This window comes from Agarivorans sp. Toyoura001, from assembly GCF_005405585.1.
In the GTDB taxonomy this organism is placed as follows: Bacteria; Pseudomonadota; Gammaproteobacteria; order Enterobacterales; family Celerinatantimonadaceae; genus Agarivorans.
Window position 1 is genome coordinate 230686 of sequence record NZ_BJEQ01000002.1, and the last position, 57671, is coordinate 288356.

The 57671-nt window shown below is 43.7% G+C and carries 57 protein-coding genes (2 of these 57 only partly in view); 27 read left to right on the forward strand and 30 right to left on the reverse strand.

Annotated elements, in window-relative coordinates; translation table 11 throughout:
• Together FFR00_RS04335 and FFR00_RS04340 are read right to left on the reverse strand one after the other, a co-directional pair.
• A protein-coding gene (locus FFR00_RS04335; RefSeq protein WP_137672144.1) for a DUF333 domain-containing protein crosses the window boundary here: on the reverse strand, positions 1 to 203 show its 5' portion. 34 nt of this gene lie to the left of the window's left edge; the window shows 203 of its 237 coding nt (coding positions 1-203); the start codon lies at positions 201 to 203; its stop codon lies off the left edge, out of view.
• Between the two features lie 147 nt (positions 204 to 350).
• The gene (locus FFR00_RS04340) at positions 351 to 647 is read right to left on the reverse strand and encodes a Dabb family protein (protein ID WP_137672145.1); all 297 of its coding nucleotides are present in this window, start codon (positions 645 to 647) and stop codon (positions 351 to 353) included.
• 298 nt (positions 648 to 945) lie between these two features.
• Here FFR00_RS04340 and FFR00_RS04345 point away from each other — a divergent pair, with 298 nt between their 5' ends.
• The 3 genes from FFR00_RS04345 to FFR00_RS04355 all read left to right on the forward strand — a co-directional run bounded on the left by FFR00_RS04345 (position 946) and on the right by FFR00_RS04355 (position 4542).
• On the forward strand, positions 946 to 2202 hold the full coding sequence (locus FFR00_RS04345; protein WP_137672146.1) for an OmpP1/FadL family transporter: 1257 nt from the start codon (positions 946 to 948) through the stop codon (positions 2200 to 2202).
• A 178-nt stretch (positions 2203 to 2380) separates the two neighbouring features.
• Entirely contained in the window at positions 2381 to 3088 is a 708-nt protein-coding gene (locus FFR00_RS04350; RefSeq protein ID WP_137672147.1) for an SDR family NAD(P)-dependent oxidoreductase, read from the forward strand.
• 239 nt (positions 3089 to 3327) lie between these two features.
• On the forward strand, positions 3328 to 4542 hold the full coding sequence (locus tag FFR00_RS04355) for a polysaccharide pyruvyl transferase family protein (RefSeq protein ID WP_137672148.1): 1215 nt from the start codon (positions 3328 to 3330) through the stop codon (positions 4540 to 4542).
• A gap of 86 nt (positions 4543 to 4628) precedes the next feature.
• On the opposite strand, the gene FFR00_RS04360 is transcribed toward FFR00_RS04355, so the two are convergent.
• Complete coding sequence (locus FFR00_RS04360; RefSeq protein ID WP_137672149.1) at positions 4629 to 5201, reverse strand: TetR/AcrR family transcriptional regulator; 573 nt, start codon at positions 5199 to 5201, stop codon at positions 4629 to 4631.
• Positions 5202 to 5369: 168 nt separating this feature from the next.
• Between FFR00_RS04360 and FFR00_RS04365 the strand changes: the two genes are divergently transcribed.
• Positions 5370 to 6020 (forward strand): peroxiredoxin-like family protein, encoded by a 651-nt coding sequence (locus tag FFR00_RS04365; RefSeq protein ID WP_137672150.1) that lies wholly within the window; start codon positions 5370 to 5372, stop codon positions 6018 to 6020.
• A gap of 7 nt (positions 6021 to 6027) precedes the next feature.
• On the opposite strand, the gene FFR00_RS04370 is transcribed toward FFR00_RS04365, so the two are convergent.
• Together FFR00_RS04370 and FFR00_RS04375 are read right to left on the reverse strand one after the other, a co-directional pair.
• Positions 6028 to 6876: an AraC family transcriptional regulator gene (locus FFR00_RS04370; RefSeq protein WP_235836155.1), complete on the reverse strand. Its 849-nt coding sequence runs from the start codon at positions 6874 to 6876 to the stop codon at positions 6028 to 6030.
• 33 nt (positions 6877 to 6909) lie between these two features.
• Positions 6910 to 7488, reverse strand: coding sequence for a LysE family translocator (locus FFR00_RS04375; RefSeq protein ID WP_137672151.1), 579 nt, complete (start codon positions 7486 to 7488; stop codon positions 6910 to 6912).
• A 228-nt stretch (positions 7489 to 7716) separates the two neighbouring features.
• Between FFR00_RS04375 and FFR00_RS04380 the strand changes: the two genes are divergently transcribed.
• Positions 7717 to 7971 (forward strand): TIGR02647 family protein, encoded by a 255-nt coding sequence (locus FFR00_RS04380; protein WP_137672152.1) that lies wholly within the window; start codon positions 7717 to 7719, stop codon positions 7969 to 7971.
• A gap of 65 nt (positions 7972 to 8036) precedes the next feature.
• Here the strand turns inward: FFR00_RS04380 and FFR00_RS04385 are convergent, their stop codons facing one another.
• Positions 8037 to 8684, reverse strand: coding sequence for a MarC family protein (locus tag FFR00_RS04385; RefSeq protein ID WP_137672153.1), 648 nt, complete (start codon positions 8682 to 8684; stop codon positions 8037 to 8039).
• A gap of 190 nt (positions 8685 to 8874) precedes the next feature.
• Between FFR00_RS04385 and FFR00_RS04390 the strand changes: the two genes are divergently transcribed.
• Both FFR00_RS04390 and FFR00_RS04395 read left to right on the forward strand, forming a co-directional pair.
• Complete coding sequence (locus tag FFR00_RS04390) at positions 8875 to 9468, forward strand: LemA family protein (protein ID WP_137672154.1); 594 nt, start codon at positions 8875 to 8877, stop codon at positions 9466 to 9468.
• A 16-nt stretch (positions 9469 to 9484) separates the two neighbouring features.
• A complete protein-coding gene (locus FFR00_RS04395; RefSeq protein WP_137672155.1) occupies positions 9485 to 11458 on the forward strand; it encodes a M48 family metallopeptidase in 1974 nt (657 codons plus the stop codon).
• A gap of 46 nt (positions 11459 to 11504) precedes the next feature.
• Here the strand turns inward: FFR00_RS04395 and add are convergent, their stop codons facing one another.
• Entirely contained in the window at positions 11505 to 12509 is a 1005-nt protein-coding gene (add, locus tag FFR00_RS04400) for an adenosine deaminase (protein WP_137672156.1), read from the reverse strand.
• A gap of 280 nt (positions 12510 to 12789) precedes the next feature.
• On the opposite strand from add, the gene FFR00_RS04405 reads away from it, so the two are divergent.
• Positions 12790 to 13728: an aldo/keto reductase gene (locus FFR00_RS04405; RefSeq protein ID WP_137672157.1), complete on the forward strand. Its 939-nt coding sequence runs from the start codon at positions 12790 to 12792 to the stop codon at positions 13726 to 13728.
• A 3-nt stretch (positions 13729 to 13731) separates the two neighbouring features.
• Here the strand turns inward: FFR00_RS04405 and FFR00_RS04410 are convergent, their stop codons facing one another.
• From FFR00_RS04410 to FFR00_RS04455, 10 genes are all read right to left on the reverse strand, one after another.
• Positions 13732 to 14130: a MerR family transcriptional regulator gene (locus tag FFR00_RS04410; RefSeq protein WP_137672158.1), complete on the reverse strand. Its 399-nt coding sequence runs from the start codon at positions 14128 to 14130 to the stop codon at positions 13732 to 13734.
• Positions 14131 to 14192: 62 nt separating this feature from the next.
• On the reverse strand, positions 14193 to 14744 hold the full coding sequence (locus FFR00_RS04415) for a DUF4136 domain-containing protein (protein ID WP_161985089.1): 552 nt from the start codon (positions 14742 to 14744) through the stop codon (positions 14193 to 14195).
• Positions 14745 to 14868: 124 nt separating this feature from the next.
• Positions 14869 to 15486: a YgjV family protein gene (locus FFR00_RS04420; RefSeq protein WP_137672160.1), complete on the reverse strand. Its 618-nt coding sequence runs from the start codon at positions 15484 to 15486 to the stop codon at positions 14869 to 14871.
• Between the two features lie 165 nt (positions 15487 to 15651).
• Positions 15652 to 17544, reverse strand: coding sequence for a DUF3488 and transglutaminase-like domain-containing protein (locus tag FFR00_RS04425; protein WP_137672161.1), 1893 nt, complete (start codon positions 17542 to 17544; stop codon positions 15652 to 15654).
• Complete coding sequence (locus FFR00_RS04430; RefSeq protein WP_137672162.1) at positions 17541 to 18521, reverse strand: DUF58 domain-containing protein; 981 nt, start codon at positions 18519 to 18521, stop codon at positions 17541 to 17543. Before FFR00_RS04430 ends, FFR00_RS04425 begins: the two co-directional genes overlap by 4 nt.
• Positions 18522 to 18523: 2 nt before the next feature.
• Positions 18524 to 19435, reverse strand: coding sequence for a MoxR family ATPase (locus FFR00_RS04435; protein ID WP_137672163.1), 912 nt, complete (start codon positions 19433 to 19435; stop codon positions 18524 to 18526).
• 224 nt (positions 19436 to 19659) lie between these two features.
• Positions 19660 to 19923 carry a hypothetical protein gene (locus tag FFR00_RS04440; protein WP_137672164.1) on the reverse strand — a complete coding sequence of 88 codons (264 nt, stop codon included), beginning with the start codon at positions 19921 to 19923 and terminating at the stop codon, positions 19660 to 19662.
• A 198-nt stretch (positions 19924 to 20121) separates the two neighbouring features.
• Complete coding sequence (locus FFR00_RS04445) at positions 20122 to 21081, reverse strand: trypsin-like serine protease (RefSeq protein WP_137672165.1); 960 nt, start codon at positions 21079 to 21081, stop codon at positions 20122 to 20124.
• 157 nt (positions 21082 to 21238) lie between these two features.
• Entirely contained in the window at positions 21239 to 22081 is an 843-nt protein-coding gene (locus tag FFR00_RS04450) for a DUF4037 domain-containing protein (protein WP_137672166.1), read from the reverse strand.
• Positions 22082 to 22174: 93 nt separating this feature from the next.
• Positions 22175 to 22438, reverse strand: a complete 264-nt coding sequence (locus FFR00_RS04455) for a DUF2960 domain-containing protein (protein WP_137672167.1) — start codon at positions 22436 to 22438, stop codon at positions 22175 to 22177.
• Between the two features lie 395 nt (positions 22439 to 22833).
• Between FFR00_RS04455 and FFR00_RS04460 the strand changes: the two genes are divergently transcribed.
• Both FFR00_RS04460 and FFR00_RS04465 read left to right on the forward strand, forming a co-directional pair.
• Complete coding sequence (locus FFR00_RS04460) at positions 22834 to 23961, forward strand: efflux RND transporter periplasmic adaptor subunit (RefSeq protein ID WP_137672168.1); 1128 nt, start codon at positions 22834 to 22836, stop codon at positions 23959 to 23961.
• A 13-nt stretch (positions 23962 to 23974) separates the two neighbouring features.
• A complete protein-coding gene (locus FFR00_RS04465) occupies positions 23975 to 27127 on the forward strand; it encodes an efflux RND transporter permease subunit (RefSeq protein WP_137672169.1) in 3153 nt (1050 codons plus the stop codon).
• 65 nt (positions 27128 to 27192) lie between these two features.
• Here FFR00_RS04465 and FFR00_RS04470 read toward each other — a convergent pair whose 3' ends face one another.
• Positions 27193 to 27906 (reverse strand): ABC transporter substrate-binding protein, encoded by a 714-nt coding sequence (locus FFR00_RS04470; protein WP_161985090.1) that lies wholly within the window; start codon positions 27904 to 27906, stop codon positions 27193 to 27195.
• A 452-nt stretch (positions 27907 to 28358) separates the two neighbouring features.
• Between FFR00_RS04470 and FFR00_RS04475 the strand changes: the two genes are divergently transcribed.
• Positions 28359 to 30011, forward strand: a complete 1653-nt coding sequence (locus FFR00_RS04475; RefSeq protein ID WP_201798698.1) for an AMP-binding protein — start codon at positions 28359 to 28361, stop codon at positions 30009 to 30011.
• A 77-nt stretch (positions 30012 to 30088) separates the two neighbouring features.
• Here the strand turns inward: FFR00_RS04475 and FFR00_RS04480 are convergent, their stop codons facing one another.
• Complete coding sequence (locus FFR00_RS04480; RefSeq protein ID WP_137672172.1) at positions 30089 to 31294, reverse strand: carbohydrate porin; 1206 nt, start codon at positions 31292 to 31294, stop codon at positions 30089 to 30091.
• A gap of 494 nt (positions 31295 to 31788) precedes the next feature.
• A complete protein-coding gene (locus FFR00_RS04485) occupies positions 31789 to 33078 on the reverse strand; it encodes a carbohydrate porin (RefSeq protein WP_137672173.1) in 1290 nt (429 codons plus the stop codon).
• Positions 33079 to 33631: 553 nt separating this feature from the next.
• Here FFR00_RS04485 and FFR00_RS04490 point away from each other — a divergent pair.
• On the forward strand, positions 33632 to 34729 hold the full coding sequence (locus FFR00_RS04490) for an endo-1,4-beta-xylanase (RefSeq protein WP_137672174.1): 1098 nt from the start codon (positions 33632 to 33634) through the stop codon (positions 34727 to 34729).
• A 213-nt stretch (positions 34730 to 34942) separates the two neighbouring features.
• Complete coding sequence (gene icd, locus FFR00_RS04495) at positions 34943 to 36199, forward strand: NADP-dependent isocitrate dehydrogenase (protein ID WP_137672175.1); 1257 nt, start codon at positions 34943 to 34945, stop codon at positions 36197 to 36199.
• 72 nt (positions 36200 to 36271) lie between these two features.
• Here icd and FFR00_RS04500 read toward each other — a convergent pair whose 3' ends face one another.
• Positions 36272 to 37156 (reverse strand): hypothetical protein, encoded by an 885-nt coding sequence (locus FFR00_RS04500; RefSeq protein WP_137672176.1) that lies wholly within the window; start codon positions 37154 to 37156, stop codon positions 36272 to 36274.
• Between the two features lie 75 nt (positions 37157 to 37231).
• Between FFR00_RS04500 and FFR00_RS04505 the strand changes: the two genes are divergently transcribed.
• The 4 genes from FFR00_RS04505 (at position 37232) to FFR00_RS04520 (ending at position 39403) form a co-directional block, all read left to right on the forward strand.
• Positions 37232 to 37660 carry a cellulose binding domain-containing protein gene (locus FFR00_RS04505; protein ID WP_137672177.1) on the forward strand — a complete coding sequence of 143 codons (429 nt, stop codon included), beginning with the start codon at positions 37232 to 37234 and terminating at the stop codon, positions 37658 to 37660.
• 334 nt (positions 37661 to 37994) lie between these two features.
• Positions 37995 to 38351, forward strand: a complete 357-nt coding sequence (gene hpf, locus FFR00_RS04510; RefSeq protein ID WP_137672178.1) for a ribosome hibernation-promoting factor, HPF/YfiA family — start codon at positions 37995 to 37997, stop codon at positions 38349 to 38351.
• 26 nt (positions 38352 to 38377) lie between these two features.
• The gene (locus FFR00_RS04515; RefSeq protein ID WP_137672179.1) at positions 38378 to 38947 is read left to right on the forward strand and encodes a GNAT family N-acetyltransferase; all 570 of its coding nucleotides are present in this window, start codon (positions 38378 to 38380) and stop codon (positions 38945 to 38947) included.
• Between the two features lie 6 nt (positions 38948 to 38953).
• The gene (locus FFR00_RS04520) at positions 38954 to 39403 is read left to right on the forward strand and encodes a GNAT family N-acetyltransferase (protein ID WP_137672180.1); all 450 of its coding nucleotides are present in this window, start codon (positions 38954 to 38956) and stop codon (positions 39401 to 39403) included.
• 87 nt (positions 39404 to 39490) lie between these two features.
• Here FFR00_RS04520 and FFR00_RS04525 read toward each other — a convergent pair whose 3' ends face one another.
• Entirely contained in the window at positions 39491 to 40054 is a 564-nt protein-coding gene (locus FFR00_RS04525) for a hypothetical protein (RefSeq protein ID WP_137672181.1), read from the reverse strand.
• 156 nt (positions 40055 to 40210) lie between these two features.
• The gene (locus FFR00_RS04530) at positions 40211 to 41158 is read right to left on the reverse strand and encodes a LysR family transcriptional regulator (protein WP_137672182.1); all 948 of its coding nucleotides are present in this window, start codon (positions 41156 to 41158) and stop codon (positions 40211 to 40213) included.
• Between the two features lie 331 nt (positions 41159 to 41489).
• Here FFR00_RS04530 and FFR00_RS04535 point away from each other — a divergent pair, with 331 nt between their 5' ends.
• The 5 genes from FFR00_RS04535 to FFR00_RS04555 all read left to right on the forward strand — a co-directional run bounded on the left by FFR00_RS04535 (position 41490) and on the right by FFR00_RS04555 (position 47293).
• Positions 41490 to 41903: a VanZ family protein gene (locus FFR00_RS04535; RefSeq protein ID WP_174235924.1), complete on the forward strand. Its 414-nt coding sequence runs from the start codon at positions 41490 to 41492 to the stop codon at positions 41901 to 41903.
• Positions 41904 to 41909: 6 nt separating this feature from the next.
• A complete protein-coding gene (locus tag FFR00_RS04540; protein ID WP_137672183.1) occupies positions 41910 to 42419 on the forward strand; it encodes a DUF6653 family protein in 510 nt (169 codons plus the stop codon).
• A 436-nt stretch (positions 42420 to 42855) separates the two neighbouring features.
• Positions 42856 to 44454 (forward strand): PAS domain-containing methyl-accepting chemotaxis protein, encoded by a 1599-nt coding sequence (locus FFR00_RS04545; RefSeq protein WP_137672184.1) that lies wholly within the window; start codon positions 42856 to 42858, stop codon positions 44452 to 44454.
• 15 nt (positions 44455 to 44469) lie between these two features.
• The gene (locus FFR00_RS04550) at positions 44470 to 44865 is read left to right on the forward strand and encodes an ACT domain-containing protein (RefSeq protein ID WP_137672185.1); all 396 of its coding nucleotides are present in this window, start codon (positions 44470 to 44472) and stop codon (positions 44863 to 44865) included.
• 493 nt (positions 44866 to 45358) lie between these two features.
• Positions 45359 to 47293, forward strand: a complete 1935-nt coding sequence (locus FFR00_RS04555; RefSeq protein WP_306766879.1) for a bifunctional diguanylate cyclase/phosphodiesterase — start codon at positions 45359 to 45361, stop codon at positions 47291 to 47293.
• A 66-nt stretch (positions 47294 to 47359) separates the two neighbouring features.
• Here the strand turns inward: FFR00_RS04555 and FFR00_RS04560 are convergent, their stop codons facing one another.
• Both FFR00_RS04560 and FFR00_RS04565 read right to left on the reverse strand, forming a co-directional pair.
• Positions 47360 to 47767 (reverse strand): hypothetical protein, encoded by a 408-nt coding sequence (locus FFR00_RS04560; protein ID WP_137672187.1) that lies wholly within the window; start codon positions 47765 to 47767, stop codon positions 47360 to 47362.
• Positions 47768 to 47950: 183 nt separating this feature from the next.
• Positions 47951 to 48316, reverse strand: coding sequence for a 5-carboxymethyl-2-hydroxymuconate Delta-isomerase (locus FFR00_RS04565; protein ID WP_137672188.1), 366 nt, complete (start codon positions 48314 to 48316; stop codon positions 47951 to 47953).
• A gap of 191 nt (positions 48317 to 48507) precedes the next feature.
• Between FFR00_RS04565 and FFR00_RS04570 the strand changes: the two genes are divergently transcribed.
• A complete protein-coding gene (locus FFR00_RS04570) occupies positions 48508 to 49461 on the forward strand; it encodes a response regulator (RefSeq protein WP_137672189.1) in 954 nt (317 codons plus the stop codon).
• 37 nt (positions 49462 to 49498) lie between these two features.
• On the opposite strand, the gene FFR00_RS04575 is transcribed toward FFR00_RS04570, so the two are convergent.
• The gene (locus FFR00_RS04575; protein WP_137672339.1) at positions 49499 to 50155 is read right to left on the reverse strand and encodes a DUF642 domain-containing protein; all 657 of its coding nucleotides are present in this window, start codon (positions 50153 to 50155) and stop codon (positions 49499 to 49501) included.
• A 228-nt stretch (positions 50156 to 50383) separates the two neighbouring features.
• Between FFR00_RS04575 and FFR00_RS04580 the strand changes: the two genes are divergently transcribed.
• Positions 50384 to 51727, forward strand: a complete 1344-nt coding sequence (locus FFR00_RS04580) for an AarF/ABC1/UbiB kinase family protein (protein WP_235836156.1) — start codon at positions 50384 to 50386, stop codon at positions 51725 to 51727.
• Between the two features lie 7 nt (positions 51728 to 51734).
• Here FFR00_RS04580 and FFR00_RS04585 read toward each other — a convergent pair whose 3' ends face one another.
• Together FFR00_RS04585 and FFR00_RS04590 are read right to left on the reverse strand one after the other, a co-directional pair.
• Positions 51735 to 52634: an endonuclease/exonuclease/phosphatase family protein gene (locus FFR00_RS04585; RefSeq protein WP_137672190.1), complete on the reverse strand. Its 900-nt coding sequence runs from the start codon at positions 52632 to 52634 to the stop codon at positions 51735 to 51737.
• A 95-nt stretch (positions 52635 to 52729) separates the two neighbouring features.
• Positions 52730 to 53167 carry a DUF4399 domain-containing protein gene (locus FFR00_RS04590; RefSeq protein WP_174235925.1) on the reverse strand — a complete coding sequence of 146 codons (438 nt, stop codon included), beginning with the start codon at positions 53165 to 53167 and terminating at the stop codon, positions 52730 to 52732.
• A 164-nt stretch (positions 53168 to 53331) separates the two neighbouring features.
• Between FFR00_RS04590 and FFR00_RS04595 the strand changes: the two genes are divergently transcribed.
• Positions 53332 to 53607 carry a DUF3634 family protein gene (locus FFR00_RS04595; RefSeq protein ID WP_137672191.1) on the forward strand — a complete coding sequence of 92 codons (276 nt, stop codon included), beginning with the start codon at positions 53332 to 53334 and terminating at the stop codon, positions 53605 to 53607.
• A 40-nt stretch (positions 53608 to 53647) separates the two neighbouring features.
• Here FFR00_RS04595 and FFR00_RS04600 read toward each other — a convergent pair whose 3' ends face one another.
• Together FFR00_RS04600 and FFR00_RS04605 are read right to left on the reverse strand one after the other, a co-directional pair.
• On the reverse strand, positions 53648 to 54145 hold the full coding sequence (locus FFR00_RS04600) for a carbohydrate binding domain-containing protein (protein WP_137672192.1): 498 nt from the start codon (positions 54143 to 54145) through the stop codon (positions 53648 to 53650).
• Positions 54146 to 54525: 380 nt separating this feature from the next.
• Entirely contained in the window at positions 54526 to 55728 is a 1203-nt protein-coding gene (locus FFR00_RS04605) for an ABC transporter substrate-binding protein (protein ID WP_137672193.1), read from the reverse strand.
• Positions 55729 to 55914: 186 nt separating this feature from the next.
• Between FFR00_RS04605 and FFR00_RS04610 the strand changes: the two genes are divergently transcribed.
• Positions 55915 to 57150 (forward strand): DEAD/DEAH box helicase, encoded by a 1236-nt coding sequence (locus tag FFR00_RS04610; protein WP_137672342.1) that lies wholly within the window; start codon positions 55915 to 55917, stop codon positions 57148 to 57150.
• 63 nt (positions 57151 to 57213) lie between these two features.
• Positions 57214 to 57671, forward strand: partial view of a rhomboid family intramembrane serine protease gene (locus tag FFR00_RS04615; protein WP_201798693.1) — the 5' portion only. The gene runs 109 nt beyond the window's last position; only the first 458 of its 567 coding nucleotides appear in the window; it begins with the start codon at positions 57214 to 57216; its stop codon lies off the right edge, out of view.

The following is a 57671-nucleotide window of genomic DNA, read 5'->3' on the forward strand; positions in this document are numbered from 1 at the left end:
TCAATAACTCTGCCATCAGAAAAGTGGCAGTAACCTACTTCACCTTCTTTTGTTTGTTCTACTTGAGGGTCTCCGCCTTGCTCTACGCAATAGACTGAAGCAGGGTTAGCCATACTAACCGACGAGGAGTTTTCTTGCTCGGAATCGCAAGCCGTTAACGCGGCAAACACCCCAGTTAATAACAGTATCTTAAATCGCAACATCGACCATCACCATAGCTTAGATTTAACTAGACACTTTAAGTAAAAATATACTAGCTTGTAGCATTTCGCCATCATAGTTGATTAAAAACACAGCAACAAGTGAATAGGCAAATGAAAACAAGTGGTAAGACCTAGTTCAGCACACTCTTAGGTGCTGTAATCAAACACAATAATGTCTTCCAATAAAGGCACAAAGTGTTGCTTTAGCAAGTCGTGATCGGGGTGAGGCAAATATCGCTGGCGCGCCGCTTCATTAGCAAAAGTCATCACCACACTATATTCGTAGTCTTTGTTTAAACCCTCAGGGCTATTATTTGTTCCCCATTCCACCTCAACCACGCCTTCCATTTTTGATGGTATCGTTAAAAAGTCTTGCTGTGCTGCCTTAATATCAGCTTTGCTCGCGTGAGCTTTAAACTTAAACAGTAAAATGTGACGGATCATTTTTAACTCCTGACTAAAATACATTTTGCTTATGATCTCAAAGTTTAGCGAATTGTTAATAGCACTAAAAAGCGAACAAAAAACACACTATTAAAAAACGAAACTGCTGAAAGCCTTGTATTTAAAGGGCTAAGTCCAATTATTTATGCTGTTATCAAGTATTTCAATATTAGAATATTTGCTCTGGTCGGAGTTGTAGAGGACTGATCAGTTGCCTAATATGCGCCAATATTACAAAAATAAAACAAAACAGTTACGCCTAGCGAACTGAATGCACTCCTCTTAGAGACCAGTAGTTATGAATAAACGTAAATTAAGTCTACTTGCCATCAGCATTTCACTTGTTACCGGCCACAGCCTTGCAGCAGGCTTCCAACTAAATAGCCAATCTGCAACCGGTATTGGTCGCGCATTTTCTGGTGACGCCGTTATCGCCGACAATGCTTCGGTATTGTCACGTAACCCTGCCGCCATGGCGATGTTTGACCGCAAAGCCTTATCACTTGGTTTAACTTACGCCGACGTAGACGTTACCATTAAAGATGTTAGCGCGTTAGGTGGCACAATTAATTACGGTAGCGAAGATGATGCTGCCGACAATAAAGTGATTCCAAACATTTACTACATCCACCCGATTAACGATGCCTTTGCCGTTGGTGTTGGCGCCTTTAGTAATTTTGGTACTGGCACAGATATTAGCTCACTAAACAATACAGGTGCACCAGTAACGCCGGTAGATTTATTGGGTGAAACTGAAATTGTCACCTCAACTTTCAATGCCAGTGTGTCTTATCGCATCAACCAACAGTTCAGCATTGGTGCTGGCCTCGATTTAATTTACGGCGAAGGTAAATTAAAACGCGAAGGTCAAATCACTGATAACCCTCTGAGTCAAACAACCTTAGTAGATGTTGAAGCCGATGGCTGGGCTCTAGGTGGAATTGTTGGCGCAACTTACGAAATCAATGATAGAAACCGTTTAGGCATGAGCTACCGTGTCAGCCCTACCTTTAAAGCTGATGGTAAAGTTAACTACTTAGGCCAAAGTTATGAAGAGATTCATATCCCACTACCTAATATATTCCAAGTAGCCGGTTACCACGAGCTAAGCCCCAAGTGGGCGGTTCACTACACTGCACAGCACACTAGCTGGGGTGATTTTGACCACATTACTGTTACCGGTTCTGCGCCAGACGCTACGGTTAAAAGCTACCATTGGAAAAACTCTTGGTTGTTTAGCGTAGGTGGTACTTACACAATTAACCAAAACTGGACGGCCCGTGCGGGTTACATGCACGACAAAGGCGTAGTAGATGAAGTTAGTTCACTATCAATTCCCGATTCAGACCGTAACTGGTATACCGCTGGTGCTAGCTATCACTTAAACAAAAATGCCAGTATTGATTTTGGTGTAGCTTTGGTTCGTGGCGAGGATGTTAAAGTACTGGAAGATAGTAGTGTGCTAGCAGGTGCTGGTTTACCAAGCTCCACCGTGGTTGGTCACACCCGTTCAGACGCTGTTTACTACTCTATGCAGTACAGCCACTTGTTCTAAAACTGACCCAAATGAATGGTAAGTGCAAGGCTTACCATTCTATTTTCCCCATTATAAATAGTCAGCCACTCCCGCAACTTTAGTTCACTTTCACCTCTCAACTAATACCACCTTAATAAACTAAACTCACGACTACTGCGTATACATAGTATGAGTGTAATTCTATGAGTTGTTATAAATGCAAGTAGTGGTAATAGCAGGAAGCGGTGGCATAGGTTTATCCTTGGTTAAACTCTTATGCCAAAGAGCAGATGTACGGCACATTACCGCTACGTGGCATACACACAGGCAAGACTTTTCTCACCCCAAACTTACTTGGCAGCAACTGGATTTAAGCGACGAACAGCAAATTGCGGGCTTATTCAAACAAATAGATCAGCTTGATTGGCTAATTAACTGCGCAGGCGTATTGCACTCTCAGCAACTAAAGCCAGAGAAAAGCTTGTCACAATGCCAAGCAGACAACTTCATGTTAAGTATGCAGTTAAATGCTTTACCTAGCTTGCTGCTAGCCAAATACGCAGCCAAGCCATTAAAAACAAGTGATGACGCTAAGTTTGTGAGTGTGTCGGCTAAGGTCGGTTCAATAAGTGATAACCGTTTAGGTGGCTGGCACAGCTATCGAAGCGCTAAAGCAGCGTTAAATATGGTACTCAAAAACATTGCAATAGAATGGCTACGCAGCCACCCCAAGGTATGCGTTATCGCTTGGCATCCCGGTACAACGGATACCGAGTTATCAAAGCCTTTCCAACGAAATGTGCCAGCCGGCAAGTTACTGTCTAGCCAACAAAGCGCCAGCTTATTGCTTGAAAAATTAGTTGAATTGACACCAGAAAATACCGGTCAATTTTGGGCATGGGACGGCAGCCAAATAGGCTGGTAACTGAAATATAGTGTTAAGTTATTCTTAACATATCAAATGGTATATAAATCAGTAACTCACTTCAAATACAAAAACTCTTCGAGCGAAAAAGGTAGTTCACTTTACCCTCAAAAAAATCTGGTTGCAGAAGGCCACCAATACCTTACAATCACCCTTCCAGTGTTATACAAAAGCTACATTGAGGCTCTTCAAGACCCAATTACTAGCTTTGAATTATATAAAAGTCCAAGGACGGGATAATGATTTTTACTATTGTAAACCAACCAACTAGAAATAAAGGCGATTACGCTGCTTTTAAATCTCTAGTAAACCTCATCAAAGTGGAATATCCAAACGCTACTATAAATTGTTTATTTACTACAAAAGATCATGATCCTTTATTCAATAATGTATCAGAGGTTAATTCCATTGATAGCGATTTGTTTTCTTTGTGGAGAATCTCGAAAATTTGTCTACAATTTCCTTTTTTATTCAAAATAATCGCGCTGCTTCCAAAATATAATAAGTATGCTGATGTTATAAAAAATTCTGATGTAGTCGTTCTTGCTCCAGGCGGTCTAGAAATAGGGCTTTATCAAGAATGGTCTGTTCTTTGGAGCCTAGCATTCGCGCATTCCTACAACGTTAAGTATGCTATCTATTCTAGGTCTATAGGTAAATTTGTTAACCAAACAGCCAAAGACAGAGAGTTCATGAAATATGCTGTGAAATACCTTAGCCACTCGCAATTCAATGGTTTAAGAGAAGAAAAAAGTCAAGAATTTGCAAACATGCTTGGTTTACACTACTACCCAGCTATAGATGTGGTTTATAGCAATACACCAAATAACGTTCTTAAATCGGATTTAATTCAAGGGATTAAAAACAACTTCGTTATTTTTGTGCCGTCTAAGTTTAGCAATTGGCACCCTGATTTTAATGATAAGTCACAAGAAGTTTTGGATAATATCTATAAGAAAATCATTTCACAAATAGTTCAAAGTGGAAAGAAAGTTGTAATGTTACCGCATGCATACGGTAGAGGGGATATTGACGACTGTCATTACTTCGAAAGCCTAATGGTTAGCGAGTCTAAGGATTCATGTATAATTGTAAATGATCAGGTCGATACCGATGAGTATCAAGCAATTATTAAAGCAGCAGACTTCGCAATATCGACTAGATTACATCAAGCAATTTTTGCGATTAATAATCACACTCCTGTTATTTGTCTCAGCTATGAGCATAAAATGGAGGCCATGATGAAGATGCTAGATTTAGGTGAATTTTCCATGAATCTAAGCTCAATAACTGATAATCAAGAAAAGCTCCAAAATCTAATCAATCAATTCATTCAGTCTCCAACCGAAAGTGAAGGTAAATTTGTCACTGCACAAAAAAAAGCATTTTCAATAGCCACTAGCTCTTTTAAAAACTTTATAAATTGTATTAAGAATGGAAGTTACTTAAAGTAAATTACTATATCTATACACTATCAAACTAACGAACTTACCTTTAGGTTTAGTTCGTTAGTTTCTGTTAAAAGAACTTTTATATAATGCTAATTAATCCTTAGTTTCCAAGGCAACCAAGGCAAACCTACTTGCAGCGCTTGGCGCATTTTCTCTAAGCTACCTTGGTGGTAACTATAAACGCGAATACCAAAGATATGCAGCATCAGACTACAGGCCTTAGCCTTAGCCTCTGGCTCATCATAAATGTGCATTAGAAACTCACTATACAGAGCTTCAATTTGTTGTAGTTGTTCGCTCACCAGAGTTTGCAGCTCGGGCTCGTCGCTTAACTCCAACTGGCTCTTTACCAAAAAGCAGCTGCAGTAATCACTGTTAAGAGACTGCTCCAACATGCTCTCCAAGATCTGACAGATGCCTAATTCAATATTGCTAGCAGCACTTAAACTCGCTTGAATACCTTGCAGCGAAGCTTGGCAATAATGCGTTAATGACTCTTTAAACAAAGCCTCTTTGTTGCCAAAAGCCAAGTAAACACTGCCCGGTTTTAGGCCTGTGTGCTGAAATACTTGCTGCATAGAGGTGGCGTGATAGCCCACTCGCCAAAACAAATTAGCGGATTGCTCTAGAACCTGCTCTCGTTGAAACTGCATCTTTGCCATATTGGATGTATTCGCCTTTACGCTTAGCTGTGCGCATCAAGTATACCTTGTGTGTTAGCAACAAGCATCTTTTTGAATGAACATTCAAAATTAACTTGAATGATCATTCAAGTGATGTTTGAATGTTCATTCAAGAAATCATCACAACTTAAGAACAAAGGAATTATCATGAGTTTGCAAACAGAGATCGCCGATTACATTGCTTCTTTCATCCAAAAAGCGCCCTTAGACGTTCAGCAAGTGATGAAACAGGCCACTAAAAATTTAAGCGAAAGTAACATAGCAGCAAATACCCCGCAGCAAGGGCAAGCGCTTCCTAGCTTTACCCTCGCCAACCAAAACGGCGAGAAGGTATCACTAAACGCATTATTAAAAGACGGTCCGCTTGTTGTAACGTTTTACCGCGGTGGCTGGTGCCCTTACTGTAATTTAGAGCTGCGTGCTTACCAGCAAATTTTGCCGCAAATAAAAGCCCTGGGGGCTAATTTAGTTGCCATTACTCCAGAGCTACCAGACGCCTCGCTAAGCACTGCCGAGAAAAACGAGTTACAGTTTCAAGTATTGTCTGATGTAAATGCAGAGTATGCCAAAAGCTTAGATATTGTATTTGCCCTACCTGAGGAATTACGCCCAATTTACTCATCTTTTGGTATTGAAGTAGAGCAACATAATGGCGCTGGCCAATTTGATTTACCGCTTGCTGCCACCTTTGTAGTTGCTCAAGACGGCAGCATAGCCAGTGCGTTTGTAGAAGCCGATTACACCAAACGCCAAGAGCCTAGTGACTTATTGCCAGTGCTAACGTCACTCAACAACTAAGCTTTAGCTACACAAAGAAGCCTTGGTACTGCCTTGGGGTTAAAGCCAAGCGCTTCTTAAAGTTTCGTTGAAAATGACTTTGGTCGGCAAAACCTAAAGTCAACGCGGTGTCTGCAATGCTACTACCTTCCCGCAATAAGGTTTTTGCCCGATTGATTCGTTGATTAAGCTGAAACGCATGTGGTGACAATCCATAACGGCGCTTAAAACTTCTCACTAAGTGATAACGGCTTAAACCTGCAACTTCAGCCAACTCACTTAAACTCAGGGAACAAGACAGCTGATCTTGAATACACTCTTGAACACGTTTAATTTGCGGCTTTGCTAAGCAACTCGCGTCACGTCTAACATCAGCAACTTGGCCAAACTGACTTTCAAAAAATTGAATTAACAAACTTTCTTGCTGTAAACCATCATGATCATGTTTGATCGCAGAGAACAACTCAGCCAGTAGGGTAAAAGTCGCGGGATCATTTGCATAATGTTGCTCAAATGGCTGGTAGTCACTGGCAGGTTTCACCAGAATTTCTTGCTGTAACTCTCCCACCCAATGGCTATCGACAAACAACATGCGATAAGACCATGCGCCTTGTTTAGGGTTACAAGAGTGCACATCACCAGGGTTAATCGTTACGTTATGTCCAGCAGTAATACGGTGCTGCTGTTGCATATTTTTATAAACCGCGTCACCCGTATCAATTAAACCAAAAGAAAACTCATCATGCGAATGACTGTGGTAACAGGCCTGCGAATGCCGAGCTTGGCGTAACTCAATAAAAGGCAAACTTGCGCTACGTTTTAGTAGTTGCTGACTGTTAGCGGCTGTTACTTGCTTGGCTTTCACCTGATTAACCACATACGCTCCTTGTAAAACGGCCACATATAAACACTAAGATACAAATAACGACACTACAGACCCGGCCAATAACAAAGCCATCACGATATTAAAGGTGCGTTTTCTGATGGCAGTGTGTAGATAGCTGGCAATAACAGAGCCCATGGCAGCCCAAGTCCCCACACCAATTAAACACACTATCAAAGAAATAGTACAGAAAACCAACAAGTAAAAAAGCGCACCAGTTTGCGGTGAAACAAATAAGCTCACACCAGACATTGCCACTAACCATGCTTTAGGATTTAACCCCTGCGCTAACGCGCCTTGTAAGGCACTGGGCGGCGATATTATTTTTTGGTGAGTATCTTCGCTCACGGGCGATATCGCTATCTTGTAAGCCATGAACAACAAAAACGCTCCACCTATATACTGCAGCAAGCCAGTTAAACTTGGCAAAAGCTGCAGTACCGCCGTTAATGAAAAGCCACTAATAAAAACCACCAAGCAATAACTAACACTGGCGCCTATTACATGCGGAAGTGCGCGCCGAAAACCAAAGTTAGCCGCAGCGCCCGTCGCAATAATATTCACAGGACCTGGAGAAATAGCACCAATTAAAGCAAAAACAATCATAGATATCACCACACTCACCCGCTTTCTCCCTCGCTCTGCTAAAAGCCAACTATATGCGCTAGCTCGCAAACTTTATTGAACAAAATTGCGCTAAGTCATAGAGAGCTGAGCAGCAGTTATTTGCACTCAACAAAACGTTGCGTAAGGTATCACTTCTCCAATTGACAACTTGCGCAATGGCAGCGGGGTTTCTAATGTGGACGTAACAAAAAAATAAAGGAAGGCTCTATGAAATTTATTCCCAATAACATCGCCGAACTAAACTTGTTGCTGCAGTTTGATATGAGCAGTTTACAAACCGGGATTAAGGTTCACCAGGACGCAGCTCCAGAACTGATTGCCGCAGCAAAAAGTTTGTTCGACAGAGGTTTAAGCACTCAAGCTGACGGCGGCTACCTTACCGATTTAGGTATTGAAGTGGCCGAACACGCTCAAAAACTATTGGCCATTATCAGCACCAAGCCTGAACACGCCACGGTCTAACACTATTGTTCTATTTTAAGTAGCCAAGTGCCTGTAGCGCTTGGCTTTTTGTTACCTAAGTCGAACTAGCTTACTGCAGCTCCCTGAAACAACATATACGCATCATGTCCCCCCTGTATTAGCATTTGCATACCAATCACAGTAAGAATTAAGCCCATTAGTCGGGTGGTAATGTTAATGCCGCTCTCGCCTACTTTCTGGATTAACTTTGGCCCCAACAAAAAGCAGATAAAAGTAATCACGCATAATGTGGCGAAGGCAATAATGGTAATGATGATATTAACTATCTCGCCAGATGCTGAATAGTTCATCGCGGTGGCAATGGTGCCCGGCCCAGCGAGTATTGGCAAAGCTAAGGGGGAAATAGCAATATCCTTACCTTCGCTATCATCATTTTCGTTCGGTGTATGCGTATGCATTTTTGAGGCATTACCTTGTAGCATGTGGTAGCCCACTAAAAACACCAATATGCCACCCGCTAAGCGCAGTGCTGGCAAGGTAATGCCGAACAGTTCAAAAATACCTTTACCTAACAAACAAAACGCGGCAATGATAAAAAAGGCAACCACCAATGCCTTAAAGGCAGTTTGCTTGCGCTGTAAAGGGCTTTGATTGCCAGTCATACCAACAAATACCGCTGTATTGGCAATCGGGTTCATCATTGCAAAAAAGCCCATAAATACCGTTACTGCCATAGTGGCTAAATCGTGCATTTCATCACTCGCTTAGTGTTAAGAAAAGGCTAACAGTTACCATAACATTGCAAAATAGGCAGTACATTAACAAGCCTAGCCCATGCTTACTTCACAGCGTGTAAATGAACTGCTTATTAGCGCATAGTAATCTATCAGCAAATACGTATCATATTGATATTAAGTATTTAATAATTAGGAAGCTTAAGTCATGGATGTATCGTTAATTGTAATTCTAGTCATTGTTGCCGCCAGTATTTTTTACGTTGTTGGCATCTATAACCGCTTGGTGAGTCTGCGTAATCGTTACAAAAATGCCTTTGCTCAAATTGAGGTACAACTTAAGCGCCGTTACGATCTTATTCCCAACTTAGTGGAAACCGCCAAGGCCTACATGTCTCACGAAAAAGAGACTCTGGAAGCGGTGATTAGTGCACGTAACGATGCCAGTGCGCTATTACGCGCTGCTGCAAGTGACCCTACAGGCAACACGCTGAATAAGCTTGCCAATGCTGAAGGGGTATTACAGGGCGCAATGAGCAAAATGAACATTGTGATGGAAAGCTACCCAGACTTGAAAGCCAGCGACAATATGCTGCAAGTAAGCGAAGAGCTAACCACCACAGAAAACCGCGTTGCTTTTGCTCGCCAGTCTTTTAACGACTCAGTTACCGAATACAATGAATATCGCCAATCCTTTCCTCCAGTCTTTTTTGCTGCCCAATTTGGCCATAAGAAAGACGCCAGCCTATTAGAGTTTGCCGACAGCGCCGAGATTCAAACTGCACCTAAAGTGTCTTTCTAACTGCTTAGGTGTAACCATGAATTTTTTTACCGAACAAGACCACGCTCGTCGTAACAGCAAATGGTTGGTTTTGCTGTTTGTGCTGGCGGTTATCTTACTTATAGGCTTGAGCAACGTGATTATTGCTAGCACATTTTGGCTTTTTGATAGCCATAACAATGGGCTAAATCAGGCCAATGAGGGAAGCTTTTTCTCCACCGACCTGTTCATTATGGTGAGCTTGGTGATGACCAGCGTTATTGGCTGTGCCATTGCCTTTAAATGGTATCAATTGCGCGATGGAGGCCGGCGTATTGCCGAGTCATTAGGTGGCGAGCGCTTGCTACCTAATAGCCAAGCACCAGAACAACGACAAGTACTGAATGTTGTCGAAGAAATGGCTCTTGCTTCAGGCATGCCTGTGCCCTCGGTGTATTTACTCAAAGATGAAATAGGCATTAACGCCTTTGCCGCTGGGCATACATCAGCAGATGCAGTGATAGGCATCACTCAAGGCGCTTTAGAGCAACTTAACCGCGAGCAGTTGCAAGGTGTAGTGGCTCATGAGTTTAGTCATATTCTAAATGGCGACATGCGTTTGAACATGCAACTTATCGCGCTGTTAAGCGGTATTATCTTTATCTCTAACATCGGCGAGTTTGTGGTGCATAGCCAACGCTACAACAGCGTATCGCACTCCAGCCGAAACAAAAACAATGATGTTAGAGTTGTTGCGGTAGGTTTTGGTTTATTGGCCTTGGGTTGGATCGGCGCCTTTTTTGCCAACATGATTAAAGCCGCCATTAGCCGCCAACGCGAATATCTAGCCGATGCGTCAGCCGTTCAGTTTACCCGCAACCCTAACGGCATAGCCGATGCGCTAAAAATCATTGGTGGTTACGACGCGGGCTCGGGTTTACGCACACCACTTAGCCAAGAAGCCAGCCATATGTTCATTGGCGACGCTCGTCGCTTAGGCAGTTTTTTTGCGACTCACCCCGCCATTAAAACTCGTATCAAGCGTATTTTACCTCGTTGGGATGGGCAAGTAATTAAGCGAGACATCAAGAAGATCGCCGAACCTATCTACTCTAAAACCAGTCAGAAACGCGCGCAGAAACACTCTCAAGAACAATTGAAGAAAACAGTATTTGTGGCCGCTGCAGCGGAAGCCGCGATAGAGCACGTCACCAATAAATCAGCCAAAGCAGAGTACAGCTTATCGGAGCATACCGTTACCGTAAGCGGCGAGCTTGCTCATCTAGATGAAGGCTTACTTGCCCTTGCTCATGACCCATGTGGAGTGATTAGCGTGGTTTACGCTTTGTTACTTGATAGCAACGATGCACTACGTAAGAAACAACTGCATGACATCAAGGACAACTTGAGTAAAGACTCGCGAATCAACGAAACCCTACAAGCTTGGGAATGGATAAACTCGGTGGATAAAAGCTATCGCTTGCCCTTGCTTGAGCTATCCTTCCCCGCCTTAAAGTGCATGTCGGCCCTGCAATACCAGCGCTTTATGGATAATTTACGAACTTTAATTAAAGCCGACCAACAAGTAGATATGTATGAATGGTGTCTATATCAGTTGGTGAAACACTATTTAGCTCATCAATTTGAGAAAACAACGCCCAGCAAAGCTGTCTATAAATCCACAGCAGAAGTCGCCAAGCCCTTTTCCATCGTATTATCGACCTTTGCCTATTTTGGCCACGAACAAACTTTAGAGATACAACGCGCCTTTGGCATTGGCGCAAACAGTATTGGTTTGTACACGATTAGCCTACTTGAACGAGAACAATGCCAAGTTGAGCATTTTGGGCCAGCAGTAAAACAGCTCGCCAATGCTTATCCGCAAGTCAAACAACGAATACTTCGGGCACTTGTCGCCTGTATTTGCTTAGACAAACAACTCACTATTTTAGAAAACGAGATGATCCGCTGCATTGCGGCAGTCATGGATTGCCCCGGACCACAAATTAGCTTGGGTGTGCGCCGTACATAAAAAAGCCCGCTTAAACGTAGCGTTAAGCGGGCTGTTAGCATTTAGCTTATAAAATGCGTTTAGCGGCTTTCTCACGTAATGCTTGGCGCGCACTTTCACTAATAAAGGCCATTTTTAAACCATTACTTTGCAGCTTGGCAATTTGCTCATCGCCAAAGCCTAGTTGCTCGCGGGCAATACGGTATTCATCGGGTAAATCAATGGCCGACACACCGGGATCATCAGTATTCAAACTAGCGCGAATACCATGCTCTAAAAAGCGCTTAAGAGGGTGCTGACTTAAGTCTGGCGTGGTGTTGGTTTGAAAATTAGAAGACAAACACGATTCTACACCAATCTTGTGCTTTGCTACGTAATCCATTAGCTCAGGATCGTCAGCTATTTTAACGCCATGGCCAATGCGAGTAGCACCTAGTTCACGAATAGCTTGCCAAACGCTTGCCGAACCAGCAGCTTCACCCGCATGAACAGTAATACCAAAACCGGCATCGCGCGCACGTGAAAACTGCTCAACAAATAAACCACCAGGGTGACCCAGCTCGTCACCCGCTAAATCAACCGCCACTATTTGGTCGCGAAACGCCATGCAAGCTTCCAGCTCTTCGCTACAACTTTGTTGACCAAAGGTACGGCTCATAATGCCGATTAAATTCACTTGTACATCGTGTTTTTGCATACCACGACGCACGCCTTCAATAACCGCTTCTACCACGCCTTCTTGCTTAAGTTTATGGCTCATAGCCATGTAACCGGGGCTAAAGCGTAATTCAGCATAATCAATATTGGCTTTTACTAAATCGGCCACATTTTCTTCAGCTACACGGGCACAGGCGTCGTAATCGCCCAATACACTTACCCCCCAATCTAGCTTAGATAGAAAAGCCACCAAATTAGGTTCTTGTTTGGTAATTTGAACGTGGGGGATCAGCGCTTCAAGATTGCTTGCAGGAAGATCTACGTTAAACTTTCGGCCCAGCTCTAATATGGTTTCGGCGCGAATAGTGCCATCTAAATGACGATGTAAATCAGTCACTGGGTATTGTTTTAACATAGGAGCTCCTGCAGGATTATTTTTTGAACTTATAAGCGGCTCAGTGTAGTCACCGTTGGCCGCTGTTCCAAGCCAGTGTTAAGCAATTAAGGCCTGCTTTTTCAAATAGTTTGATGCTTTATTTAATCCTAGCCGAATGTGTTGACAAATCATCATCAAATTTCACTTCCTTGCGATATAAAAGTTTACCAACCAATTGCTTGACTTGGAGTTAACTCCAACTTTTACACTCCCCTTAAGTAATCGTTAACTATTATTCAAAACCTTTGGAGAAGTGACTATGGAACTGGCACGTTTAGGAAACAGTGAACTGGAGATTACCCGCATTGGCTTAGGTGCATGGGCAATGGGCGGCCTGTGGCAATGGGGCTGGGGTGCGCAACAAGATCAAGATTCTATCGATACCATTCAACATGCTTTTTCATTAGGCATAAACTGGATTGATACAGCGCCAGTATACGGCCTCGGCCACAGTGAAAAAATAGTGGGTAAAGCCATCAAAGGCTTAAGCAATAAACCGCTCATTTTTAGCAAATGTGGCTTTAACTGGGATCAACAACAAAACATCCAACCTTGCTTAAAAGCCGCCAGCATCAAACAAGAAGTCGAGGACAGTCTAAAGCGCCTGCAAGTAGAGACTATCGATTTATATCAAATCCACTGGCCTAACCCAGCTGAAGACATTGAAGAAGCTTGGCAAGCCATGGCGGAGTTGCAACAACAGGGGAAGATTCGCTATTTAGGTGTGTCTAACCATTCCTTAGAGCAAATGGAAGCCTTGCAAAACATTGCCCCTATTCACGCTATGCAGCCACCTTACAGCTTAATTAATCGTGATTGTGAAGAGCAGCTATTGCCTTATTGCCAGCAAAACAACACCGGGGTAATTTGCTATTCGCCAATGGGTTCTGGTTTATTAACCGGTAAAATGACTCGCCAGCGAATTGCCGCTATGGGTGATGATGATTGGCGTAAAAACGCTGATGACTTTAACGAGCCTAAGTTAAGCCATAATTTAAAAATTGTAGAAGCACTTAGCCAAGTGGCAGTTAAATACCAAGTGTCGGCCGCTGAAGTTGCCATTGCTTGGGCCTTAAACCATCCCGCCATAACCGGCGCCATAGTGGGCATGCGTAGCCCAGAGCAAGCCGACGGGGTAATTAGAGGGGCTAGTGTGCAGCTAGATACCTACGACATAGCCTTGCTTGAGTCGGTATAAGGCTTATTCCAGAGTAATGCTTAATTGGGTTCCTTCTTGGTAATGTTCAATCTTGCGCTGAACATGTTCAAGGTTGCGATTGAGGCAGGCAATTTGTTGCTCGGTTTGTTGTTTATGATCGAGCAACAGCTGTAAACGTTGTTGCTCGGTACTTGGCCCCTCATCCAACATATCTCGATACTGTTTAATAGTATCTAAAGACATGCCGGTAGATTTTAAACACACAATAAAGCGCAGCCACTCAACATTTTGAGAACTAAAACGGCGGTGCCCGTTGGGCGAGCGATTAACATTAAACAACAAGCCCTTTTTCTCGTAAAAGCGTAGGGTATCGCTGGTTATTCCTGCTAACTCTGCGGCTTGTTTCACCGTGTAACTGGCAGGTGCGTTGGCTTTACTCATAACGCTTTACCTATGTTTGCGAACAAAACACCTTGGCACTTCACTCGCTTAGCTATGACCGATTAGCGCTGTGGAAGATACTGCAACATACGATCGACTTCGCGTGCAATGCGGACTTTTCGCTCGCTCAATGCCTGCTCTTGTTGGGCCATGCCTTGACTTAAAATACGCCAAAAAGGTTCACTTTCTGCTGAATTAAACAAGGCGATCATCACCGAGCCTTTTTCATACATTGTGGGATCCACATCATCTGCCGATAAACCTGCCATCATGCCTGCGCGCGCGAGTATTTGTTGATCACTCACTTTAGAGTCTAAAGCGGCCCCCACTCCGATAAAGAAATCAGGCTGTTGGTTTAGTTCAACCAAGGTATAACCTTTATCTTGCATGGTTTTACTGATATTTTTTCGCAGTTCCTGTAGCAGAATCTCTTCGCCTTCCGCTTTATGCAGATAAGCTTTCATCAAGCTAGGGTGCCAAGCATAGCGGCCGCTCGACTGCTCCAAATAGCTAGTGTCACCGCTTACTACTGTGGTGGAACGTGTTTCTGGGGCTCTGGTTTGCTCAGCAGAAACACAACCTAACAGTAAGCTTGAAAGAAGAGATAAAAACAAAAAAGGCTGCACTTTCAAACGCATATTACAATTACCGGATTATTAATTGAGGGCTAACCCTACCATAAAACTATCAGTAGATAATTCCGATTTCTGGTCTTTGCAAATTCACCCCTTGGTGTCTTTAGCTTAGTGAATACTCATACAAAGTCTGGTCTTCAATTGACTGAGAAAATCCCATCTTACGTAAGTATTTTTGGTGGTTTTCAACCGAGCTGTAGGTTACCAATTTGCTTATATCTAGCTGTTTAAATAAGCCGGAATTGTGATAAAGAAAATCGCCCGTTTTAAAATCTCGATAGGCCGAGAATACGTAATCTAACTTTACTTCAAACTCATGTTGTTGCTGCCTACCAACAAAAATACCTGCTGGTTCACTGTTTCTCATCAGCATGTAACAGCTTTGCCCTTGTAAACTATCAACAGAAAACTGCGGGAAGTATTTTTCAATGTCAGTTTGATATTGCTCTACCCAAAACTGCAATAAGGGGCTGCTGGCTTCAACTTTTACCAGTTTAAACTGATCCTTACTGCGATAAATTCCCTGCAAGTAATAGATGTTGGCGAATACAATAAATAGGTTTAACAATGCCACGGGCATTGCACCAATGACAAAACCATAACTAGAAAACAGCGCTGCGCCTATCATGTTTAACCAGCGAAGTTTAACAATAGAACTCATGGTTAATGAGATGGCCACCACCACCGACGCTAAATAACCAAACCACTCGATCCAATCCATCTTAATCTCCTTACCAAAGATGTTTAATGCCGCTCACTTTACGAGCAGAGCTATCAATAGTCTGGTTAGCTCAAGCAATTTGATAAAAAAAATAGGATATTTTGGACAAATTAACCTATTAAGTTGGTATCTTTTGCTCAACGATATACTCAATTACTGCAAGTTTTAGCCGTGGTATCGCAGCTGATTATACTGCTGAATCGCCCGTTTTAACGGCAAGTAACGCTTAGGCGCAGCACTTTCAATACGCGATAAATAGTCAGTAAAGCTTTCTCCCTGACTACGGTGAAGTTTCAATCTCGCTAATAAAAATAACTGCCATTTTAGCGCTAGAACATGTTTATTCGGTACGCGCCACAGCCATGGCTTAACGAACAACAAGGCGCTGATTAGCACTCCAGATAACAACATGCCGCCGGTTAACATCAACAGTGAGGTCCCCGGCAACCAGTTAAGCAGCTGTGAAAACAAACTTAACTGACGTTTATGATCAAAGTTAAGTACCCACTTCGCCCACCAATAATCGGCCTGCGCTAACCATAAACGTAGTTGGTTAAAACCTTGGGTATACCAAATTCGCTGCCCCCAACCGCTTATATTTTGCCATTGCTCGGCAGTTGCTTGGCTTTGCTGTAAGTTGCTTTCCACTCGGTCTGGGGCTATCCACGCTGTTGGGTCAAGCCTTATCCAGCGCTCTTCGTTCCAGTATTCCATCCACGCGTGGGCATCGTAGTTTCGTACCGCTAAACGTTGATCTGCTTGCTCCCATTCGCCACCTAAATAACCAGTGACCATACGCGCGGGAATCCCTTGCAAACGTGCAAGCACTACTGCGCTTTGAGCATAATGCACACAAAACCCCGCTTGCTGGTTAAGCAAAAAGCTTTCTATTCCTGCTAATCCAGGATATGCCGGAGGACTTAAGGTATAACTAAAAGATTGACTTAAAAACCACTGCTCTAGCCTTGTCATGACTTGTTCAGAATAACCGCCAGCATTGAGGTCCAAACCTTCGCTAAACTGACGACTTAACTGCAATACATTCGCACTTATGTTACTGGGTACGCGAGTCAGCAGGTGTAATTGTTCTGGTGCTACTGACTCACGGTTCAAATGAGGTAGATAATTAAAGCTCAAAATCTGCCGAGGGAAACTCTCACCACTGCGTTGCCAGCTTTTATCGCCAACCTGCTCTGCCCCACCGCCGCGCAACTCGCTGGGGTTAAGCGTAGCCAGCCAAGCTTGATTGGCTGGCTCCAGCAACAGTTGGTATTGGTTAATCGGCGCTTGCTCATTATTAACAACGTGTTTTTTCTGAGTGAGCTCACTGCGCGTCCATTGTTCGCCATCAAACTCATCCAGCACCATAGCGCGCCAATACAATTGGTCTCGCGGTGGCGGGCGACTAAATTCGGCGCGAAAGACTAACTTATCTGAGCGAATCAACTGGCTAATATCACCGGGGCGCACCACATCAGACAAACCAGTTTGTGCACTACTGGGCGTGGGCATTTTCCATAAAGGGGCTAATCGCGGCGCAACAACAAACAAGGCCAAACCCAATGGCGCGATGGCCAACATCCAAACGGCTAGCTTTTTTAGCCAAGACAAATTGAGTTTTACATCTAAACTCAGCAATAACAGTAAGTGCATAAAGGCAACAATTAGCACTAACAAAGCCGCTAAAGGTTGGCTAGAAAATACCAGCGAAAATGCCAATAAAAACAAACCGGTTAAGGCAAACATTTCTACATCACGCCGCTTATGAAGCTCAATGTATTTCAAGCTATAACCCAGCATGACAAGGCTAACTAGTTTATCAAACAGCTCTGCGGAGCGGCTTAGCCATAGTGTTAAGGCAATTAAACTCACTAACAGTAATTTTACCCAACGTGGTTTAGGCAGCGAAGCCAAACCGTTCACTACTCTTAAGCGCCACCAGCCAGCTGCAGCCCCCACAGCCACCACTAACCAAGGCAATTGCTGAAACAACACCAGAGCGGTTGCCAAATAACATAGAAGCGATAAACGAATATGGGCAGCATTTACATTGTTCATGTTTGTTTAGGTGCCTCTGCGAGGAGTTGCAATGCAGCACGTTGATGCGCCAAGCCGCTGCCACTTGCCAGTTGCTGGCCACCGACTTGTAAACTAAAACTTTGTTGCTGTTGCGCTAACTGACGAACCCAAAAAGCCAATACCGATAAGCCTTGTTCATAATCTAAACCGCTATGTAATCGGTCAGTCAAATGTAAATCTAGCGCAGGATTGCCGCTAAAAACCTTAGTTTGTAAACCTCGGCCTGCCGCATATTGCTTCCACGCTAATAAGCTTTTACGCTCACCACTGCGATAGGTTTTTAGACCGGCAAACTCACTTTGCAATTGGCTATCACTAGAGGTTTGTTCAATATCATGCTCTTCAGATAGCTCTTGAGCGGGGCAAGCATACCCTGACAGTGGCGCTGGGTAAGCAATCAGCTCTAAGTTAAAATCAGCCACCGTCCAGCAACGGAAAATACCTAAAGGGAATACACTGGCAATAGAGACTCTTGGTAATGCCTTGCGGCCGCGCTGCACCGCCTCAATATCTACACTTAGTTGGTTATTTTGATGCTGGCTAGCCTGTTCATGCGGCCAGGTTTTAAACTCCGCGGTAAGTGCATTAGAGAAGGTTTTATTGGCTTTTTCTATGGTGAAGATCAGCCGCAATGGGTGATCACATTGTCCTTCTGGGCGCTGAACAACACTCACCACACTACCAGAAAGATTCTGATGGCAAAGCACCAAACACAGCAACCACATGGCTAATAACCATAAACCTAAAGCAAGTATTAAGTTGTTTTGGTAGTTACTGCCCATCATTAGCATCACCACTAAGGCGCACAAAAATCCCCAACCAAATGCCGTTGGGAGAATAAATAGGTTCTTGCGGTTTAATCCTAAACGGCTTGAAGCGGGAATCCGCCGTTCAAGCCACGCTTGAGTGCGCAATCCTCGCCATTTTTTAAATGCAGAGCGTCCCCAAATTTGCATGCTTAGCTCAGATCGTTGTATGGGTCGACGTCGGTTAAAATCTGCTTGGCGTAGGCTTCACCACTGTCACCTCGCCCTAAACGGTGGGCACTCACCGCACTAAATACCGCTTGAACATCTTCAGGTGATACGTGCTGCTGATGATGCAAATAGGCCCATGCTTTGGCGCAGGCCAATAAGGTTAAGCTACAGCGCGGCGACAAAGGGTTTGCCCCTTCTAAAGCGCGACTGCAATGAATTAAACGTAATAAATAATCAAGCAGGGCATCGCTGCAATGCACTTGCTCAACCGCTTGCTGTAGCTGAGTTAGCGCCTCAATCGACATGCCAACCAGCGATTCACCAGCCTGATTAGAACGCTTAAGCATGGCAAGTTCTGAATTCAAATCCGGAAAACCGATACTAAGTCGCATAGCAAAGCGATCTAGCTGAGACTCAGGTAAATCAAAAGTACCTAACTGCTCGCGAGGGTTTTGCGTCGCAATCACAAAAAATGGTGCATCCAAAGGATAGCTTTGACCATCGGTACTCACCTGCTGTTCTTCCATTGCCTCTAACAAAGCACTTTGGGTACGCGGGCTCGCACGGTTTAACTCGTCTGCTAATACTAAGTGATTAAAAATTGGCCCTGGATGAAAGATAAACTGCTGAGTGGGTGGCTCATACACCGATACACCAATAATGTCGGCAGGCAACAAGTCACTGGTAAATTGGATGCGTTGAAAACTCAAACCAAAGCCCGCCGCCAACCATTTGGCTAAACTGGTTTTGCCCGCTCCCGGTAAATCTTCAATCAGTAAGTGGCCAGAGGCAAGCAAACAACTCAAGGCCAGCCGCACCGCTTTAGGTTTGCCTAACAGTTGCTGTTCAAGATAGTGACAAATTGGCGCTAATTGAGGATGTATTTGATTCATATAAGTAAAGGCTCTGTTTTTAGTCGCTCTAGCATACAAAGCTTTTGCTCATTTGGGCACTATTTACTGTTTAGGATTGTTTGGCTTATTAAAAATGAGAGCTACTACCGATACGTGATCGCTTCAAGCACGCCACAAAGGCAAAGAAGAGCAGGAAATAAATTGATTAAAAGCTATCGCCGAAAATTGCAATAGCTTCTAATTATTAGCCAAAACTGAATGTTTTAAGCTTGAGCAACAGCCGGCTCACGTTTGAAGTACTTAACAATACCTACCACTGACGCGCCAATCCAAAATAGCTCAATAATAAAGCTAGCTAGATTAAAGTTAATGCACAAACTAATAAGCAGCAAAATGGCACCGCTTAAGTTCATCAAGTTATAGGTAAGTTGTTTAGGGCTTAGTCGCTCTAACTGTAAAAGGAAGAACGCACCTACCACGAGGGCAGTACCCAGTAAACCAACGATATCGGCAAAAATACTTTGCATAAAATTCTCATTAACAAGCAAAAATGTTCGTCCAAATTGCTGGCCCGATCCGTGGGGTGGACGCTCTCAACTACACAGCAGCATTCCATGAGACAGCTTGTTAGCGGCATACAAAAATGCGGGCGTAATCTAACAGAAAACGCCCGCACATGCATGAATATTTTTTAAACAAAAAACAAAACGTTTTATTTCAATATATTATGCTCTGCGAAAACGGCGAAGCACTAATAGGGCTACAATGGCTATGCCGCCAAAAGCACCGCCACCTGAACTTTCTGGTCGAGCAAGTGCTGCTTTTTGAGAACACAAAGATGCATTACTCCGCTCTTCAGCAGTGCTGTTTATCACTTCAGTTATCCAAGGTGAAAGCTGACCAACATCTACGTAAACTCCAGGTGTATTTTCACAAAACTTAGACCCCCAACTCACTAAGCCAGCTAGCTTGTATTGAGTTCCTTCATCAATAAATATTGGGCCTCCGCTATCCCCAGAGCATGAGTCTGCGGTAAAACTCTCGGCACAGAACATCTGCGCAGTAAGTTGAGCACTGCCCCAAAATTCGGCACATCTATTCTGAGCCATTAAGTTCACATTTGCTTGTTGTAAGTTATCTTTATAAGTGGGGTTATCAGGGTCGGTGTTGGTGCGACCAAAACCTATCACTCTTAAACCAAAGCCTGAGTTATAGTCTTGATGAATAGCCGATTGATTCATTGTAATCGGCGTCACTGAACTAGGCTCAGCCAAGCGCAGCAAAACGATATCATTATCGGTAGCTACCTGGTTTGAACCTTCTTCAACAGAATCAACATAGTTAGGGTGCTGACACACTTCACTAACCGCTTCGCCGTCCTCTTCGAGGTAAGAAAAGACATCGTCGCCAATTTTCACTTTGATCTTTTCTTTCGGAGCATAATGACCAACGCTATATTGGTCGAAGGTACAATGAGCAGCACTGAGCACCCATTGTTGATTAATCAATACTGCACCACAATAACTACCATCAGCTTTAAGCTGAGTCATCCAAGGGTATTCGCCAGCGGGCGCATCTTCGCCCCCAACGATAAAGGGAACAGCCACTTCAGAACTCGCTAACGAGACATTTGAAGAGACAGCGATGATGGCTGCAGCGATACTTAGTGCGGAGCGAGGTAACATTAATACATCCCTGTTGAAGTTACTTATTCAGCGCTACTTTCACACCAAATAACGATTTAATCAACAGTATCAGATCAATCAATAAGTTGTTTTTTAGCAAGTACCCCTCAACGCATATCAGCTTAACTGATTGTTTAAAAAGATAAGAGTCTTGACCTTAGTTATTTTGACTAAATGGGGAGCATATTGGCAGCCCAAGTGACGTTTTGGCGCTGATGACCAGCTCAAGCTCCCTTACCAATAATTTCACTTTAGCCAGCAAGCTTGGCTGAGCAGTACTTATCTCACTTAATAAACCTTCAATGTCTTCAACGAACCCTTCAGGCACAATAAGGCATTGCTGCTTAGCATATTCCAACATGCGTTTTTCACCTGGGTGCGCTAAAGCATTTATAGCAAATAAAATATCGAAATAGCTGGCTAAAAACTCAGTACAGCGATGATTAAGGCTTACTCTGTCTTGCCGTTTTAGGGCTTTTTCTAATTGGTAATAATAGGCTGGCATTTGCGCCGTTAATAGCGGGAAGTTTTTGTTCACAATGGCTTGCTGCAACGGCGCTGGATAAGCCACATTAAAACGTTGCTGTAGTTGCGCCGCTTTTCCATCGGCATCATACAAAATGCGAGATGCCAATAAATTGGCCCAGAAGCAGGTGCTATACCCCACCTTAGCTTGATACTGCTCTACGACTTGATGCAACTCCTGCTCAAGAAACGCGAAATCTCGATAGATTAACTCTACCTCAATGCCATCAAGTAAAACCCCATCATCTTCGGTTTCCCAAAACTGATTGTTCAGCTCCATGTACCGACAGTGTTTGTTAGTGATGCTTTGGCGCACATCTGTACTAATTGGCGCATTAAGATAAACATATACGTCGTAATCAGAGTGGTCGTCGGCGGTGCCGGCCGCTCTAGAGCCTGCCAGCAAAATAGCATCAACTTGGGCTAAACATGCGAAATCAGCCACTAAGGCCAAAAAGTGCGGAGATTCAGACATCAAAAAAACTCAAAAATAGATAATCTATCTACCTTAAGCAAATACACATTTCAGGCCAGTAGCAAGCCTAAGAAATGCGCTTTCAGACAAACTTTACTTGGCTGGTTGGTCTTTTTCTTCGTCTTTTAGAAATCGAATGTCGCTAAAACCTAAGCGTTGAAACTCTTTAAGCCGGTATTCTTTTAGCGTAGCGGTGTCTCGCGTAGACATAGCTAATTGCTTTTCCATCGCTAGAAAACTTGAAATATCAACACCTTCGGCTGCAGCAACAGCCTCATGAATGTCGTGGTACTTATCAAAGGAAAAATTAATCACTTTGTTTTGCTTTTTGTAGGTATAGCTTACTTGGCGCGCCATAAAAACCTCTGGGCTGTATTAATGCGGCTAGATGATATAGCAAACACCCTATCTATGTTGCGTTTATTTCTCGTCATCATTGCAACTTGCTAGTGACAAAAAAGTGAGCTTGCCAGCTTAAGCTAAAAACCACCGCTAATTAGCAGCAATAAAACCTCAATTTTATTTAGAAATCCCGATGCTAGCACCTACTATTTCTGAGGCTAACTTTAGTTGAATAAGGTGTATATTGACCGCTTGCATATTTTAGTAATTACTAAAAAATAAAACCAGCGTCAAAGAGGCGTTTTCGCAGGACGCGTCTAGTTAGCATCCGCCAACTTTATATTTGCATGAGGCAAACAGCTCTCTTCGGCTATTTGTTCTGCATTGATGTAAAGTTTGAGGATAGTTTCATGGTTTTTTCCCGTATTAAAGTGCTCGCCTTAGTCCCTGCACTTTTGTTGCTTAGCGCGTGTAACTCTGCCGACGTATCTCCTAATCAAGTAAGCGCTAGTTTGGTGAACGCCGAACCCGTTAAAAGCATCCATTACGCGCCGTCTCAGCAATTTATTGGTCGCATAGAAGCCTATAAAGATGTCGATATTCGCGCTCAAGTTAGCGGCTACTTGCTGAAACGTCACTTCGAAGACGGACAGATGGTGGAGCAAGGCCAACTGCTTTACGAGATAGACCCTACCCGCTACCAAGCAGCCGTAGCACAAGCCAAAGCGGCCTTAGCGCAAGCCAAAGCTAACTTAACCAATGCAGAAATTAACTGGAAACGTGGAGAACGTTTGTTGCCTCAAAACAACATTAGTCGCTCAGAGTACGATCGCTTAACCGCAGAAAAACTGTCTAGCGACGCCCAACTCGAGGCCGCCGAAGCGCAGTTAAGCGCCAGCTTAGTTGATTTACAACACACTCGAATTGTAGCGCCCTTTGATGGCCGCATTGGTCAAAGTGAAGTGAGCCAAGGTGACTTAATTGCCAGCAGCAATGGTCGACTGACTAACTTGATAAGCCTAAATCCGATCCGTGCTGGCTTTAGAGTATCTGAACGTGAGCGTTTAAACATGGGCTTAGACCAAGTAGACGCCCACTCTAGCGCACAAACCGACGACGCCCTTGTGCAGCTAAAAATCAGCGATAGCCGAACCTACCCAGAAAACGGCCAGTTAGATTTCATCGACAATCGCATTGATTTGCAAACAGGCACCATTGCCATTAGCGCTCAGTTTAACAACCCTCAGCAACAATTGCTGCCAGGCCAATATGTTGAAGTAAAACTGACGAGCCACGCATCGCTTGAAGCATTAGTCATCCCTAGACGTGCAGTACAAAGTGATTTAGAAGGCGAGTTTGTGATGCTGATTGGCGCAGACAACACCGCAGAGCGCCGCAACGTAAACATTGGTCCAGTATTGGAACAAGGTGTCGTCATCACTAGCGGCTTAAACGGCAACGAGCAAGTGATTACCGCAGGTTTGCAACGGGTACGCCATGGTGCGCCAGTGCAAGTTGTAGAACAACAAGCGGGTTAATTAAGGAGTCATCATGTTAAGTCGCTTTTTTATTCAACGGCCAAAGTTTGCTTTGGTGATTTCAATTCTGCTGTCATTAGCAGGTGCAATAGCCTTAATGGTATTGCCCGTTGCAGAGTACCCACAAATTAGTCCTCCCTCGGTAAGTGTTTCCGCTTACTACACCGGTGCCAGTGCCGAAACCGTAGAAGAAGCAGTGGCCGAGGTGATTGAAAGCTCGGTGAACGGCGTAGAAGACATGCTGTACATGAACTCGAAAAGTGCCAACGATGGCTCTTATTCGCTTACCGTAACCTTCGACATCGGCACCGACCCCGATATGGCACAAATTAACGTGCAAAACCGGGTCACCCAAATTGAGTCAAAGCTGCCTGCAGAAGTTCGCCAAGTTGGAGTAACGGTGCGTAAGCGTTCGCCCGACTTACTCATGGTACTTAACTTCTTCTCGCCTGACGGTCACTATGACGACACCTTCTTAAACAACTACGTTACCTTAAACGTTGAAGACCAATTAGCACGTGTGCAAGGCATTAGTGATGTACGGGTAATTAGCTCGGCTGAATACTCGATGCGTGTTTGGTTAGACCCGCTTAAACTGGCCAACCTAGGCCTTACCACTAGCGATATTCGCAACAGCCTAGCGGAGCAAAACGTGCAAGTGGCGGTGGGTTCTATAGGTGCACCACCTTACGAAGCTAACAACGACGTGCAGTTTAGCTTGCTCACCAAAGGGCGCTTAGACACCGTAGACGATTTTGAGAATATTCTATTAGTCGCCAACCCAGATGGCTCACGTGTTTACTTAAAAGATGTAGCCCGTGTAGAGCTAGGCAAACGGGGCTACGCTGCCTTTGGCGAGTTTAGAGGGCAACCTTCGGTATCGGTGATTTTGTCATTGCAAACAGGGGCAAACGCACTCGACAGTGGCGACGCTGTTTTGGCATTGATGGAACAACTTAAAGTTAACATGCCAGAGAAAATGGATTATGAAATTGCCTACGACACCACCCAGTTTGTTGCTGAGTCAGTAAAAGGCGTAATCAAAACGCTGATAGAAGCGATTTTATTGGTTATTTTAGTCACCTATTTATTCTTAGGTAACTGGCGTGCGACGCTTATTCCGGTTGTTGCTATTCCGGTTTCGCTGATTGGCACCTTTGCGATAATGCTAGCCACCGGCTTTACCATCAATACTATTACGCTATTTGGTTTGATTCTGGCGATTGGTATTGTGGTAGATGATGCCATTTTGGTGATTGAAAACGTCGACAGTAAACTCTCAGCCCACCCTGAGCTAAGCCCACGACAAGCCACGTTAAAAGCCATGCGCGAAGTGACCGGCCCGATTGTTTCCTCTACTTTGGTATTGCTTGCGGTATTTTTACCCGTAGCGATGCTGCCTGGTATCACCGGGGTGATGTATCGTCAGTTTGCGATTACTATTTGTATATCCGTGGTTATTTCATCGATAAATGCGCTGACTCTTTCACCCGCCATTTGTTCCTTAGTACTAAAACGTGGTGCGCAAAAGCAGCCTCGCTGGTTTGCTTTGTTTAACCGTGGTTTAGTCACAGTAACCAAGCGCTACGGCCAAGCCGCTGGCATGTTGGTAAGGCGCAGCTCTGCCTTAGTGGTATTCTTCTGTTTAGCCATTGCCGCTGTAGCATGGATGAACCACAACACCTCTAAAGCCTTTGTCCCGCAAGAAGATAAAGGGGTATTACTGGTAAACGTTCAACTGCCAGATTCTGCCTCTCTTAGCCGTACCGCCAAAGTGTCGGAGCGTTTAAGCCATATCATTAAACAAGAACCGGGCGTTGAAGCGGTGAGTTTAGCCAACGGTTACGGTTTGCTAGCCGGCGCTATTCAATCTAACGCGGCCACCATGTTTGTAAAACTCAAACACTGGGATGAACGAAACGCACTAGACGGTGACCATTCATCGTTTGCCATTAGCCAGCGTATCAACGAGCAAGCCTACGGCAAAATTCAAGATGCCATGATCTTTGCTTTTGGCCCACCTGCTGTGCCGGGCATGGGTACGGCTTCAGGTTTTGAATTTGTCTTGCAAGATGGTCTTGGTCGCTCGCGCAGCGAACTGGCTAAAGTGATGCAAGATATCACCATTAAAGCCAACCAAGCCCCAGAAATAGGCAGTGCTTTTAGTACATTCCGCGCCGATGTACCTCACTTTTACGTAGACATCGACCGCAGTAAAGCCAAGCAATTGGGTATTCCGCTAGGCGACTTATTCACTACTTTACAAGCCAACTTGGGCTCGCTGTATGTGAATGACTTTACCCTTTATGGCAAAAACTTCCGAGTCACCATGCAGGCTGAAGATGAGTACCGCAGCCGTTTAGATAACCTAGGTCAGTTTCATGTTCGCAGTATCAGTGGCGACATGGTGCCACTGAGCACCTTGGTCACCATAGAACAGCAGTTTGCCCCAGACGTAGCCTGGCGTTACAACTTGTACCGCAGTGCGGTATTGCAAGGCCAACCGGCGCCCGGTTATTCATCGGGAGATGCTATTGCCGCCATGGAACGGATTGCCGCAGAAGAATTGCCAAACGGTTACCAGTTTGAATGGACAGGTATGGCTTACCAAGAGATCCAAGCAGGTAATATGGCGGTATATGCCTTTGCCCTCGCCTTACTGTTTATCTACCTGTTTATGGTGGCGCAATATGAGAGCTGGACCATTCCGCTGGCAATTATTTTGGTGGTTCCAGTAGCAACTTTGGGATCGTTTGTAGCGCTATCTTTAGCAGGCTTACCCATGAACCTGTACGCACAAATTGGCCTGGTTTTGTTGATTGCTTTAGCCGCCAAAAATGCGATTCTTATCGTAGAGTTTGCACGTATGCAGCGTGAAGACAATGACATGCCTATTGACCAAGCAGCCGTAACCGGTGGAACCTTGCGATTTAGAGCGGTGAATATGACCTCTTGGTCATTTATCTTTGGCATGATACCGCTAGTACTGGCAAATGGTGCTGGCCATATTAGTCAAAATTCGCTAGGTATTTCTCTGGTTGGTGGCTTGCTGTGTGTATTGTTGGTAGGCACCTTCTTAATACCTGGTTTTTACGCCATGATTCAACGGCGCAGAGAAGTCCACCATGGAGGTTCTACCAAGCTAGAGGAAATAGAAGAAGCTTAAGCTTTCACTATTAGCCACACTAAAAAGCAAGCTTTAGGGCTTGCTTTTTTATTGAAAAGTAATCTCTAGAAGTCGTCTCGATGTCGCCTAATGGCCTGATTTATTTCATCTAAATGCTCTAAGCAGGAAGAAGATTTAGACATCACCATAAAAATTTGTTGTTTGCTAATACTGGGCTGCATATCCACCAACATATCGGCAAATTCTGTTTCAGCAATTTTCAACCGGCCTCCATGGGTGGCGTACAAGAAATAGTCAGCTCTTTTTAAAGCGATGAGCTTAATAGCCCGATCTAAGTCGGCCATTTTAGAGATGGTAAGATTTTGCTTAGCATAGCTGTCAAACTGGTCACCAAAGCTGCTTCCTAACAGTTGTAATCCGCGTTTACCAACCAAGCTTTCTGCGCCACGGTATGTATCACTATGCTCTTTATGAATAAACGCAGTGCTATATTCCACGCCAATCGCTTCGCTATAAACAAATTTATTGCCACGCTGCTGATTGTAAAAAGCAGCAATAATCACATCTAAATCGCCAGTTTCTAACTGTAAAAACTGCCGCTTCCAAGGCACCATCGCTTGATAATTAACCTCAATGCCCACCTCAGCAAAAACTCGATTAGCCAAGTCGACTGCTAGGCCTTGCAAAGGGGCATGAGAGTTAACTCTGTAGGACACATCAAACCAATTATGTTCACCATTAACTTTTATTCGGTCACAGTTCGCTAGCACCGCAAAACTCGATACTGTTAATAGGGCAAAACACATCAATCTAAACACTAATTTTTTACTCGTAATGTACATAAACTAACGGTAGCGAAAGGCGTGGTAAATGCAAGTTTATCACCCTTTAACGCTTCCACATTTAGTGGCTTTTAAATAAAACAGTGAGCCCCACATTACAAGCAATATGCCCTTAAGTAAAAGGCCAACCCAGCGAAGCAAATTTATTCTAGGTAATTCTAGTTAAGCCAAGTAAAACACCACGTTCTTGAACAAATCCCCTTTAATTTCCGTGTTTTATCCACAAAACTGGTTACTTCGTAATATTTGTTGATGATTTAGCTCAATGATTTAGGAAAATGAACTAGGGTTTATCAAACCAATCGGCTAACCTTGCGGGCAAAATACACTAGCCACATGCTGGGTATTAAGTCGTTTAAGCAAACGTGTAAATACTGAGCGTAATTCGACAAATACTCACCACAGGGCGAGGATAGAAAATGAATTCAATAGACCAACCTTGGCTCAATAGTTACCCCGAAGATGTGCCTGCAGAAGTCACCACTGAACAGTTTGAAAACTTATTGGAACTGTTTGACCACAGCTGTAAGAAATCACCTCAGCAGATTGCCTTTGTGAATATGGGACATAGTCTTAGCTACCAAGAGCTAGACAAGAAGTCTTTAGCCTTTGCCGCTTATTTGCAACAAGAACTAGGCATGCAAAAAGGTGAGCGCATCGCATTAATGATGCCAAACGTACTGCAATATCCTATCGCGCTATATGGTGCTTTACGAGCTGGTTTAGTGATAGTCAATGTTAATCCGCTTTACACGCCTCGCGAGTTAAAACACCAACTTTGTGATTCGCAAGCTAGCGCGATTGTAGCGGTGACTAACTTTGGTAATAGCTTGCAGCAAGTGATAAAAGAGACCCAAGTTAAACACGTAATTCTTACCAGCATTGGTGACCAACTTGCCGCTCATAAGCGTACCTTGGTTAACTTTGTGGTGAAGTACGTAAAAAAAATGGTGCCTAAGTACAACCTACCCGGTGCAATTTCTATGCGTAGGGCCTTAACACAAGGCAAAACCATGGCCTACCAAAAACCGCAAATTAGCGGAGACGATATTGCCTACTTGCAATATACCGGTGGTACCACTGGAGTTGCTAAGGGTGCCATGCTCACGCATCGCAATGTATTAGTTAATGTGATTCAAGTGTTTTACCACTTCTCACCACGTACTTTGCTAGATAAAGAACACGCCGTAACGCCACTACCGCTGTACCATATTTTTGCCAACACCGTGAGCATGATGTTCATTTTGTATATTGGTGGAAAAAACCTGCTCATCACCAATCCTCGTGATTTGGACAGCTTTGTAAACGATCTCCGAAAGTATCCGTTCACAATGATTTTTGGCTTGAATACCCTGTTCAATGGCTTATTGAATCATGCTGGTTTCCGTCAACTGGATTTCTCCAAAGCACGTTTCACCATTGCTGGCGGTATGGCCACTCAAAAGCACATTGCTGAACAATGGCAAGAGCTAACAAAAATGCCAGTAATTGAAGGCTATGGCTTAACCGAATGTTCACCCGTTGTGGCTGCAGGTACTCACCAACAGCAAGCTTTTTTGCCGTCGATTGGAGTGCCTATGCCTAGCACGCAAATAAGAGTGGTAGACGATAGCGGCCAAGAGCTAGATGCAGGAGAAGTGGGCGAGCTAGAAATTAAAGGCCCACAAGTAATGAAGGGTTACTGGAATCAGCCTGAAGAAACCGCCAATATGTTGAGTGAAGATGGTTGGATTAAATCTGGCGATATTGGTCGCATGGACGAACAAGGCTATTTTTTTATTGAAGACCGCAAAAAAGACATGATTTTAGTCTCTGGCTTTAATGTGTTTCCTAGCGAAATTGAAGAAGTAGCAACGCTGCACCCAAGCATTGTTGAAGCGGCCGCCATTGGCGTGGCAGATGATGTGACGGGAGAACGCATTAAGCTATTCGTAGTGTGTAATGCACGGCTTAACCGCGATGATATTAAAAAACACTGCCGCAAACACTTAACCGGTTACAAAATGCCTAAAGACATTGAGTACCGTAAAGAGCTACCTAAAAGTAACGTAGGTAAGATTCTACGTCGCGAGTTACGCTAACAAAAAGGGCGCAGCTAAGCTGCGCCAAAATTCCAAGATTAGGCTCTGTCCCTATCGCCCATTAAAAGTGGTAATAATTACCACCACGCGTCGAACATCATGCCTACGTTAGTAGCCGGTGTTGTTTTATCACCCACTTTCACTTCACCATGAGTCACAAAGAATCGAATCTCTGGGCGCGACCATAAGAAGCTTCCCATCGACATGTTTTGCTGAATACTGACTTTCCAAGCGCTCTCGTCTTGGTTGTCTTGGAAATCTACACTGTCGTAACCAAACTCAAACGACGTAGAGTGGATATCAGACCAACGGTAATGCGGTTTAATAACAAACTGATTCCAGGTGCTTTCATCGTTGTTTTCTAAATCAGATTGTTCAAAGCTGTAACCATAATCAATAGCAAACGAATCACTTAGACCTAAATTACCAAACCAGTAAAATGCTGTTGAATTAATGTCACCTTTAATTTGGCCGGCATCCAACAGGTTGTTATCGCTCACATTATCGTTGTAACGAACAGCAAATTCATTAGTACCCATGCTCCAGCCCACTTTATAAAAAGCCGCTGCTTGAAGCGAGGTAACGTGTTTTGGGTCATGCTCATCAGACTGGTCACCAAAACCATAGTTAAAGTTAAAGCCTATGCTACCTGAGCCTACTTCGATGCTGTGTAGCTTTGAGGTTACCGCGTAACGTCCGTTATTACCGTTGTCGCCAGATACCACTGCCAAATCAAATTTAGCCATACCAAAATCCATATTGTCGAAACCACCACCGGCACCGTCATTCATGAAATAGAAGTAATCATTTAAGCCAAACTGAGCTCGGCCATTAAACCGTTTACCTGCCCACACATACATATCTTTTTGGCTTTCAAACAAGTTTGAACCACCCGCAAAAGCCTGAGCCATTCTTAAATTGTAAGTTGTACTATCATTGTGATCACGCTGCCAGCCATAGCCGTCGTCCGCCATAAAGTAGATGTCCCAATCACCAGCATTTTCACTCTTTTGGTGATAATTAATACCTAACTCCATACCGGTACCTTCGTTACCAATACGACCAGGTTGTTGTGGGCTGCTTGGAGCTTTAATAATTGCAATACCATTTCGTACCGCGTTATAAGCTTGATCTTCATGTTCACTATTATTTTTTTCTGTATTAAAACCCGCAACCATGCGGGCGTAGCCGTTGTAACTTAGGCCTTCTTCCTTCGCAAAAGCAGAACCACTAAATGCCATACCGGCACTCATCATCGCAACTGTAAGCGCTTTCATATTCATGTTTACAACTCCATGGAATAAATTTTTTTTATTAGTTTATCCGGCGAGTGAACCTCACCTTCGAGCCTGAGTATAATTTTGAGAGTCAAAATAAATTGAGACAAACATCACGCACAAACAGAATAAAATAACCACAGATCACAAAAACAAAAGCTTTTACTGCCATTTCAATGCTAGCTATAAATTAAGATAATTCAGAATAAAATATCATAATTACCAGATTAAACAGATCAAAAAGAAAAATAAAAAGAAAAAATAAGAACTAAAAACTAAATATAAAAAATAAAAGTAAAGGGAACATTTAAGAGTTTCAGCATAAAGCTCTAAATGGGAATATTGTGATTTAGATATAGAGGCGTTAACTAAAGAAGAAATTAGTATTACTAGGCGGGAATTTATTAAAGGCTTACAAACAAAATAAAGGGCGTAAACAACGCCCCTTTGATGATGCAACAGCCTCAACCAGTGAAGCTATAGCTCATGAGTAAAACGCTTTACCACCAAGACTCAAACATAGCACCTAGAGCCAAAGTATCTTGCTTGGCTTCGATAGCTTCGTTGCTGCGAACTTGATTGTCTGCTTGGCCAGTAGTGGCATAGAAACGTAACATTGGGCGAGCGTTACCAAAGGCATTAATGGTTACGTTTTGTGATAATGTCACTTTCCAAGCCGTGTTTTTACCGCCTTGATCGTAATCCACTACTGAGTAACCAGCCTCTAACCACGTAGAATGTGTATCGTTCCAGTTATACATAGGTCGAACAATAGCACTGTAGTTGGTGCGGTCATCTTCCGACGAGTTCGCATCGTAGTTGTGGTAAGCACCTAAATACTCTAGGGCTACTTGCTCACTAAAATTAACCGCGCCTTCTAAGCTTAAATACAGCGTGGTTAAATCTTCAGTTTTATTAAATACGCTGGTGTCTGCATTATCTGCATAGCGCGCAATAAACTGATTACGACCTTTAGACCAATTTTGGTCAATCACCGCAGCTAGGTGGTAGGCATTAATCTTGTCTTTATTTTCTATTACGCCATTGTCATCATATTGATCGCTTTCAAAGCCATAGTTAAATAGAAAGCTCAAGGCAACAGAGTCGGCGAGTTGCAGGGCATGCAGCTTAGACGTTAAGGCATAGTTACCGTTGTCTCCCGGCCCATCAACCTGGCCAACTACCGAGAAATCTAACTTGGCCATATCACCTAGTTCAAGGTTATAAATGCCACCACCTTGTCCATCGTGACTCATCCAAAAGTAATCATTTAAACCCTGTTGTGGACGTTGGTGGAAATCTCGACCCGCCCAAATGTAGGCATTAGGCTGGGAAACAAAAATATTGGTGGCACCGGCGTAGAATTTTTTAAGGGCAATATCACCATACTCACTAATTTCTTCGCCACTTTCTAGCTCAGATTCATACTTCCACCAGTTTTCTAGCATCAGCACTACATCCCAAATAGCACCACTTTCACTTTGAAATGCTTTAGCAAATTGGAATTCACCACCATTGGTTTCGTTACCTAAACGACCAACAGCACGGCCTGCAAGCTCACCTTCAGCTTGAACATACTTTTGAAAGTCATCTGAATAATGTAAGCCGTATCGGGCATATCCTGAAAAGATAATGCCTTCTTCAACCTGAAACTCTGGATCTAAAACAATCGGTTGTGAATCTTTAATCTGTTGAAATTGTTCAGAATTAACCTCGTCTTCTGCAGCGCTAACGAGGGGGGAACAAGTAAGTGCGATTGCCACAGCTGATGTAAGCGCTTTCACATTCATTAAAAAACTCCTGGAATAGTAATTATTTTATATTTTTATTCTGCCTGAATGGTTTTATTTCTAGGCAAAAAGAATATAACTCCAAACAAACCGAGTTATTGAGAGTAATATCACGCATGAAAACCTTACCAAAGATTCAGATCACAAAAATAGCAGCAATGACTGTAATAAATATAATCAAGTGGAAATGGCAATATTGAAGATAAAAATCACAAATAAATTTAATTTTAAGAAATTAATTTCAATAATAGAAAAAAAACAGCATAAAGAAAAAGAAACGAAAAATTAATTTGAACAATATGTGCTTGTTATAAAGCTCAATCAGTGCAAGTAGATAAACTTCAGTCCGCCACGCTACACTACTGATTTTATGAGCAATAAATATCAATGGGCCCTGTTAGAACCTAGATCACAAAAGCTATTTACTATAAAACGATTAGTGATTTTGGTAATCACATGAAAGCGCTTTAATCTGATTTAATAACACAGACTTAAAGCAAATGACTGCTTGCTCCCCTGCGTTGTTAGCGCTAACAGACATCAAGGATTATTTATGCGTGTACTACCATTAGCACTACTTTCTACAGCTATAAGCATTGGCCTAAGCGCTTGTGGAGGCTCAAGTTCTGATTCAGGAGAACCCATCGAGGTACCTCAAGTAGAAAGTCTAAAAGCACTAAGCACTACCTACATGGGTGCGGCCGTGCCAGCAGGATACGAGGACCAGTTTAGTAACGGTATTGAAACACGCCCAGAGTTGCAGGATGTTGTTATTCAACATTTTGATCAGATCACCGCTGAAAACATTATGAAATCGGCATACATACAGCCTCGCCAAGGCGATTTCACCTTTCTGGATGCCGATAACCTAGTGGATTGGGCACTAGACAACAATATTACAGTGCATGCTCATGCTTTAGTGTGGCACTCACAAATGCCTAGCTGGATGGAGAACTATCAAGGTGACTGGCTCACAATGATGGATACCCACGTAACCACCGTGGCCGATCACTTTAAAGGCCGTGTAGTAAGTTGGGACGTGGTAAACGAAGCGTTTGATGACAGCAGCTCTGGCGGCTTTGCACCTTATCGAAACAGCCCTTGGTACCAAAACTTAGGTAAAGATTTCATCCCCGAAGCATTTAAGATGGCTCACGCTGCAGACTCCGACGCTGAGCTTTATTACAACGATTACAACATCGAAGACGACGGAGCCAAGCTAGCCTCGGTACTAAGAATGGCCGATGAGTTACTTGCCGATGACATTCCCATTGATGGAATTGGCTTTCAAATGCACGTAAATTACGATTGGCCAAGTGCTCAAGCTATTGGTACTTCCTTTGCCAAAGTTGTGGCAAAAGGATTGAAAGTGAAAGTGACCGAGCTTGATATAAAAATGAATCCAAACGGTGACCGAAATACTTTTACTGCCGCTATGGCCGAAGAACAAAAACTACGTTACCAAGAAATCATCAAAGCCTATTACGACAACGTGCCAGCTAATTTACGCGGCGGCATAACTGTTTGGGGTGTAAGTGACGCTGACAGCTGGATCCCTCACTTTACCGGCCACAATGATTGGCCACTGTTGTTCAACAGCAGCCTTGAGCAGAAACCTGCCATTGAAGGTGTAGCAAACGAACTAAAATAGAGAGTAAGGCTAAGGGTTGTTTATCTTTCAAGCTGTTTTTTCGCGAACGAAATTTAACCGCGAAAGATAAACAGCCCCTAGTTACCAAACGAGCAGCTAGCCGTTTCTTTTAGTTTAAATCCACACTAGGTCACTTCTTACTGCACATAGCGTTGCCCCTCTTTAACTAGCCAAGTAAAGTAAAACTAAGCACTCGTTACTTTTAGGCTATGCATGCCATATCAACATATTCGTGTACCCGCTGGCGGAGAGAAAATAAGTCTTAACCAGCAGCAAGAATTACAGGTTCCCGACAAACCCATTATCACCTACATAGAAGGTGATGGCGTGGGAGTAGACATCACCCCAGTGATGTTAAAAGTGGTCGATGCCGCCGTGGCCAAAGCCTATGGCCAACAACGAAAAATTATGTGGATGGAAGTCTTTAATGGAGAAAAGGCCGCCAACATGTACGATGGCGACTGGTTTCCACAAGAAACATTGGGTGCAATACGTGAACATAAAGTAGCGATTAAAGGTCCACTTACTACACCGATTGGCGGAGGCTTTCGTTCGCTCAATATATCCCTGCGTCAAGAGATGGATCTGTTTGTAAATATTCGTCCGATTCGCTGGTTTCAAGGAGTGCCCTCACCACTTAAAAATCCCGAGCTAACCGACATGGTGGTGTTTAGAGAGAACTCTGAAGACATATATAGCGGTATCGAATGGAAGGCCGGCAGCCCAGGAGCAGAGCGAGTAATCGACTTCCTTCAACAAGAAATGGGCGTAACCAAAATGCGCTTTAGTGAAGAGTGTGGCATAGGGATAAAACATATCTCGGAGCAAGGTTCAAAAAGGCTGATCCGCCATGCGATTCAGTACGCATTAGATCACCAACGCGACTCCGTTACTCTTGTGCACAAGGGTAACATCATGAAATTTACCGAAGGCGCCTTTAAAAACTGGGGCTACCAACTGGCCCAAGAAGAATTTGGCGCTCAAACCCACAGCAACGGCTATTGGTTAGAGATCCCGCGACAAGACGGCCAAGCCCCGCTAGTGATCAAAGACATTATTGCCGATAGTATGTTCCAGCAGGTAACCTTGCACCCAGAGCTTTACGATGTAATTGCTACCATGAATCAAAATGGAGATTTACTGGCCGACGCATTAGCTGCCCATGTGGGAGGAATTGGCATCGCACCGGGCGCTAATATGAGTAGCGAAGTAGCCTTTTTTGAACCCACACATGGCACCGTTCCACGCTTAGCGGGACAAGATAAAGTAAACCCCTGCTCTATTATTTTATGCGCGCAAATGATGCTAAAACACATCGGTTGGATAGAAGCAGCCGACCTGATTAGCCAAGGCGTAGACGGTGCCATTGGAGCACGCACCGTTACTTACGACTTTGCTCGGATGATAGAAAATGCCACAGAATTAAGTTGCTCTGCCTTTGGTGAAGAAGTGATTAAGCACATGCATTAGCATTAAGGCTATGCCTAACACTGTAATTAATACTCGATGTGTAACGGCGCTCAAAAGAGCGATAGCTCTGCCTTAATCACTAACCTTATCTTCCAACACCAGCTTTGGCAGTTCTGGTAACGCTTGCCCTAATTGCTGTTGCGATAAACTATGCATAGTAAACCATTGCCAGTCATTGTTAATCCGACTAAAACGGCCAATACCTACATCACCATTGGTAGTCCACTGTTGCCAACCCGCTAGCTTATTTAGCCAGTAATCAGACCCCACACTCATTAGGTATTGCGCTTGGTCGCGATTGTCAGGCCCGGTTGGATCATCCAATACTAACCGAGCCGCCACTACAGAGATCACGCCAGCAATACGTGATTCACTAACGCCTTTGCGCCCACTGTGCTTAGGCCAAAAGTGAAAGTTGTATCCTGGAGTCATCGTCACCGAACTGCCAAGGGTTTCCGTTCGTAAATCAGCAGGTTTGTTTACATCATCAACAAAGTCTTCACGATAGTGACGTCCAGCAACATCGCTTGATGACTGCAATACATACCACCGCATATCTAGGCTGTCTAATACGTAACTATTGAGATGGGCCATTTGTATTCGAACATTATCAACCGGTTCCGTTCCCGCGGCCAAATAAGCTTGCCCCCAACTAAGAAAGGCCGAAAACTCTCCTGGGTAATTACCAAACCCTAGTCGCGGCAATTGAGACCAATCATAGGTATTTGGTACACCGCTCGGTAACATTTGGTGAGGCAAACTCATATCATCACTCAAACGCTGGCTTAATGCAGGTTGAACAGCCACCTCAGCAGGTGACTCCAGGTCAAGCACCGCCCCCCCTGCGGATACCGCGTTTTGTGACGAATTACATGCCAACAAACCGCTGCTTACAAGGCTTAATATCAGCAGTAACTTCACCACTGAGAAAATAGAATTAAATAGTGAATGTTTCACTAATGTAGACCTCACTTCAGTCCTTTAAAACGCGTCGGCCATGGTTAATATTGGCTGTTTGCGCTAGTTGTATAGATGGTGTGTCTAGGTTGCAAATGTGGCTTTAACCTTACCTGGATAGCATTTGTAGAAGCTTCTACCACTACTCCTAATCTAGACCCACATCCAGACCCTGAGCTGGAACCAACATCGAACAGCAGCTATTTCATAAACCAAGACTATAGCAGCAGTTTCTCTTCAGATATTACCATCACCAATACCGGTAGTTCGGCAATAAATAGTTGGGAAATCCAGTGGCTACTTAACGAGGGTTCTACAGTAAGCAATAGTTGGAATGCAGAGTTTAGTGGCAATAACTCTTATATCGCCAAAAGCCTACCGTGGAACGGGAATATTGCAGCCAATAACTCTGTCATTTTTGGTGTTCAAGTGAATAAAGGAAGCGCTAATGCTAAAGCCGAGATCGTTAATTTAAGCGGGCGGTTTGTCATTAGTTACCGTTGAGAATAGTAACAAGCTCGGCTACCCTCTATAGGTCGAGCTTTTAACCTGCTGCTCTCTACGGAGAGTAATACACAGTGAAGCATTAGTCTTCATTTCGGGCTTACACCCTTTTTGTTCAGTACTTAAGCAGATATCTATCCACTTATCTGGCCTTGTCATTCCTAAACAAAATAACCTACCCAAGATATTGTTTTTCAAGCGGCTAATTTCAAGGCATAGCCGCAAGATTTTTTTAATACACCGAACTTAATCACACATGTGCAATATACGCTTGGGCTAAGTGGCCAGAGTTTGCTAAGTTTAAAGGACGTAGTGATAAGCAAGGTGTAATTATATGAAAGTGAATATTCAAACCCAGCACGTATCCTTAGGCGAAGAATCAAGAACTGAAGTTGAAAGAAAATTTGAGAAAATATCGAACCACTTTCCACAATTAATAAGCTGCGACATCATCATCACAAAAGAGCACGGGCAACATCACATAGAAGTTTTCACTAATTATGAGGGCGTGCGAGTTTCAGCAAAATCGACGAACGCAGTAATGTATCCAGCCATTGCAGCAGCACTTAAAAAACTAGAAGCCGGCCTAGCTCATCGCAAAGGAAACTTGAAAGCCGATCTTCATGAGAAGCCAACCAGTACCAAACCAGAGATAGCGTCAGAGATCATCCAAGAGATGAAACTAGTTTAAGCAAAAACTTACTCAGCAAATTATAGATGCCAGCATCGATTGCTGGCTTTGTTCATTTTAAGCCAGCGATTTCATCACCTACCGCCTTCACACTGAAACCCTATTTAACGCCAAGCCACCCCAACAAAAGCTTTATGACAACCCAACTAAAACAAGCGAATGCCAGCGATGCTGAACAACTGCAAACTATTGCCATACAGGCTTTTAGTAAAGATGCAGAACAATATGGCGCTTACCCTCCAGGTATTGAGTCTCTACCTTGGCATTTCGAGCAAATAGCTAAAGGTCACTATTACACTATCGAATACAACGGCGAGTTAGCGGGCGGTATGTTAATGGTGCCGCTAAGCAACTCTGAGATGGAAATTAAGTACTTTTTCATCACTGATTCTTTGCAAAACAAACAGATTGGTTCTGCCGCTATGGCGCTTGTCGAGCAGTGCTACCCTGCCATCTCAGTTTGGCATTTAGTGACGCCAAACAAAGCTTTTAGAAACCAACACTTTTACCAAAAACTGGGTTACAAAAAAGTTGGCGAAATGCAGCCTAGACCAAACGATCCTTTTACACTGTTTGAATACAAAAAAGTACTGTAGGGCCTTATGCAGCTTGAATATCAATGCGGAACAATAGAGCAAGTATTAGAAGTGGACGCGCAAATCCCCGAGTTTGCCCGTAAAACCACTAAGGCCAAGATCATTACGCGCTTAGCTGATGCCAACTCTCTCATTTTAGTCGCCAGCCACGAGGAGAAGCCAGTCGCTTATAAGCTTGGTTACCAAGTATCAAAAGATATTTTTTACAGCTGGATCGGCGGTGTAATGCCAGCTTACCGCAAGCAAGGCATTGCTTCCCAATTACGGCTGCGCCAAGAAGCCTGGGCGATTAAAAATGGCTATAAACAGTTAACGGTAAAATCAATGAATCGCTACCCTGCTATGCTGCAGTTACTCATATCAGCGGGCTACCAGATATCCGGCTACCAAGATAAGGGCGATCCCAACAGCAGTAAGATTATGTTTAGCAAGTGCTTGGCGGCTAAGCCCTATTAGGCGCTCGATAAGTTAAGAGCTTAAGGTAACTCCAGCTCAAAAGAAAAAGCCAAGCATTGCTTGGCTTTTTACGCTCTACATTTACGATCATCCGTGGCTTACCATTGCTTGAGGCTCTGCATACTCAGCACGTTGCCGCGCTTGAGCGATACAAGCTACATTATCAACCGGACGAATCACTTCTATATGTTGCTTAGTAAGGCCCATTAAATCATGGGCGCGTTTAAACACGGCTTCCATTAACTCTGCTTCTTCGGGGTTACTGGTACTTAACGACAACATCATATCTTGCTGCTTGGCAATCATTGTGGTGGTTAACACATCGAGAATACAACTTGGAATAGCACAGCTGTATTCATCTAAAATTGCTTTACTACTGCCACGACTAATATTGATGGACGTTGGCGCTTGAGTACTTTTTTGGCATTGTTGTAAGTGATCTTCGCAGGCCATTTCGTTATTGTTTTGGTTAAGTCTGCGATAGGTTCCACCAAATTCTTCTACCAAGACAGACAAGGCCTCAAAAAACTGACTTGATGCAACAGAACTATTAGCAAGCAGTTGTTGCTCAATAAATGTCAGTAAAGGCGCATCAATAAATAGGTTGTCTCTGTGTTGGTAACCTTGACCGCTATGTTGTGATGTATTCATGGTCAATTTCCTTCTGGTGGTTTTTATTATTGTTTTGTTTGCTTAGTTAAACCCTTAACTAAGCCTCACTTTCAAGATAGCGCGCCACCAAAACAAAATGAAATTGTAGTTTTCAATACAAACTATAGATTTTGTGAATAGTACTAAGTTTTGCCGTTATCGATCGGCCACCGAGGCAGAGAAGTCAATCAACGAACGTCGTAACCATTGGTGTGCCTTAGAGTGCTGCAGCAAAGGGCTCCAAATCATTTTCGTTTCGATAGGCACAATTTGAAAAGGCACCCGAACAATGCGTAAGTCTTGATTATCTTTGTACAACATCGCTTGTCGGCGCGGCAAGGTGGCAATCAATTGTGGTTGAGCCACCAGCAAGCCCGCTAAGCCATAATGGCGTGTATAAACCCGAATATTTCGGCTTTGGTCAAGCTGAGCTAAGGCTTCATCTACCCAACCCAACTTATGGCCACTGTTTTGGTTAGCCACAGCTGTTTCTGCGCCCCAGCCCGCACGATTCACCCAAACGTGTTCACTGTCTAAATAGCTATCTAGGCTAAGCTGCTCGGTATAAGCGTGGTCTTTATGCAGCAAACAACAAAAGTTGTCGCGCCAAATGCTCGATTGATGGAACGTTTTAGGCAAGTTGGTAAAACGATTAATGGCTAAATCTATGTGTCCTTTTTCCATATCACTCAAGCGAATATCGCCAGGACCAAACAAATCAAAGTTAATTTTGGGCGCGCTGCTTAATACACTTTGAATGAACGGGGCCAGTAAGGTCGCTTCAATATAGTCGTTACACATAATACGAAAAGTCACGCTACTTTGTTCCGGCGAAAAGTCTTTGTCTGGCTGGGTTATTTTCTCGGCCAAACTTAACAAACTCACAATTTCAGGTTTAAGTTTGGTGGCTTTTTCGGTGGGAGTCATGCCTTCGGCAGTACGCACTAACAGCGGGTCGTCAAACAATTCTCGCAAACGTTTTAAGGCATTACTCATAGTAGGCTGCGTTAGTGCTAGCTTGCTAGCAGCCTTAGAGACATTGCGCTCTTCCAGCAATACATTTAAGTAAACCAGTAGGTTTAAATCCACCTTTCTAATATTCACGAAATTTATCTTCTTTTAAAAAACTATTAGTTTTTTTATTTAATCGGTAGGAGATCACCGAGTAAAGCGCCGAGCAATAAAAACGTGACTAGCTTAGCACCTAGCTAACAATAACGATGCTAGGGTTTTAGCTTGATAGCTTGATAGCTTTGTTAGCTGCGAGTGCTTATGTTCAAGCCTAGCAACCCTCTTCACAAATTAGGGTGTTATCGTATCTGGGCATTTTCATTTAATGGTAATCAAAGACTAAGTGTTGTGAAACTAACGACTTATCTTAATCACCACTCCTTGTTATATTGCTCAACAATGTTTCTTAGCTTAGCTTTCTTTCATGCATAAATTTGCCACCATTTTAGCGGTACTGTTGTTTAGTTTTATTCTTTGGGTGATTTATTTGGCCAATACTGGCGCCAGTAGTGTATTTTTCAATGTTGTAGGCTCCCTTCCCTATGGTGACAAACTAGGCCACTTTGGTTTGTTTGGCACGCTCACCTTCATCTGCGTATTAGCAACCAAATTCAGCGGCCTCCGCATTGCCAACATTCCTATTTATTGGGGGGCAATAGCGGTGACTGTTTTTGCACTAGGCGAAGAACTTAGCCAAGCCTATATGCCAACTCGAACCTTTGATTTAGTAGATGCCTCTGCCGACTTACTTGGTATCGCTGCGGCTTGCGTTTGTTGCTATTTCATCAGTATCCATTTTGCCAAGACAAAGGCAGCACCTTTGCCCAAGGGTCACTAAAGAGTTATGAATATTACCCAGTTGGCTGAAAAACTAATGGGCATGGACGAACGCAGTTGGCGTCGCCATGCAAATCCTTGGAGTGTGTATAGCCGCTTTACTATTCTGCCGCTAATATCACTCGCGTTTTGGTCTCGGCAGTGGCTCGGTATATATGCAATAGTGCCCATTCTGCTGTCTATTGCTTGGATATGGGTTAATCCCCGTTTATTTGGTGAACCCACTAACACCCATAACTGGGCCTCCATGGGCACCTTTGGCGAGCGAATTTATCTTAAACGTAAGCATATCGAGATTCCTCGGCACCACCTAACACCCTGTATCATTCTGCAGGTATTATCTGGCTTAGGTGTTCCGCTATTTATATACGGGCTTTACCAATTAGATATCACAATTCTCATAGCGGCTAACTGCTGGATCATGGCATTTAAAGCGTGGTTTGTAGACCGCATGGTATGGCTATATTTGGATATGAAGGACAGCAGCAGCGAATATTCCCGTTGGCTAAAACCCTAGTATTTAGTGACCCAACCATTGTCTAGCTTATGCCACTAAGCAGCAAACGCTTCCCCCTAACAGGTTCGTTCTACATTTAACTCTTAGCATATGCTTACCGCCAAACAAAATACGGGGCCTCTCTAGAAAACAAGCTCCCCCATGGCGCTAAACCAAGCAATTCAAGATTCACAAAAATAGCGCTTTTAGCTCAACCACAAGCCTTTCCAGCCCCTTTCAATAAACTGACATCTTACAAACACCGCCCCCCAAAAGCGTGATTAATCCGCCAAGCTCGCGGTCAAAAGCACTAATATTAATTTTGCCAATAATTTACCCAACTACACTTTGGCTAATTACGAAACAATATTTTGCGCGTATTTATTGCTTGGCGTTCTGGCTTGCGCTTAGTGAATACCGTTAATGATTTAGGCACTGCACATTTAAAGGACGGTAAATGAGAAATAATCAACCCATTACCCAGCAAGAGCAAAAATTCACGTCCAAAGAAGACTTAGTTTCCATCACCGATTTACAGGGTAAAATTAAGTACGTTAATGACGCCTTTGTAGCCATTAGCGGCTTTACTCGCGAAGAACTCATTGGCCAAGACCACAATATTGTACGTCACCCAGAAATGCCTCCCGCAGCTTTCGAAAGCCTTTGGTCAACCGTAAAATCAGGAAACCCATGGCGTGGATATGTAAAAAATCGCTGTAAAAATGGCGACTATTACTGGGTAGACGCCTTTGTATCGCCTATTGTGAAACAAGGAAAAACCGTAGGTTATCAGTCGGTTCGCTCTCAACCTAATGACGCACAGGTAAGCGAAGCCGAAAAGCTCTACGCAAAAATGCGTAGCAATAGCAGCATCAAGATTCCTAATGCACCATTATTTGAACGCACCTCGATTAGCACCATCAATATGATGTTTAACCTACTGCTATTATGCCTGTGTGCAGCCATTGTTATAGCGTCAGAAAATACCACCATAAAGCTGCTCGCAATAAGTGGCGCATTGGTTCAACTGATCTACTGGTTCTATAGCCATAAACACGTATACCAGCGAATTCGCTTAATTCAGCAACACAATAGAGACTTAGCCGCCGGAGACTTTACCCAGGCTATCACCGTTGATGGGAACCTAGAAATGCTGCAAGCCTTGGCGTCGATTAAGATTGTGCAGGCACGCTACAAAGCCATGTTTATGCAAGTATCTGAGTCGGTAAAAGCGATGATAGAGACCGCCGATAGCCTTTCTGCTACCAGTGATGACGTATTGCAAAGTATGCGAACCCAAAGTAGCCATACCACGCAAATCGCCACTGGCATGAATCAAATGTCGGTGACAGTAGACGGCGTAAGAGAGAATGTGCAAAACACTGCCGATACGACTCAATACTTAAGTAAAACCGTTGAAGAGGGAGACCAAGTGGTTGCTGATGCTCTAGAAACAATGCAGCAATTTAGCAGCGAAATGGCCGCCACCACCGACAAAATCAAAAATCTAGCCCAAGAAAGCCAACAAATTAGCTCAATTACCGACACCATTACCAGCATTGCCGAACAAACTAACCTGTTAGCGCTGAACGCCGCCATTGAGGCCGCACGAGCCGGAGAGCAAGGGCGAGGTTTTGCAGTAGTGGCAGACGAAGTGCGTAACCTGGCGGCTCGCTCGCAAGAAGCCACTAAAGAGATCCAAACAATGTTAGAGCACCTTTCTTCAGGAATTAGCAGCTCAGCGAGTACCATTGACCAAAACAATACCTCGGCCAATGAGGCTCTAGAGAAAGTTAATTTATCGCGAGAGAAGTTTGTGCAAATTACCGAAGGCGTAGAGCAAATAAACCAAATGAGCTCGCAAATTGCTACTGCAGCCAGTGAGCAGAGCATCGTCGCCAATGAAATGGCGAGCAGCATTGAAAGCATTAGCGCTCAAGCATCCAGTACCGAGTTTGAGGGTGAAAAGCTGCAGCATAATGCAACGCAAATTAATCAGAACTCTCTTCATCTGCAAGTGCAAATAGATGAGCTAGAGCTATCACAAAAAAACTAAGGGGAACAAGGGTAGATGAGTGGAGTTAAAGAACTAGAACTTTTATTAGGTTCAATGAAGCCAAGGCTACTAGAGCAAGAATTTGTTTTTTGTTCTCAGCAAGGAGAGCTAAGCGACTATTTATCGCTTAAGCCCTTAGCCAGCTTTGCAGAAACCGAAGGCCTCACCTTAATACTAGAAAAGCAGCAAGCGCTGCTAGCAAACTTGCACTTTGATGGTAGCTTCAAACAAATTACCTTAACGGTACACTCTAGTTTAGAAGCGGTTGGCTTAACTGCAGCGGTAGCCACTAAACTGGCTGAACGTGAGATTAGCGCCAATGTTGTTGCTGCGTTTTACCACGACCATATTTTTGTTCCCGCTCATCAAGCAGAAATAGCACTAAGCACCCTGCAAGAGTTTAGCGACTAAAATAGGCCAAAACACACTTTTAAGGATAATATCAGGGCCATTATGCTTACTGCCTATCCTTAATTTTCAAAACGGATTTAGGTGAATCTAGCTAGATAAGTACTTTGCTTGCACACCTTACTTCACCTTTTTCATTAGCTCGTTTTTATTGCATTAAAAGTGATAAAAATTTAATGCTTTTAAGACCCTAATTGCAGAGTGTTAGGGTAAGCTAACGCGCGAATGTTGCCCACAGGTCTTCTATGTATCTGACTCCCTTGGGCATAAAACACCACTCAACACTTCGCTTTGTGACGTCGATCTGAGGATTTCGCGAGAAATACTTAGATAGCAGCTATGCTTTTTATATTGAACCACTCAAGCAATGTTGAGCATATTTATACTGTTTGCGTTAACGCTCTGTTAGCGCTAAATCTGAACGAGTAGTCAAATGCTATAAGCCCACTATTTTGCTTAGGTATTTGCCAAGGTAATAGTTATCGACAATATCGAATTGAAGCAATGTACCCAAAGAGATGCTGCCCAGTTGCTATACAACAATGCATTTTCTGGAATACTTATTTCTATCATCGCTTCTAGTTTTTTAGTGTTTGCCTTTAACACCGCTGAGATGCGCCAATTTAAACACGCTTGGTGGGTTTTAATGACGAGTTTGTTACTTATTCGTTTGGTGGACTGGCATTTATGGAAGCGTCGCGATATTAACCGACAGCTGAATGGCAGCAAAGCAATACTGCGTTTTATCTCTGGCGCCAACCTCACAGCTGTATTGTGGTCAGTTTATATTCTAAAAGTAGTCGCCAACCCTAATAGCACCGACATTGACCTAAGCACCCATATCATCATTATTTCAGCCATGGCTGGTGGGTCTGCCACTGTGCTGGCAGGGCATAAACGTACTGCTATGTTTTATGCGTTTATCTTATTGGGTCCACCCTCTATTGGTTTACTGCTATCAGGTATTTACGAACGTCAGATGTTAGGCATTTTAGGCTTTTTATTTGCCATTGTTATGGTGGTGATTGCCAAGAAAAATGCTGAATTTACAGCTCAAGCCATTTTACTTAAAAATGAAAATGCCCTGCTAGTTCACCACATGGAAGAAAAAGTAGAGCGCCGTACTAATACCATTTACGAGTTATCCAACCTTGATCCCTTAACCGGGTTGTTTAATCGCACCGCCTTTTTACAAAACTTACAACAGCAACTACTTGCCGCCCAAAAAAAACAACAAAGCTTGGCGGTGTTGTTTATTGATTTAGATGGTTTTAAAAAGATTAACGATGCTATTGGCCACGATACAGGCGACCAAGTACTAAACAATACCGCTCGCCGATTAAAAGACATAAGCGCTAATCACCAGTTACTTTGCCGCTGGGGTGGCGATGAGTTTTTACTCGCCATAGAAAACTGCGATGAGCAGCAAGCAGTGCAGCAATCTGAAGAGATTATTCAGGTGCTATCAGCAGCCTACTCATTTCAAAATAATCGATTATCGGTAGGCGCAACGGTAGGCATTGCTCTTTATCCTCAGCATTCAGAAAATGAACACAGCCTTATTCGCTTAGCCGATACCGCAATGTACGCTCAGAAAAAACGCTCGCCCTGTACCGTGGGGGTATTTTCCAATCAGCTAGAACAAAAAATACACCGAGAATTAAAGCTAAAGGATGGCTTAAGTCAAGCCATAGAAAAGCAGCAGCTTAGTTTGGCATTTCAGCCCATTTTGCGCGCTAAAGATTGCCAAGTGGTGTCTTTTGAAGCCCTGTTACGCTGGCAACTTGATGATGAAATGATCCCGCCAGACGAGTTCATCGGCATTGCTGAGCAATATGGATTAATCCGCAAAATTGGCTTGTGGGTATTAGACAATGCCTGCCAAATTGCCAGTTCGTGGCCAAATGAACAGGCTTTGTCGGTATGTGTGAACGTATCCGTCACCCAATTAGAAGACCATGATTTTGTAGAAATTGTAAAACACGCGTTACATGCCAGCCAATTACCTCCCGAGCGCTTACATATAGAAATGACCGAGTCGGTATTTAGCAGCGACATACTGTTCTTGGCTGAGCAAATTAAAGCGATTCAAGATATTGGCGTACAGGTATCTATAGACGACTTTGGTACTGGCTATTCTTCGCTTTCTACCATGCAAGATTTAGCCGTAAATACCGTAAAAATTGACCGTTCTTTTGTGCAACGTATTGATACCAACGGCTACCCGATCATTACCGCAGTGATGCATATTGCTCAGGCATTAAATTATTCGGTAGTGGCAGAGGGCGTTGAAACTGAAGCGCAAATGAACACGCTGCGCAGTTTAGGGGTAGATTTCTTGCAAGGGTATTATTTTGCTAAGCCCTTACCTGAAAGCCAGGTCGTTGCCTTTATCAATGGCGGAGCTGAAACCACTTCCCAGCAAGCCTAACATTCTTAAGCCATTAGAGAGCGGCATAGCTGGAACCTAGCCCCTTCCTTGGGCGGTTCGAACAATCTATTGCTGCAGGGTAAGCTCGCTAATCGTTTCATCTATCTTACAATTGTTACTGCTCTTGATAGATACAAGGTACTCACTGGTATTATTACCTTGGCTTTGCAGTGCATCTAACATACCTACGGTGTAACCCGCTTCTTCACCCACTAGCGTCATAAAGGCAATGGCTTCATGATCGGGTTGCTGCACAGTGCTAATCATTCCCGCTAACCCTGCACGAACCGGTGCATCGTTTTCGTGGGCATGTACCGCTAAACAACGACCTAAACGTTCGGCCTCTTCAACAACTTGGCGCTGCTGATGAGTGAGGATGTCGTCATTTTGCTCTGGTGCATTCGCCAGTGCTACAGAACTGGCAAACAAAGCGCTAAGTGATGCAGTAAGCAATAGATTCTTAGTATGTTTCATATAAACTCTCTTGGTTGTAAAACGCTGAGTCTCCAGAAAGAGACTTAGCTCGTTGGTGAACAACCATAGACTAACCAAGAAAGTTAAGAAGATTGAGCGGCAGCCGCGAGTTATATTGTTCCATTTTTCGGAACAGTGAAACGGGCGCCGTACTTAATCTGCATGACGAAACAGCCAAAGGCCTTACACCGCTTCGCTCAAAGCACTCACTGCTGCGCGATTACTGTAATATTGCTGAGCAATATCCCTTACCTCTACCGATACCATTTTCACGCTAGGTAATAACTCACACACAGCTTTAGCAACCGCGTCGGCTAAGTGCTTTTTCTGTAGCTCACTACGGCCACTTAAGATATGCACTGAAGTATGCACATAAGGAGCGCGCTTACCGCCAACCCGATAGTGATTAGCCAGTACTAAACGAGCTTTTACATCGCCATCAGCAAACAAGCCGCTGGCTTCGACCGCGTCATGAACGGCTTCCACTAAAACATCAAAATTAACAATTCGAGCTAAATCTGCAGGGCATTCTATTACACAATGTGGCATGGGCTTTCCTTAGTCTGGGTAGTAATCCGGTACTGGTTTCCTGCCTTTTATAGGCAGGGATCGCACATTTGTTCGCTTTGCTTGAATCGTAAATACTTCTTCCATAGAGTAGTTTGCGTTATCAAACATATGACAAATGCTCTAGGAGTAGCAGATAGATCCCACTTGGGCTCTATTATTAAAGGAAAATTATGACAGTAGAAACCATTCATAAAATTATTCTTCATCCTTTCATTCAAGAATCTTTACAGAGCCTTAAACTCATGACCGGTTTAGACGGCACTGCCGACGAACCCTTCATTGATAAAGTAGAAGATTTTCGCTTTAAAGGTTACGCGGTTTGTTCTGACATGCAAGGGCAACTAGACGGCGTGGTTTTAATGCACCACTACCAAGAAACGGCCGTAGCAATCGGTCAAGCCGTTCAACAATCTTTAGTCGGTGAAGCAAGCAACAGTGATAGCCTAGACGAAGAGTTGGTAGCCGCCCTAGAAGAATGGGGGAATACCATTGTTGGTCGCGCCACCCATTTGTTACAACAACACAAACTCGGATTCGAATTTTCTAGCCCCCATGTTGCATTAGATTTAGCTGACATGAGCCGCTACCTAGAGGGCGTACAACAAATTGTTACGGTACCCGTGCATGTAGAAGGCGTAGGCCGCTACTACTTCAACTTATTGGTGCGTCAGCTTGACCAACAAAACAGCTATCAAGAAGCGGTAATCAACAGTGACGCCTGTATTGTTGCGCCGCCAACAGAAGGTGAGCCCCTAGCAAAAGATGCTTTAATCATGACGGTGGATGACAGCCCATTAATTAGGAAAGCAATGCTTCGAATCTTAGCCGGTATTGGTTATCACAATGTGATTGAAGCAGAAGATGGCGATACCGCCGTAGAGCAGTTGCTTAGCAAACAGCCTGATTTTGTATTTATGGATGTGGTGATGAACCGCCTTAACGGTGATAAAGCCTTAGCAAAAATGCGCGAAACTGACCAAAGCACGCCCATTGTAATGCTGTCTTCGGTTACCGATGCCAGTGTGGTAGATGCTTGTCAGAGCCAAGGTATTCAAGGTTTTATCTTTAAGCCTTTGAATGTTGATAGTGGTGGTGAAGTATTACAAGCTTACCTAAAACGATAAGCACCTGTTTGTATATTGCCTTTTGTAAAAACGAGCCTTAATCGGCTCGTTTTTTTCGAAGGATAATCAAAGCCGCTAAGGCAAAAATAAGCAAAATAATACTTGCTGGCTCAGATACGGCAAAGGTGGCTGCACTAAAGCTACTCACCGAAATCGCCTCCACGTAAACGTTATCGATTAAGTTGCCTAGTGAACCGTTAATCATCGAATCCAACCGGATCCTCGACCAGTTATCGTTTGCTACAAAGGTTCCGCTAAATTGACGCCACGAATTATTATTATGATCGGCCAATAACTGCGAATACACCGTATTTCCTACGCTATCTTCAATACTTACCTGAAAAGACTCATTTCTGTTAGCTCTCGCTCGGTAAGATAAACCGAAACTGTACTGCTGCCCTTGGTTACTCGCAAAGTCTTGGTAAATGCTGTATTTACCCGATTGGCAGGCTCGCGAACCACCACCAGAACAGTGGGCGTTAAGCTCAATGAATTGATCGCCCTCAACCGCATTGATGTTGAATAAGTTATCCCAAATCTCAATGTTGTGCCCCTGCCAACCTTGCACATCATTACTCGAGAAGTAGCTCCAGCCACCACGACGAACATCATTACTCTCAAAGCTTCCGTTAGTAATAATCCCTGCGTTGGCAAACAGCGGTAAACAACATAACAATCCTAATAATTTTTTCATTTTGGCCTCTTCTAGCAATTTGCAAATTCACTTGATTTACTGATGACTCAGCAAGCTTTAGGCCAAAGGAGAAATACAAACATAAGCCATTGATAAGATTAAATATAAACTATCAGCCGGGTTGATTTTCAGATTGCGAAACCCTTAAAAGCCCAAGGCTTAACGCTGTGTTTTTTCACAATATTCGATCTAAATGAAAAATAATGGCGTATTGTTAAACACAGTCTTTTGCTCTTAGTAGGTAGCAATATTAATAGCCCTAAACACTCTAAAGCCTCAAAGGTACCCAGCGGCCGCTTAGCTCGGCTTGGTCGCCTTGGTTCGCTGGCTTCACGCGTAGCAGGCGGAATGATCGCCGAAGGTGCGGTGCAACTCGCCGCCGGAAAACGCCCCAAACTTAATGAAGTGTTACTTACCCCAAATAACGTGAAACGGGTAGCAGACCAACTGGCTAAATTGCGCGGAGCCGCCATGAAAGTTGGCCAATTAATGTCGATGGATGCGGGAGAGATGCTACCCAAAGAAGTGAGTGAGTTACTGGCGAGATTAAGGGCCGACGCCGACCCCATGCCGATAGGCCAGCTAAGCCAAGTACTGCTTAAAGAATGGGGCGAAGATTGGCAACAACAATTTCAGCAGTTTTCACTACAACCGATTGCGGCCGCATCTATTGGCCAAGTACACAGTGCCTACCTCAGCCAGCAACAGCGGGTTGCCATTAAAATTCAGTATCCTGGGGTAAAAGACAGTATAGATAGTGATGTAGATAATGTTGTTAGCTTGCTTAATCTAAGCGGCTTGTTACCGAAGCAGTTTGATTATCAGCAAATCTTACAAGATGCCAAGCTACAGCTTCACCAAGAAGCCGATTACCTGCAAGAATCGGAGTATTTACGCCAGTACCAACAAAAATTAGCGACTCACCCTGAATTTGAATTACCACAATTATTTGATCACCTAACCACCAGCAACATTCTCACAATGAGCCATCATGATGGTGAGGTTATTGATCAGCTAAGCGAAGAGCCACAGGCACTGCGCGACAAAATAATGCATAACCTGTTTAAGCTACTGATGATGGAGTTGTTTGAGTTTGGGCTAATGCAAACAGATCCTAATTTTGCCAACTACCTCTACTCCAAGCAGTCTCAAAAAATCATATTGCTTGATTTTGGCGCAACCAGACAACTTCCCTCTGCACTCTCAGCTGGTTACCGACATTTGTTAAGCAAAGCCTTAAACCAGCCTTTTTCCTTAGATTTAGCCGCGCTCACTGATTTAGGTTTTGTGAATGACGACAGCACTGAGCGACAAATTGCCACCTTAAAGTTAATGCTATCAATGGTCATTAAACCACTGCAATTTGACGGAGATTATGACTTTGCTCAATCTCCGCTGGCTAAACAATTACGCGAAACCGGAATGACCTTGAGTTATGAGCACGACTATTGGAACACTCCGCCCATTGATGTGCTGCTAATCCATAGGAAGATTGGCGGTATGTATTTGTTAGCCAGCCGCCTAAAAGCGAAAGTGAACCTGAAGCAAGTATTTGAACCCTATAGATTATAAGCCAAAACTACCCTCTGGCGTTTAGCTCAATCATCACCGCAGCATGATCGCTAGCTTGGCTGTCGATAGAAAAATCGGCATGAGTAAGATGGCGGTCGAAGCAGTGATAGGCGCTCACCTCTGCCATTTGTTGCTGGTAATCGGCCGAAAACTCACCCGACAATATAATGTAATCCAATACATTCGCCTGACCACCGTAGTAGTGAGTAGCAGGTCGAGGCGTCGCTGAAGAGCTCAAGCAGTAAGCGTCATGTAAGCGCCAAGCTTGTTCTACATCATCGTGGTGTGGCTGGGGTTCATCAAATAAATGCGCTAACGCCCCTTTAGATAAATCATCATTAAAGTCACCCATTATCATTAAGGGCTCAAGTTTGTACTTGCGACAACTCAGTATATCTTGCATCAACAAGGTGACCTCTTGATTGCGCAAATTGTCTGATTGCCAGCGCCCCATGTATTCATCAATATCACTAGGCTTGCCTTGAATATCTTCATCCAACATCGGCCGTTTAGATTTAAGGTGCACAACATAGCACTTTACCCAGCCTAAGGAACCAAGCTTTACCTTAGCCACCAATGGCTGGCGACTAAATAGATCGATATTGCCAGAGTTATACAAGGAGCCACTACGTAGAGGGTATTTGCTGGCCAGTGCTAAACCGGGTTTGCGATACACATAACTCGATTCATCTAACGCACTGGGCGTCGCTAAGAAATAGGGATAACCCAAGGCCTTACATTGCTCAGCTAAAGCCTCGGCGCTAAACACTTCTTGAAAAGCCATCACATCAGCTTGAGCTTGGTTAACCATGCGGCTTAACCAAGCTTGTTTTGCTTGCCACTGTTTGGCATCCAATATGTTATCAAATTCATAAGCGGCATAAGGAGGTGCTAAATAATTCAGCAAGTTTAAACTAAGTACTTTAATTATTTACTCCTTACACCACTACTAACACATTGTTTATAAAGCCAATGTGCGCTAAACATCGCCGACTAGCAAGCTCATTCTACGGTAATGGTTATTTTCTCAGACAGGATAGGCGGTTGGTGTGGAATATGGTGCATATCGCCCAGCAGCAACTGCAAACTATGCTCGCCAGGCATGAGTTCAATGGTGACCTCAGTTTGTCCGCCACCAAAGTGCACGTGCTGAGCATCTGCAGGTACTGGCATTTCTAAGTTTGGAAGTTGCTTTACGTCAATCAGCAAATGATGATGACCGGTGTTTTCTCTATCCACACCCGCTGGCGCAACCCCCATGCCCTTTAGGCCAAACGCCACCGTTAATGGGCTGCTAAGCACCTCACCATCTTTAGGCGAAATAATGTAAACCGATGCCCCTTCCGGCGCTTTGGTAACGGCCGCACTAGGCAACGCTACCATTCCGACACTTGCACTAAGCAACATGCCCATTGTTAACAATTTTCTAAGTCCACGCATTTAAACCTCGTTAGTCACTGAACAGAAAGGTTGACTTAAAAGGTAGTAACGAACTTAAGACTAAGCAAAGGCCGAAGCATTGAACGAAATAGAATTACCTTACGTATTCTTTTACTATAAAACAAAAATAGCTCAGTAAATCAGCCTTAAAGCGGTAGGTGAACATGTTAAAAGCAATAACAGCAGAGTTTGTAATTAAGGTAGACGGGATTCGCGTCGAGGTCACTAAGGGTCGAGTACCAGAGTATTTTTTGCACGAGATAAAGCTAGTACAACGCACTAGCCAAGCAGTTACCGGGAAAATATACGGCATGAAACGTGGCCGCCAAGTGACCCTAGAATGCTCTAAATCTATCCCCGAAAATGTATTACAGCGCCTGCGTAATGTATGGAAGCCTAATCCAACGCCAAGCAATGACGGAAATTTAAAACGCCGCTAGCCGCGGCGTTTACTGGATATAAATAGGGCTGAGCCAAGCGCTAATCTCTCTTTTGTAGCACCCTAAAACGATCGAACCGGCCTGTTCCATCTTCATAAGCTGCAAAAATGGTGACGGTATCCGAGTTACCACTATTAAAATCTACAGTGATTTTTTCCCAATCGGGATGATAATCATCATCTGAGTAAGTTTTCATCGTAAGCGTTTGAAATTTGTTTACTGCTTTTTGTTTCTCGGTTAACTCAGCGACCGTATTCACACCAATTTGACCAGAGCCTTTCATAAAGGCCATAAGCGTATAATCAGTATTGGGTTTTACCCTAACATCTTGTTCTACACGTCCTGATTCACCAGTGATTTTTGCTGAGGACTCGTCGTCTCGCCCATGGTCAGATATTGCTGATGGGCCAGACTTTTTCCAGCCATACCAGCCTTGCTCAAAATCAGCATTAATAACTTTAACTCTAGCCGCGTATACATTGCCGGCTAACAGCGAGATTACTAAACCACACAGCAAAAGCGAAGGTTGCTTTAACATGTTCAATTTCCTTATTTTTCAGCCAAAGAAGCACGCCGCAAAAGTAACGAGATGAGCTTACTTGCAGCACGGGAGTTGCGATTACGTGCCCGCTTAAAATAAGTAATCTTATAACACAAATTTTTTAAGCATAGATTCCTCAGTCTTTGCTGAGATAATGGTTGCTTAGGTCTTCCCAAACCCTTTCATTTGTAATACCAAATTACTTAAATGGCATTCTCAAGTTTATTGGTTTATAAAAACAGCAATAGAGCTGATTTTTGTGAGCAAGTTCAAGCGATTAATTGATATGAAAGTAACTTTGAGGGGGATTTTATGAAAGCAATACCACGCTTAGTGATAAAATCATTAAATATGATGGGCAGTGACCGAAGTTTCTATCAAAAAGCTTGCAACCTAGCACGCTCTAAATCCCGTTGGAGGCGCGTAATATCGGCATCATCTAAAAAGCGGGTAAAAGCACGTACTGCAATATGCTCAAATTCGGCGATCGTTTCTCGGTCAAAGTATTGAGACACTCCTAATGAGGCTTTCAGCATATTGGCCGCCTCTTCCACTTCAGAATGTGCCATTACGTGAGCATTTTTAGAAGCAGGAATATAGCTTAAACCCTGTGCAAGCTGCGTTTGAATCTCTGGCCTAGCCATATATTTAATAAATGCTTCTGCTTGTTTAACATTCTGAGAATGTCGAGCAATCATAAAAACATCAGTAGGAGCGACTTCATAGATAGGCTTACCTAATAACACCGGAAACTGCATAAAACCAATATCGTCCCGTAACTTATCTGGCCACTTTGTCGCAACAAAATTACCTAATAGCAAAAAGGCACTACGCTCCCGGTAAAAATGCGGCAATACTCCGTCCCAGGTATATTCGTGATGATCAGCATTAAAGTACTTCTGCTCAATTAAGTACGCCCATCGCTCGAACAACGTTCTCAAACGATCATCGTAGAAAGAAACCTTTCCACTCAGTACCTGCTGATGAAACTTCAAATCGTTAAAACGTAAATTTAGATACTCAAACCAAGCCGCTGAAGGCCAGAAGTTTTTGGTTCCAATGCTTATAGGCGTTATTCCGGCTTGTTTCAGTTTTTCACATTGATCGACAAAACCTTCCCAAAAGCGCTGTGGCCCGCCGAATTCTTCAACCAGTGATTTACGATAAAAGATCCCCCAATGATAATAGGCAATCGGCAGCGCATAAATCTGGCCATTATCGCTTACTCCGCTTTGTAAATGGCCAAAGCCCTGATCTAGCCTTAAATCTTGCCAAAGCTTAGTAATTGGTCTCACTAAGCCCTGTCGAGAATAATAAAAAAGACGCTGCGAGGCTTGCCAGTGCATTACATCAGGAGCGTTGCTCTCGCCATTGAGCCAAATAGGCAGCTTCTCCTTATAGTCGTGATCATCACGGGTGATGGTGGTTATTTTGATGCCGGTTTCTTCGGTAAAACCTTTAAAAGTGGAATGAAAAGCATTGCGTTGTTTGGGCGTTAATAGCAGCGACACCGTTAGCTCTTGAGCAACGCAGCTCCAACTCATTAACGCTATTACCATCCATAAACATCTTATTTGCATTCTTCTTCCTAAAGAATATTTTCTAACTCACTTAGCTAGAATATCTAAAGTGTAGTCCTTAATCATATTGCGCGCGTTTAGTGCATATTAAATGGACGTATAAACCAATGATTTAATGGTAAATCATCACCCAAACCTAATGACTTTAGGTATAATATGAGCACTACATTTGCACTTGGCAATAACATGTCTTTCCAGCAACTTTCCCTAAACCAAACGCTAGTTAACAACCTTAACGATGCGGGTTACCAGCAAGCGACACCTATTCAACAACAAGCTATACCCGAGATTCTAGCGGGGCGAGATCTTATGGCTTGTGCGCAAACCGGTACCGGTAAAACTGCCGCCTTCAGCTTGCCTATTTTGCACTTACTTAGCCAAGCTAAGCGCTGCGAACCTAAACAAATTAAAGCCTTAGTATTAACCCCTACTCGCGAACTTGCCCAGCAAGTACATGCCAGCCTGCAAACCTACTCCAAACACTGTGAACTAGATTCTGTATTGCTTTATGGTGGCGTGGGCATTGAACAACAGCAGCAACAACTTAGCGCTGGCTGCGACATATTGGTTGCCACGCCTGGGCGCTTATTAGATCACCTCAATCGAAGCTCTTGTTCATTAAAAAACTTGGCATTTCTAGTATTAGATGAAGCCGACAGAATGCTAGACATGGGATTTAAAGACGAGCTTAAAGCACTATTGAGTTTTGTGCCTAAACAGCGACAAACCTTGTTATTTTCGGCCACCTTAGACGACAGTATTTACCGCTTTGCTAAACCCTTGTTACGCAACCCAAAGCAATTAGAAATAACCAAAGCCACTAGCAAGGCCGCTAGCATTGAAGAACGAGTTTACAACGTAGATAGCGATAAAAAAACGGCCCTACTCTGCCATTTTATTAAGCAGAAAAACTGGCAACAAAGCTTAGTGTTTTGTCGAACTAAACAAGCTGTAGATAAACTGGTTAAGCAGCTTACTAGCCAACAAATTAATGCCGCGCCTTTTCATGGCGATTTGTCACAAGCGGCGCGAGAGCAAGTTTTAGCCAAATTTAAAACTGGCGAAATTAGTGCGCTAGTGGCTACCGATGTTGCTGCCCGAGGTTTAGATATAGATGAACTGAAATACGTGATAAACCAAGAACTACCTTTTAAAAGCGAAGACTACATTCATCGCATCGGCCGAACTGGGCGCGCCGGCCAAACTGGCACGGCCGTTACTTTATTAAGTGTTGAAGACGAACACCTATTAGCCGAATTAGAGGTGCAATTAGATAGGCGCTTACCTCAGCAATGGTTTCCGGGCTTTGAACCCGATTTAACTAAACCTGCCCCCACGAATAAGCGTAACTCTCGCTCCGCCCAAAAGAAAAAAGCGCGAAAAAGAGCTTTAAATACTACCAGTAAAAATCGCAGATCTTGAAACCAATCTCTGGTAACTTTTGCCACTTGGTCACTAACAATAATTTTAAGGTTAAGCCGCATCATGATAAGCCTATCCCCTCAGCTTAAGCGAAGTCTACGCGACATTATGTATTTCTGTTTATTGCTAATACTGGTTCAAGGGATTAATACCATTAGCTTAGGTGCAGTTTCAGCTTTAGGCATTGTGCCCCGATCCGCATCAGGCTTAATAGGGATCCCCTTAGCGCCGCTTATTCATCATGGGTGGTTACACCTATTATCTAACTTGCTGCCACTGGCGATATTAATGTTCCTAGTGGCCCAACTTGGTCGCGTAATCCTATGGCAAAGTACCTTAGTTATTGCCTTGCTTGGTGGGGCATTAGTTTGGCTGTTTGGCGGAACCGGTGTTCATGCAGGTGCTAGCAGCCTTATCTTTGGTTACTGGGGATTACTGTTAGCCAATGCTTGGTTTAGCCGCAGCATTAAAAGTGTGTTCATTGCAGCGATTGTATTACTGGCTTATGGCGGTATGTTCTG

What these genes read in the sequence shown, in the direction of transcription:
- FFR00_RS04340 (WP_137672145.1), bottom strand. Translation starts at nt 647, where the DNA reads ATGATCCGTCACATTTTACTGTTTAAGTTTAAAGCTCACGCGAGCAAA.
- FFR00_RS04345 (WP_137672146.1), top strand. Translation starts at nt 946, where the DNA reads ATGAATAAACGTAAATTAAGTCTACTTGCCATCAGCATTTCACTTGTT.
- FFR00_RS04350 (WP_137672147.1), top strand. Translation starts at nt 2,381, where the DNA reads ATGCAAGTAGTGGTAATAGCAGGAAGCGGTGGCATAGGTTTATCCTTG.
- FFR00_RS04355 (WP_137672148.1), top strand. Translation starts at nt 3,328, where the DNA reads ATGATTTTTACTATTGTAAACCAACCAACTAGAAATAAAGGCGATTAC.
- FFR00_RS04360 (WP_137672149.1), bottom strand. Translation starts at nt 5,201, where the DNA reads ATGGCAAAGATGCAGTTTCAACGAGAGCAGGTTCTAGAGCAATCCGCT.
- FFR00_RS04365 (WP_137672150.1), top strand. Translation starts at nt 5,370, where the DNA reads ATGAGTTTGCAAACAGAGATCGCCGATTACATTGCTTCTTTCATCCAA.
- FFR00_RS04375 (WP_137672151.1), bottom strand. Translation starts at nt 7,488, where the DNA reads ATGATTGTTTTTGCTTTAATTGGTGCTATTTCTCCAGGTCCTGTGAAT.
- FFR00_RS04380 (WP_137672152.1), top strand. Translation starts at nt 7,717, where the DNA reads ATGAAATTTATTCCCAATAACATCGCCGAACTAAACTTGTTGCTGCAG.
- FFR00_RS04385 (WP_137672153.1), bottom strand. Translation starts at nt 8,684, where the DNA reads ATGCACGATTTAGCCACTATGGCAGTAACGGTATTTATGGGCTTTTTT.
- FFR00_RS04390 (WP_137672154.1), top strand. Translation starts at nt 8,875, where the DNA reads ATGGATGTATCGTTAATTGTAATTCTAGTCATTGTTGCCGCCAGTATT.
- FFR00_RS04395 (WP_137672155.1), top strand. Translation starts at nt 9,485, where the DNA reads ATGAATTTTTTTACCGAACAAGACCACGCTCGTCGTAACAGCAAATGG.
- add (WP_137672156.1), bottom strand. Translation starts at nt 12,509, where the DNA reads ATGTTAAAACAATACCCAGTGACTGATTTACATCGTCATTTAGATGGC.
- FFR00_RS04405 (WP_137672157.1), top strand. Translation starts at nt 12,790, where the DNA reads ATGGAACTGGCACGTTTAGGAAACAGTGAACTGGAGATTACCCGCATT.
- FFR00_RS04410 (WP_137672158.1), bottom strand. Translation starts at nt 14,130, where the DNA reads ATGAGTAAAGCCAACGCACCTGCCAGTTACACGGTGAAACAAGCCGCA.
- FFR00_RS04420 (WP_137672160.1), bottom strand. Translation starts at nt 15,486, where the DNA reads ATGGATTGGATCGAGTGGTTTGGTTATTTAGCGTCGGTGGTGGTGGCC.
- FFR00_RS04425 (WP_137672161.1), bottom strand. Translation starts at nt 17,544, where the DNA reads ATGAACAATGTAAATGCTGCCCATATTCGTTTATCGCTTCTATGTTAT.
- FFR00_RS04430 (WP_137672162.1), bottom strand. Translation starts at nt 18,521, where the DNA reads ATGCAAATTTGGGGACGCTCTGCATTTAAAAAATGGCGAGGATTGCGC.
- FFR00_RS04435 (WP_137672163.1), bottom strand. Translation starts at nt 19,435, where the DNA reads ATGAATCAAATACATCCTCAATTAGCGCCAATTTGTCACTATCTTGAA.
- FFR00_RS04440 (WP_137672164.1), bottom strand. Translation starts at nt 19,923, where the DNA reads ATGCAAAGTATTTTTGCCGATATCGTTGGTTTACTGGGTACTGCCCTC.
- FFR00_RS04445 (WP_137672165.1), bottom strand. Translation starts at nt 21,081, where the DNA reads ATGTTACCTCGCTCCGCACTAAGTATCGCTGCAGCCATCATCGCTGTC.
- FFR00_RS04450 (WP_137672166.1), bottom strand. Translation starts at nt 22,081, where the DNA reads ATGTCTGAATCTCCGCACTTTTTGGCCTTAGTGGCTGATTTCGCATGT.
- FFR00_RS04455 (WP_137672167.1), bottom strand. Translation starts at nt 22,438, where the DNA reads ATGGCGCGCCAAGTAAGCTATACCTACAAAAAGCAAAACAAAGTGATT.
- FFR00_RS04460 (WP_137672168.1), top strand. Translation starts at nt 22,834, where the DNA reads ATGGTTTTTTCCCGTATTAAAGTGCTCGCCTTAGTCCCTGCACTTTTG.
- FFR00_RS04465 (WP_137672169.1), top strand. Translation starts at nt 23,975, where the DNA reads ATGTTAAGTCGCTTTTTTATTCAACGGCCAAAGTTTGCTTTGGTGATT.
- FFR00_RS04480 (WP_137672172.1), bottom strand. Translation starts at nt 31,294, where the DNA reads ATGAATATGAAAGCGCTTACAGTTGCGATGATGAGTGCCGGTATGGCA.
- FFR00_RS04485 (WP_137672173.1), bottom strand. Translation starts at nt 33,078, where the DNA reads ATGAATGTGAAAGCGCTTACATCAGCTGTGGCAATCGCACTTACTTGT.
- FFR00_RS04490 (WP_137672174.1), top strand. Translation starts at nt 33,632, where the DNA reads ATGCGTGTACTACCATTAGCACTACTTTCTACAGCTATAAGCATTGGC.
- icd (WP_137672175.1), top strand. Translation starts at nt 34,943, where the DNA reads ATGCCATATCAACATATTCGTGTACCCGCTGGCGGAGAGAAAATAAGT.
- FFR00_RS04505 (WP_137672177.1), top strand. Translation starts at nt 37,232, where the DNA reads ATGGTGTGTCTAGGTTGCAAATGTGGCTTTAACCTTACCTGGATAGCA.
- hpf (WP_137672178.1), top strand. Translation starts at nt 37,995, where the DNA reads ATGAAAGTGAATATTCAAACCCAGCACGTATCCTTAGGCGAAGAATCA.
- FFR00_RS04515 (WP_137672179.1), top strand. Translation starts at nt 38,378, where the DNA reads ATGCCAGCATCGATTGCTGGCTTTGTTCATTTTAAGCCAGCGATTTCA.
- FFR00_RS04520 (WP_137672180.1), top strand. Translation starts at nt 38,954, where the DNA reads ATGCAGCTTGAATATCAATGCGGAACAATAGAGCAAGTATTAGAAGTG.
- FFR00_RS04525 (WP_137672181.1), bottom strand. Translation starts at nt 40,054, where the DNA reads ATGAATACATCACAACATAGCGGTCAAGGTTACCAACACAGAGACAAC.
- FFR00_RS04535 (WP_174235924.1), top strand. Translation starts at nt 41,490, where the DNA reads ATGCATAAATTTGCCACCATTTTAGCGGTACTGTTGTTTAGTTTTATT.
- FFR00_RS04540 (WP_137672183.1), top strand. Translation starts at nt 41,910, where the DNA reads ATGAATATTACCCAGTTGGCTGAAAAACTAATGGGCATGGACGAACGC.
- FFR00_RS04545 (WP_137672184.1), top strand. Translation starts at nt 42,856, where the DNA reads ATGAGAAATAATCAACCCATTACCCAGCAAGAGCAAAAATTCACGTCC.
- FFR00_RS04550 (WP_137672185.1), top strand. Translation starts at nt 44,470, where the DNA reads ATGAGTGGAGTTAAAGAACTAGAACTTTTATTAGGTTCAATGAAGCCA.
- FFR00_RS04560 (WP_137672187.1), bottom strand. Translation starts at nt 47,767, where the DNA reads ATGAAACATACTAAGAATCTATTGCTTACTGCATCACTTAGCGCTTTG.
- FFR00_RS04565 (WP_137672188.1), bottom strand. Translation starts at nt 48,316, where the DNA reads ATGCCACATTGTGTAATAGAATGCCCTGCAGATTTAGCTCGAATTGTT.
- FFR00_RS04570 (WP_137672189.1), top strand. Translation starts at nt 48,508, where the DNA reads ATGACAGTAGAAACCATTCATAAAATTATTCTTCATCCTTTCATTCAA.
- FFR00_RS04575 (WP_137672339.1), bottom strand. Translation starts at nt 50,155, where the DNA reads ATGAAAAAATTATTAGGATTGTTATGTTGTTTACCGCTGTTTGCCAAC.
- FFR00_RS04590 (WP_174235925.1), bottom strand. Translation starts at nt 53,167, where the DNA reads ATGCGTGGACTTAGAAAATTGTTAACAATGGGCATGTTGCTTAGTGCA.
- FFR00_RS04595 (WP_137672191.1), top strand. Translation starts at nt 53,332, where the DNA reads ATGTTAAAAGCAATAACAGCAGAGTTTGTAATTAAGGTAGACGGGATT.
- FFR00_RS04600 (WP_137672192.1), bottom strand. Translation starts at nt 54,145, where the DNA reads ATGTTAAAGCAACCTTCGCTTTTGCTGTGTGGTTTAGTAATCTCGCTG.
- FFR00_RS04605 (WP_137672193.1), bottom strand. Translation starts at nt 55,728, where the DNA reads ATGCAAATAAGATGTTTATGGATGGTAATAGCGTTAATGAGTTGGAGC.
- FFR00_RS04610 (WP_137672342.1), top strand. Translation starts at nt 55,915, where the DNA reads ATGTCTTTCCAGCAACTTTCCCTAAACCAAACGCTAGTTAACAACCTT.